This window comes from Catenulispora pinistramenti, from assembly GCF_018274385.1.
GTDB classification, from domain to species: domain Bacteria; phylum Actinomycetota; class Actinomycetes; order Streptomycetales; family Catenulisporaceae; genus Catenulispora; species Catenulispora pinistramenti.
The window spans coordinates 1-45,656 of sequence record NZ_JAAFYZ010000064.1 but is presented as its reverse complement, the minus strand read 5'-3'; the positions used below and the strand labels follow the sequence as shown (position 1 = coordinate 45,656).

The following is a 45,656-nucleotide window of genomic DNA, read 5'->3' as shown; positions in this document are numbered from 1 at the left end:
CGCCCTCACCGGCCTCGATCCCCACCCGGAACCGCGACGCACCCACCTGCGCCACCCGCACCCGATAACCCACACCACGCAGCTTCAAATCCAACGGCCGACCCGACTCATGCTGCACCTGCGGCCGCCCACCAGAGGCCGTCGCCAACAACCGGGCCCGCTCAACCCGCTCCTCATCCTCATACGCATCAATCCCGGCAGCCGCCAACGCCACCGCAGCATGACGATGCGACACCAACCGGCCCTCACCCCGCACCCGATCAATCCAACCGGTATCCGCCGAGGCATCAACCACCTCCGGCTGATCCAACAAATCCAACACAAAACTCTTGTTGGTGGTCCCACCCTCGATCACCACCGACGTCTCCGCCATCGCCCGACGCAACCGGCCCAAAGCCTCACCACGATCCCGACCGTAGGCGATCACCTTCGCGATCATCGAATCGAAATCAGCCGGAATCGTGTCACCCTCCGACACCCCGGTATCCACCCGGATCCCCGGACCCGCCGGCAGATCCAGCCGCGCAATCCGACCCGGCGACGGCGCGAAATCACGATCCGGATCCTCAGCATTGAGCCGCGCCTCAATCGCATGCCCCCGCTCAACCGGCGGCGCACCCTCCAGCTTCCCGCCACCAGCCACATGCAACTGCGCCTTCACCAGGTCGAAACCGGTGGTCAACTCCGTGATCGGATGCTCCACCTGCAGCCGGGTATTAACCTCCAAAAACGCGAACCGCCTATCCCCGGGGTGATACAGGAACTCCACCGTCGCCGCACCCCGGTAACCCACCCGCACCGCCAGCCGCTCGGCCGAAGACTTCAACTCGGCGGCCTGCTCCTGGTCCAGCACCGGCGAGGCCGACTCCTCAATCACCTTCTGGTTACGGCGCTGCACCGAACAATCCCGCACACCCAACGCCCACGCCGTTCCCTGACCATCGGCGATCACCTGCACCTCGACATGCCGTGCCCCAGTCACCAAACGCTCCAGGAACACCACCCCGGAACCGAACGCGCGCGCCGCCTCCTGACTGGTCCGCTCATACGCGTCGACCAGTTCGGCCTCGCCGGTGATCACCCGGATCCCGCGCCCACCACCACCGGCGGTGGCCTTCAACATCAACGGATACCCGATCCGCCCGGCCGCCTCAACAGCGGACTCCAGCGTCTCCACCGCGCCCCGACTCCACGGCGCCACCGGCACCCCCACCTCCTCGGCGATCAACTTCGCGCCGATCTTGTCACCCAACTGCCGCATCGCCTCAGCATCCGGCCCGATGAACGTCACACCGATCCGGTCGCAGAGCTCAGCGAACGCCGGATCCTCAGCGACGAAACCCCACCCCACCCACGCCGCATCCGCGCCGCACTCCAACAGCGCCCGCTCCAACACCTTCAAATCCAGATACGGACGCGCGGCAGCCGGACCCAGATCGTAGGCGATATCAGCCTCACGAACGAAGGTGGCATCCCGGTCCACATCAGTGTGCAAGGCAACGGTCTCGATCGGCACAGCGCCCTGCGCGCTCAACTCCCGGACCGCATGGATAAGCCGCATCGCGGCCTCACCACGGTTGACGATGGCAACACGACTGAACACCGGCCGGCCCTCCCCTGGACTGTGGCGGTTGAACACCCAACCAATGAGGTCAAGCTAGCCGCGGGCCGGATGGGACACGCCTTCGACATTGCCCGGTGCCGGGCGCGCAAGGCTTGGGCCCGCGCGCGGGCGGCACCGTCGAAGAAGCCGAGCCGACCCCCGCCGGGGAAGGCTGGTCGGCGACAGCAGAGCGCTGTGAATCAAGGCCGGTGAATCAGAGCCCGGTGAATCAGAGCCCGGTGACAGCTGAGCGGAGGTGGTGCCATGACCCCGGCCCGCGCGGTACAGGCGGTGGCGAAGTCGGCGCTCTGGCTCGCGAAATACGCCGTATGGGGATTGTCCATCGTCGGCTTGGCGGGCCAGGGCCGCCCTTACCGCAGACCTGATGACCCGGCGCCGGTCCGAGATCTGACCCCGGACGAACTGCTCTGGCAGGACGAACTCGAATAGGGCGTCCGCGGGACAGTGCCCGGGACGCCCACACAACCGGACGACGGCTACAGCGCCGCCGGCCCGTTCGGCTTCAACAGGTACGCGAGCTGGTCGAACGAGGTGTCCGAAGCGATGTCCAGCACCGCCTTGCCCACGTGCTCCGGCGTCAGCGTCGGCCCCATGCCCGCTACGAAATCGGCCACCGGCACGCCTTGGCGGGCCGCGTACGCGGCGGCGCCGCCGGCGCCGACGGCCGTCGTGGGCGACAGCGTCGGCAGCACCGACACGAAACGGATGCCGAGGGCGGCGCGCTCGGCCTCGCCGGCGGCGTAGGCGGAGACGAAGCGCACGGTCGCCTTGGCGCCGGCGTAGCCGCCGCTGAGCGGGGATCCGCCGATCGCGGCGCCGCTGGAGACCGACACCACGGTGCTGCCCGGCTCCAAAGGCAGCAACAGCGCCTCGCGGGCCCAGCTGAACGCCTGCTTGACGTCCACTTCCCAGGGCCGGCTGAACGACTCCCAGGTGTGCAGCTGCAGTGCCCGGCCCAGCGGGACCACGCCGGCGTTGAGCACCACCGTGCGGGGCCGGTACGTCTCGAGCAGGCGTCCGGCGGCCACCGGGTCGGCGGCGTCGGCCACCACGGGGGTGACGGACGCGCCGAACTCCTCGGCCAGGCCGGCGGCCGCGCCCTGGTCCCGGACCACCGTGACCACCTGGGCCCCGGCCGCGACCAGGGCCGAGGTCACCGCGCGGCCGAATCCCCCCGCCGCGCCGGTGACGAGCGCGGTGGTCCCGGTCAGATCCGAAGTTGGCATGGCAGGCTCCTCAGTTCTCAGTGATCAGTTCTCAGTGATCGTTTCTGGCTCCCGCCGCCCCCGCCTGTGCCAACAGCGGGGGCGGCGAGAAGGATGCGTCCGGTGTTCGGCCACACCGGGCGCGCGGCGGGAGTGTCACCCGTCCAGATATGGAGACCGCGCGGACGCCGCGAAGTCACCGGGTCGGAACCGGTGACTTCGCCGGTCCGGCGGCGATCGGCGGCGATCGGCGGTCTCAGCGGGCCGCCACGGTCATCGGCAGGCCGCCGCGCACCCGCAGCGTGAGCATCGGCTCGCCCTCGACCGGGCGGCCGGGCACCGAGGCCAGCCGCAGGTCGCGGCACAGGGCCGCGAGCACGATCGTGGCCTCCATCATGCCGAGGTTGTTGCCGACGCAGAACCGCGGTCCGGCACCGAACGGTATATAGGAGTAGCGCTCACGGCCCGCCCTGGACGCCGAGGCGAACCGCTCGGGGTCGAAGCGCTCCGGGTCCGGCCAGAACCCCGTGTTGCGGTGCAGCAGATAAGGACTGATGATCACATCCGCGCCGGCCGGCACGGTGAAGCCGCCGATCCGGTCCGACTCCCGCGCGATCCGGGTCAGCAGCCACACCGGCGGGTACATCCGCATGACCTCTTCCAGGACCATCGAGGTATAGGTGAAGCCGTGCAGCGCGGCCGAGTCCAGCGGGCCGTGGGAGAAGACCTCCACGGCCTCTTGATGCACCCGCTCCCGGACCTCGGGATGCAGATCGAGCAGGTGCAGCGCCCAACTCAGGGTGCTGGCCGTCGTCTCGTGCCCGGCGAGCAGCAGCGTGACCAGCTCATCGCGCATGCGTTCGCGCCCGGCAGCCCGGTCGGCTTCGTCGGCCACCGACTCGATGAGCCGGGAGACCACGTCGTCGCCGAACCCGTCCGGGTGCGCCACCCGGTCCGCGGCCAGGGAGTCGGTCACCTCCTGCAGGTACCGCTTGGCCTTGCGGAACCGCAGCGTGCGCGGCAGCGGCAGCCACAGCGGGACCGTGCCCAGCGACATCATCTCGAACATCGCCTGGTCCTGGACCGTCTCGAAGGCCTCGCCGATCGCCTCGAAGGCGCCGAGGTCGGCGTCGATCAGGGTGCGTCCGAGCACCCCGAGGGTCAGCGCGGTCATCTCCTGACGCATGTCCACCGGGCCCTGTCCGGCCCGCTCGCGCAGCCGCCCCACCAGCGCCTCGGCCTCCAGCGCGATCGCGTCCACCTGGCGCGCCAGACGCTTGGCCTGGAACACCGGCTGGATCACCCGGCGCTGCTTGCGCCACAGCTCGCCCTCACTGGTCAGCAGGCCGTCGCCGATCACCCGGCGGGCGTGGGTCAGGCCGATGCCCTTGGTGTAGTTCGCCGCGTTGTCGGCCAGGACGTGGCGGGCGTGGTCGGGGTGGTTGAACAGATACAGGGTCTTGGGACCGAGGGGGACGCGGACCGCCTCGCCGTACTCGGCCACCGCCCACGCCATCACCTCCAGCCGGTTGCGCACCATTCTCGGCAACAGCCCGAGGGCCGCGGCGCGGGATGGGCCCGGCGGCCGCCGGACGACCGGCGCGTGGATGCTCGTCGCGGACAACGCGGACCTCCTAGCGACAAGGTCCGGCGGGCGCCGGACCGTTCAGGTTCCTGGGGTGAGTTCCTGGGGTGGCACGCCGCTGCTGCTCGGCGCGGCGGCCAAGGAAAGTTCGCACCGGATGGGTGGGAACCCGCGCGTGGCGGGCCGGTGGAGCCTTGTTCGCATCCTCGCCAGGCGGCGCGGCACGCCGCTACTTGGACGTTGCCCGGGCACCGGCCTCGAAGTGAGCGCGGATGGCCCGCCGCCACAGTTCGTAGGACGGTTCGGGCCCCGGCGCCTCGCCGGCCGAGGAAGCCTGGTCGGCCAGCGCCGAGGCGTCGGCGACCGACACGCCGCCGAACACCCGGACCGCGGTCGAGGTGTAGTCCGGGACGTGGCCGGCGTAGTCGCGCGCCTTCGCGGCCAGCACCGCACCCAGCGCCACCTGCGCGCGGTGCGGGCCGGCCAGCTCCCGGAGCCGGTCGTAGCCCTCGGCGTCGCAGCCCCCTGCGAAGGACGCGGCCAGGCCGGCCCCGCTCCACAGGTCCGGCTGCCGGGCCGGGTCGAACCGGCCGACCGCCCCGGCCACGCCCTCGGGCCGCGCGCCGTGCATGAACCACAGCGCCCGGCCGATGCCCTGGTCGAGCGCTCGGGGAAAGTAGTGCGGGGCCCCGGCCCACGGGTACGGGGCCGGGAGGTACTGGCGGCCGATCCACTTGTCCGTGTCGAAGTAGGCGCGGTCGAATCCGTAGCCGTCGACGGCCAGCCAGCTCATCGTCGGGTGGTACCTGGTGTCGCCGAGGTCGGGGACGACCTTGCTCCACAGCCGCCGGGGCAGGCGGGCCATGGCGAACCCGATGCCGATGTAGGCCACGAACAGGTGCGGCGCGCCGGTGTCGAGCAGCAGGTCGCGGGTGCGATGGCCGCCGAAGGCGTCGCGCACCGTGTACGCCATCGTCGCACCCTCATAGGCGAACCCCCGCAGTTCGGGGTCGACGACGCTGAGCCGGCGCTGCACGTGGGCCATGCTGCGCGCCTCGATGGCCCATTCGAAGCCGCAGATCACCGTCTGCGGGACCAGGTCCAGCCGGCTCGCCGCGGGCGAGTCGGCGCCGGGGAAGCCGCGTTTGCCGATGGTGACCGCGTCCAGAGCCGGGGTCAGCGCCATCCGGCGCGCGGTGCCGAGGAAAGTGGGCATCATGCGGCCCTCCCGTGAAAGGAAACGCCGAATCGGGCGCTGGCGCCAGCATCGGCGGGCCGGCGCCGGCCCGACATCTCCCTGCTTGCCCCAGGGAGGCTCGGCGGCGCCGCCGCTGTATCAGAATCCTGAGAAAGCAGGACGATCTCCGGCCGGTGCCGCGGGCGGGGTCCCCGGGACGGCACCGGAGCCCGCCGACCTGGCGACACCGTTGTCAGAGTATTGAGATCACAGGTCGGGGCCGGGCCGTCGGCGCCGATCGCGGTATGGGCGCAAAGAGCCGTCAATCACCGCAAGAACGACAGGTCGCGCACCGTGACAATCCAATGGTTTTGGGTATGCTGGCCGATGTTGCGGGTGTGCTGCCAGGCAGGGCGCCATATCCAAGACTCTGCGTCCGCCCCGTCCCCCGCCTAGACGGCTCCGCCCTTCGGGCTTCGCCGTCGGATCCTGGTTTGCCGCGCCATCGTCCCGCGCACCGGCGGCCCCTCAACCCTGAACAGGCGTTTCTTCGCCGTTAGCAGAACCCTGCTGGCCCAGCCCACCACGGCGGCCCGGTACCGCCGGCGTACCCGGCGTCCACGCGACCGCTGGGGTGCAGACGTGCCAGGGGTCGACGAAGGATTGCCGACCACCCGCCGTGTCACGAGTGTCGAGTGCACCTTTGGAGTGGCAATGGACATCACACGTTTCGCTGCCGAACAAGCGATCTCCACTATGTGGAACCGCTACGCCGATCCGCTGTCGCTGGACGAGATCGCCGACTCCGCGATCCTCAGCAAATTCTACTTCTCCCGGGTGTTCAGATCCCTGACCGGTACCTCGCCCGGGCGCTTCTTGTCCGCCATCCGATTGTTCAGGGCCAAAAACCTGCTGTTGGAAACGGAGATGAGCGTGACCGAAGTCGCCTACGCCGTAGGCTACAACAGCCTGGGGACCTTCACCAGCAGATTCACCCGCAGCGTCGGGGCCTCACCGGGCCGCTACCGGACGATGTCGCTGGCCGGCACGCACTCCGTGCTGGACATGGTGCCGGTGCCCGGTCCCGGTCCGCACGGGGAGGTGTCCGGGGCGTTATCGTTCCCTGAGAGCGAGGATCTGCTCCGGGTCTATGTCGGACTGTTCCCGAGCCCGGTCGTCGAGGGCATTCCGGTGGCCTGTGAAGTCCTGCAGGCCCCGGGCCCGTTCGTGCTGCGGGATGTGCCGACCGGGACCTGGTACCTGCGCGCGGCCGCCGTCGAACTCCGGCAGGCCGAATCCCTTCCCTGGCAACGTCGTCCGGCACTGCTCGGCGAGCACGGCCACCACCAGGTGGACGCGCACGTGAACGTGCCGGTGGGAGAGATGACGCTGCGGCCTTCGGGGTTCCTCGATCCCCCGATCCTGCGCGCGCTGCCCGAGCTCGACAACTGGGAGCTGACCGAGCTGCACCGGGTCGCTTGAGGGATCCGCAGTCCATCGGTCGGCTTGTCGACGCACGCCTGACACGCCGGCGGTTCTGGTCTGCCGCCGGCGCCGTACCCGTACCCGGTCCCGCTCCCGGTCCCAATCCCGGTCGCAATCCCGGTCGCGGGCCGGAACCAGGCGCGGATCACGCAGGCGTACGGCCGAGCAGGGCGACCAGCCGGTCGCCGGGAGGCGTCCGCGGCGGAACCGCCACCGCGGAGGCGAACAGCCCCAGTCTCCCGACCCCGTCGACGACCAGCGCGGACAGTTCGAGCAGTTCGACCGCGGGAGCGTCCGGGATCGGCAGGATCCGGCCGCACGCGGTCGCGATGTCCCAGCTGTGCACCGCCAACTCCACCGCCCCGGCCGCGGCGACCAGGTCGCGGGGCAGCGGACGCTCGCCCACCAGGACGTTGTCCGGACCCTCGCCCCGGCGCAGAGCCTCGTGGACCCGCACCAGGCGCTCGGTCCGGTACCGCACGGCCGTGGCGAGCACGGTGCCGACGTCGCCGGCCAGGAGCAGATCGGCGGTGTACGGCCGGGTCCCGGTGGCGCACCGGACCGCGCCGAGCAGGTCGGGGCGGCCGTCTTGGAGGGTCTGGATGAGGACCCCGAGCGAGGTGCTCAGGTGCCGCATCAGCTCCAGCAGATTCCATTGCGAACAGGGCGTGGGTGCGGACAGGTCTTCCCCGGTGACCACCGACATCGCCTCGTCGGTGTAGGCGGCCACCTGCTCGAACAGACCGTCCGAGGGCCTCAGCGCCGCCATGGGCCGGCACCGGCCACGCCGTCCAGCACGGCGGGCAGCCCGAAGCCGTCGAACAGGCCCGGATCGTTGAACGAGACGATGTGCGAGATACCCGTGGTGGTGAGGGTCAGCACCTGGATGGCGTGGGCGTGCCAGCGCCCGTCCGGCCCGGCCCGGTAGCCGGCGGCGGCCTCCTGGCCGTTCGCCGCGATGGTGAGCATCGCGAACGCGGGCCCGCCGAGCACGTTGGTACCCAGGAAGCGGCCGACGGCCTCACGTCCCTGGAACCAGAACAGGTTCGGCGGCATCTCCAGCACGACCTCCTCGCGCAGCAGCCGGACCAGCCCGGGGACGTCGGCGTTCTCGAAGGCCGCCGTGTACTGCTCGATCATCGCCCGGCGCCGCGGATCGTCCGGCTCGGTCAGCTCCTCATCGCTCGGCGCCGCCTTCTCCAGCTGGGCCCGGGCCCGCCGCAGCGCGCTGTTCACGGCGATCGTCGTGGTGCCGAGCAGGTCGGCGACCTCGGCGGCGGGCCACTCCATCACATCGCGCAGGATCAGCACCGCGCGCTGCTTGGCCGACAGATGCTGGAGCGCGGCGACGAACGCCAGACGCACCGAGTCCCGGACGGCCACGATCGCCGCCGGGTCGCTCACCAGCAGGTCCGGGAGCGGCTGGAGCCACTGCACCTCGCCGCCGCCGGGCGTGGGCCCGGGCCGGTCGGCGTCCGGGTTCGGCCCGCCCAGGCCGGTCGGCAGCACCCGGCGGCTGCGGTGCTCCAGGGCGCTCAGGCAGGCGCTGGTCGCGATCCGGTACAGCCAGATGCGCAGCGAGGAGCGCCCCTCGAACCGGTCGTAGCCGCGCCAGGCCCGCAGATACGTCTCCTGCACCAGGTCCTCGGCGTCGTGGACCGAGCCGAGCATGCGGTAGCAGTGCACCAGCAGTTCGCGGCGGTGCGGCTCGACCAGCCGGATGAACTCCTCGTCGTCGCGCGGGGTGGCCGGACGGGCCCGGTCGACGGCTGTCCGCGGGGTCACCGCGAGCCCGCCGTTCGTGTCGGCCATCTTGTCCTCCTCACCTGCGTCCGCCGACGTGGCATCGGCGGGGATGTTCACACTCACAGGTAAGGACTCCGGTCGATCGCGAAACTCACCGGGTCCAGGAGAAGGATTACTCACTTGCGGTACCTTCCGCCCCACGGCTGTACCCACACCCCGCGCCGACCCCGGCTGTCCGCGGTCCGCCGGCGCCGGTGAGCGCGCCGGGCGCGCAGCGGGGCAATCCGGAGGATGCCCGGCCCGAAGGGCCTTTCCGATGATGAGACCGGGCCGCGGATCGCCGCGGCCCACCGCAGTCTGCCAGACCAGACCACAGGGAGGAACGCGTGGAAGAGTCCTCTGCAGAGCGTGCTCCGGACGTACGGACACTGACCCTTGAGGCGTTCGCGGACACCGTCATCCCAGGAGAGAAACGCTGGCCCGGGGACCGGGCGATCGCGGGGGTCTCCATCGGCGGCGGATCGGTGCAGGCCGGAGCACTCGCCGTCCTGGAAATGCCCGAGGGCGGCATGGCCCCGGCGCTCGACGACGTGGTCGCCGCGCTCAACGTCCATGCCGAGCACCACCGCGACCGGGTGGGCCTGCCCACCAACGAGGAAGTGCCGCCTTTCACGGCGCTGCCGTGGGCGGACCGCACCGCCGTACTGAACGAGCTGACCGCCGTCGGCCACCCGGAGAAGGAACTGTGGACCGGGTTGGCGCTGTTCTGCTACATGGCCTTCGACACCGGGGCCCACCTGCCGACCACCGAAGCCCTCGCCACGGGTCATCCCGGCCTGACCCTGATGCGGTTCCAGACCCCCGACACCGACGGTTTGTGGCGCTTCCCCGACTACTCCTATCGCAGACCCCTGTCCAAGCTGCACCCCGACACGCTGGAGAACGGGAGCCTGAAATGACCGGGAGCGCGGAGTCCACCGACGTCCTGATCATCGGCAGCGGGTTCGGCGGGTCCATCCCCGCCTACCACCTGGCCGCCGGCGGCGCGCGGGTGCTGGTCCTGGAACGCGGGCCGTGGCTGGCCGCGGAGGAGTTCGACCACGACCTGCGGCTGGGCACGTCCTCGACCAGGGTGTTCGAGTTCGTGGTCGGGCAGGGGATGAGCGTGCTGAGCGGCAACTGCGTCGGCGGCGGCAGCGTGGTCTACTTCGCCGCCATGCCGCGGGCGCCGCGGTTCGTCTTCGAGCGGCAGGGGTCGATCGGCCACCGGCTGTGGCCGGCCGCGATCACCCGTGACGCCCTGGAGCCCTGGTACGAGCGGGTGGAGGAGGCGCTGCCGATCAGCCCGGCGAGCTGGGACACCACCACCTACGCCGGCGGGCTGTGGGCCGCGGCGTGCGACCACGCCGGGCGCACCTGCAACCCGGTCCCGGCGGCGGTCGACTCGGACCTGTGCACCAACTGCAACTGGATGATGTCGGGCTGCCGGTTCGACGCCAAGCGCTCGCTGCTGCTGAACTACCTGCCCGCCGCGCTGGAGCACGGCGCCGAGATCCGGCCGCTGCACGAGGTGCAGCAGATCACCCGACTCGCCGACGGCGGCTACCGCGTGCACTACAACACCGTCGATGAGGTCGACTACCGGGTGGTGACCGGCGGCGGGACCGTGGACGCGAAGGTCGTCATCGTGGCCGCCGGGGCCGGTGCCACGCCGGTGATCCTGCAGCGCTCCGAGCCCGCCCTGGGCACGATGCCGCACGCCGTGGGCCGGTACTTCTCGGGCAACGGCGAGCGGCTGAACACCGCGGTGATCGACGAGGACAAGGCCCGCGACCTGCTCGGCCTGGACCGCGGGGACGGCCGCGCATACGAGGCCTACCAGATCGGCCGCGGGCCCACGGTCGCCTCCTGGGACCGGTTGGACGGCTCCCGGCCGGAGTTCGAGCGCTACTCGCTGGAGCAGCTGTACTTCCCGCCGGGCCTGGGCACCGTGCTGGCGCAGGTCCCCGGCGCCGACGGGCCCAGCTGGTTCGGGCCGGGCAAGAAGGAGCTGCTGCGGGACTGGAAGTCCTGGCTGACCATCTTCACCATGTCCGAGGACGACAACGAAGGGGTCTTCGGCGCGCCGCCGCCCACCGGCAACGCGAACCGCTTCTCCCAGCAGATGTTCGGCTTCGGCACGATCTCCTACGAGCCGACGGAGAACACACTGCGCGGCTGGGAGAAGTCCGACGCCGACGTACGGGAGATCCTGGAGAAGGACGGCCTGGCCGAGGTCCTGCCCTGGACCAACGACGTGATCGGCGCCTACACGGTGCATCCGCTGGCGTCCTGCCGGATCGGCGACGACCCGGCGACCTCGGCGCTGGACGACCGGCACGAGCTGCGCGGCCACCCGGGGATCTTCGTGACCGACGGCTCGGCCGTACCGGCCGGGCTGACGGTCAACCCCGCCTTCACCATCGCGGCGCTGGCCGAGCGCGCGGTGCCCGGGATCGTCGCGGCCCTGCGGGAGCGCGGTGTCCAGGTCGCCTACGGCGCCCCGTCCCCGTCGGGCGCGGCCGGCGGACGGCGGGCCACCCGCGAGTTCGCGCGCGCCGCGGGCCTCTGAACCGGACGCCGGAGCTGAGCCGGATTGCGGATCTGAACCGGACGCCGGATCTGACGCCACGGGCCCTGTGCGCGGTCCTTATATATAGGACACGCGCACAGGGCCCGTGGTGTTTCAGCGTTCTGCGGTTTCCGCTGGCGGGGTGAACGGGCCCCAGCCGAAAGCCGGCATCCACGGCCGCGGGTCCGCGCTCCAGTCGAGGGCGGCGATCTGGTAGGGCGTGCGGCGCCCGACCAGCGAGCGGTACACCTCCACCCGGCTGCCGCGCAGGACCGCGGCCGGCCGGCCCTTGCCGATGTTCCGGGAGAAGTCCTCGGTCTCGATGCGTACCGGCGGCAGCCCGCGCCACAGGACCGCGCCGGCGAACCCGGTCAGCGCCACCTCGAAGGCCCCGGGGAAGGCGGTGTGGTCGTGGGGCAACGGCTCCTCGAGCGCGACCCGCACGTCGTACTCATGGGTGAAGGCGTCCATGAGCAGCAGGGATCCGGCCGCCGGGCCCGGCAGAGCGGCCACCGCCTGCTCGACGACGGCGGCGCTGCGGGCCCACTCGCTCAGCAGCTCGGCCGTCCCCGGCTCCTCCAGGCACATCGGCCGGTCCGACAGCTCGGGGGTGGCGGTGTTCGTCTCCGCGAGGCGGCAGTTCTCGACCAGGTGGGCCAGCAGGCGGCCGACGGTCCAGCCCGGACAGGCCGGCACCGGCCGGCGCTCGGAGTCGGGATGGGCCTGGATCAGAGCGGTGACACGCTCGCGCGTGTTGCGGTAGGCGACGTAGTGTGGAACCGGTTGCCAGGCCGAGGAGGCGCTGCGGGTGAAGGCGTCGGCATCGTATGCCATGGGGAGGCCCCTCAGTATTATCTCAGAGTACCCGGTTGTAGTGGGCCGTAACCGACCGCTGCAGATCAGGGCCGTCATGGAGCCGACCCTACTACGGCCCCGGCCGAGGGCCAGGACGGCCTGACCCCGCGGCGAGAGGGATGCCGAGGCGGCGCGGACCGATCGTTTGTGGCTTGTGGTGGCGATCGCCTCCTCGGTGACGATCCAGCGGGCGATGACGCTCGACGCGCGGGTTCGCCGTCGTCAATCCGCTGCCGGTGGCAGTGGCGATGCCGAAGGTTTGATTACTGTCGAGTTACATCGTCGGATACCGAAGAGGCCGACGTTTCTCGCAACGTGCTCAACTCCCCCGGCGGCCGATCTCGGGCGGGCAGCGGCGCGGGTGGGCGCGGGCGGCGTCATCGCGCCGCCGGTGAGCACGGCGGCGGCGCGGACCGCGGCCGCGGCGGGGGCGGCGGCACCGGGACACTCAGCAGGTCAGCCGGCCGGCTCCGGGATTCCCCGCGGCTGCCCGGTTCCGACAGGGGCAGAACAGATGTCTTCCATCGCGAGGCTTTCGATTCTCGGCTCCGATCGGCAAAGTCGGCATGGGTACGTACGGCTCGGCCGAGGAGCGTCTCGTCCCGCGGCGGAGGCAGCCGCCGCCGCGCTCCCCGGCCGGGCGCGCTAAGAAGAAGACTCGGTTCGCGTGCGAAACTCACCGCGATGGAACGGGCACCGTGTGCGCGGGACAAAACAGTGCCGGAGTACAAGGGACCGGCACCCCTTCCCCGCACGCCCGCCGCGGCGTCTCGGGCACGGCGGATGGCCCGGACGTCATGACGTCCGGGCCATCCGCCGCACCGGCCGGCCCGCACCCGCGCCGAAGGCACGCGCGCGACGCCGGCGGCGGCCCCTCTGCCGCCGCCCCGCACCGGCCGACCGGATCCGGACCGGCCGCCGCGGGCACCCGGCCGCCACGGCGCCGGAGCGCTGTCAGGCCGCCGGCACGTTGAGCGGGCTGTTCTGGTAGGCGGCGAGCAGCCACTTGCCCTGGAGCCGCACGCACACCCAGGTGGCCCGGATGGCGCGCTGCGGCGCCACCTCGGTCTCGCCGGGGGCCAGCACGCCGCCCTCGGTGACCATGATCGCGGTGTCGGCGGTGTGGAAGTGGGTGACCAGCGGGCGGCCGGTGACCTTGGTGCCCTTGTAAGGACCCTGATAGGCCTGGGCCATGAAGCCCTGGATGTGCGCGCGCCCGTCGAGCAGGATGTCGCCCGGCAGCACCACGGTGCCGACCGGCGCGAACAGGTCGGCGAACTTCTTGGCGTCGTGCTCGGACCAGGCGACCTCGAGCTGGTCGACGAGCGCGTGCACCGCCGCGGTGTCGGCCGCGGTCTCCGGGGTGGTCTGGGTCATGTCTTCCGCCTTTGCAGTGGGTTGATCGAAATCGGATCAGGATGGCGGCCGGGTGCCGGCCACGGTCCCATCCTCCGATCCCCGCCCGGGCGCCGGCATCTTCGGGATTGCCGCGTGCCCGCCGGCGCGGTTCCGCACGTCAGGAGAAGCCCGGCCGTGAAGCCCGGCAAGATACTCGACTCGGATTCCCGGTGCGCCCCGTCTGCGCACGCCTCCCGTTCACCTCCGTTCCGCGGCCCGGCGCCGCCGGCGGGGCGCACCGGTGTCCGCCAGCTCGCGCCGATTTCCGTGTGGAAAGGGATCCGCTATGACCGGACAGAACGATGTGTACGCCGACCTGGCCGCCGAGGGGGACGCGCTGGACCGGCTGGTCGCCGGCCTCGACGGCGCCGGCTGGGCGACCCCGACCCCCTCGCCCGGCTGGAACGTCGGCCACCAGATCGCCCACCTGGCCTTCATCGCCCACCTGGCGGTGCTGTCCTCGACCGACCCCGAGGCCTTCGAGATCGAGGCGGCCCCGTCCCGGGTGGACTTCCAGGGCTCGGTGGACGCCAAGCTCGCCGAGTACATGGACGACAGCCCCGAGGCCGTCTTGCAGCGCTGGCGCACCAACCGGGAGAAGGGCGCCCAGGGGCTGGCCGCGATGGAGGGGCAGATGGTGCCCTGGCTCCAGACCCCGCTGCCGGCCTCCGTGCTGGCCACCGCCGGGATCATGGAGCTGTTCGGCCACGGCCAGGACGTCGCCGACGCGCTGCGGGTCAAGCGCGAGCGCACCGACCGGATCGTCCACCTGACCTACTTCGGCCTGCTGACCCGGGCCTTCGGCTATGTCGCGCACGGCGAGGAGCCGCCGACCGAGCCGGTCCGGCTGGACCTGGTCGCCCCCTCCGGCGCCAAGTGGACCTTCGGGCCGGAGGACGCCGCGGAGTACGTCACCGGCTCGGCCTGGGACTTCTGCCTGCTGATCCTGCGCCGCCGGCACCGTGCCGACCTGGACCTGACCGCCTACGGCGCCGAGGCCTCGCACTGGCTGGACGTCGCCCAGGCCTACCGCGGCCCGGCCGGGGAGGGCCGCCGGCCCGGGCAGTTCGCCGCCCTGGACGCCTGAGGGCCGCCCACCGCTGCCCGCCCGCCGCCCCGACGGGGCGGGCAGGCGCCGGCGGCGGGCGGACCGGACCGCACCGACTCGGAGAGGGGACACGCGTGGCCGCCACCATGGCCGGCTCGATCCGCAAGCTGCTGACAGCCCCCGACCTCGGGAGCACAAGCTTCGAGACGCTTGGATACGACACCGGACACGCTCCAGCCCGCACCCGACTGGAGACCAGCGCCCGGCAATTCATCATCGGATACGAATTCGGCATCGAACAGCGCGACCACGCCGGGCTCGTGGCCCGCCTGGAATCCCTGCAACGGGAATACCGCGGGTTCGCGTACGAGGGGGCCGTCATGGCCCTGTCGATGCGCGACGTGATGTCCCCGCTGCCGGGCCGGCGGCGCACCGAGAGCTTCCTGAACGGGCCCGGGTACGACGACGGTCCCGGCTCCCGGCACATCTTCATGGCCTACATCGGCCTCGGCTTCGCACTGGCCCGGCTGCCCGGCGCGATGTGGAAGCGCGCGCTGCCGCGGCAGAGCAAGCTGCCGGACCATCCCTCACTGCGCGGGCTGATCCTGGACGGCTACGGATTCCACATGGCCTTCTTCCACCACGGGAAGTGGGTCGACGGGCAGTACGCGCCGGCGCGCTACCGCTGGCCGGCTCCGCACACCATCACCCAGCGCGTGGTGGACCAGGGCGTGGGGCGCGCGATGTGGTTCGTCTACGGCGGCGACGTCGAGCGGCTGCTGGAGGCCGTGGAGCGATTCGGCCCCGAGCGGCGCCCGGACCTGATGTCCGGGGCCGGCCTGGCCGCGGCCTACGCCGGCGGGGTCGAGCCGGACTCGCTGGACCTGTTGTGGACCAAGGCCGGTCGGTACCGGCCCGAGCTGGCCCAGGGCGCGGTGTTCGCGTTGCGCGCCCGCGACGTGTCGAACCTGATCACGCCGGAGAACGAGGCCGCGGCCCGGCAGTTCTGCGGCTGCGGCGCGGCCGAGGCCTCGCAGATCGCCGAGGACGTCGCGCAGAAACTGCCGCGGGACGGTTCGCTGGCGACCTACGAGGAGTTCCGGCGCCGGGTGCGGCTCCGGTTCCAGTGAAGCCCGGGCCCGCCCCTGGTCTGCAATAGGCGGTCGGCGATCGGCGATGACGGTTCACCGTCGCCGATCGCCATCAGTCGTTCGCGCGATCACCGCAAGCTGGGAGAAGTCGGGCTTCGCCGCGCGGCGCTACGGTCACCGGAGTCGAGCAAGGCCCAGCGCAGACTCCGCGGAGGTACCCCCATGTCCCACATCGAACTCGGCGTGGACGAGAAGTTGTTCCCCGGAATCACCGGACCCCTGCTGTTCCGGCCCCTGACCGCCGGGCCCCTGACCGACCTCGCCGAAACCCTGCTGCGCGGCGAGAACACGCTCAGCCGCGGCGAGCGCGAGCTGATCGCCGCCTACGTCTCCAGCCGCAACGAGTGCGCGTTCTGCACCGACTCGCACTCCGCGTTCGCCGCGGCGCAACTGGACCAGGGCATGCCGCTGGTGCTCCAGGTGCGCGCCGATCTCGACCAGGCTCCGATCACGCCCAAACTGGCCGCGCTACTGCGGATCGCCGAAGCGGTGGCGGAAAGCGGCCGCAAGGTGACGGCGGAGCTGGTCGAAACCGCGCGCGCCGCGGGCGCGGGCGATGAGGAGATCCACGACACGGTGCTGATAGCGGCGGCCTTCTGCATGTTCAACCGCTACGTCGACGGCCTCGGCACCCTGCCCGCCGGCCGGGCCGAGGACTACGAGGCCGTGGCGGAGGTCGTGGTCGCCAACGGCTATCTCCCCCTGGCCGGGAGGGCTCCGTCGGCATAGCGCCCGGCGCAGGGCAACCAGGAAGAAGCCAGGCCCTGCAACTCCTGTAACGCTTGGGGTGACCCGACTGCGTCAGCACGTTCAGGCCCGTGTCCCGACCGAACGGCGCTCAGCGATCCGTCGCGCACCACAGGAGGAACCTTGAACGAGGCTGTCGAGCGCGTTGTGGACTACCTGTACGAACAGTACGACCAGCCGATCACCTTGGCCGACATGGCGGACGTCGCGATCCTGAGCCAGTTCCACTTCGCGCGCACCTTCCGCGAGGTCACCGGCGTCTCCCCCGGCAGATTCCTCAGCGCCATCCGCCTACAGCGGGCCAAGGGCCTGTTGACGACGACCGAACTGACCGTCACCGACATCTCCTACATGGTCGGCTACAACAGCCTCGGCACCTTCACCAGCCGCTTCACCAAGAGCGTCGGCGTCACCCCGATCCAGTACCGCTGCTTCGCCCAGGCCGACCTGGCCGTCGGTACCAGCACCGGCGCCGCCGGCCGCCCGCCCGAGGACGACGCAGCCGTGGGCGCGATGGCCGGCTGGATGAGCCTGCCCCCCGGCACCGAGGCACCACTGATGTACATCGGGGTCTTCGACGGCCCCATCCCCCAGCGCCTCCCGGTCGCCTGCACCACCGTCGAGAACGACACGGCGTTCCAGCTGGACGGCGTCCCCGAGGGCCAGTGGTACATCTTCGCCGCCGCGGTGAACCCCGACGAGGCCCCGATCGACGGGTACGGGGCGCGCGTCGCCCGCCTCGTGGCCCGCGAAGGCCCGGTGCACAGCGTGCGCGGCCAGACCACGATGGTGGACCTGCGCCTGCGCCCCTGCAGCCCGATCGATCCGCCGCTGCTCCTGGCGCTGCCGGTGGTCCTGGACCGCTACGACGCGCGGCAGCCAGTGGCCACTCCCGCATAGCGGCGGGGGTGCGGCCTAAGTGCGGACCAAGTGTGACTATCCGTGACCCGCCCTGAAGGCGCGCACCGGCCTATCGCGGCGCACGACATCCCACTGCCATGCGCCGCGATGCTCACCACCGGCTGGGAACCGCTACACCCCCAGCTGTTCAGCGGCGCGCGCGGTGCCCGCGACCCGCGCGGCGATCTTCGCGAAGGCCAAATCCCGCGAGGTGGAGGTGTCGTCGGCGAACGGCGAGAACCCGCAGTCGTCGCAAGTGCCCAGGCGCTCGACCGGGATATAGCGGGCCGCGTTCAGGACTCGGTCCTTGACTTCCTCGGGCGTCTCCACCCGGGGATCGATCGGGTCGATGACGCCGACGAACACGGTGGCCGACTCCGGCAGCTCCGCCGCGATGGCGGTCAGGACCCGGTCGGGGTCGGCCTCGCTGGCGAGTTGGACGTAGAACGAGCCGACGTGGAGGCGGAACAGCTGCGGAAGCAGGTCGGCGTAGTCGACGTCGAGGCTGTGGGTGGAGTCCTGATCGCCGCCCGGGCAGGTGTGCACCCCGATCCGGGCCCGCTCAGCCTCGCTGAACCTGTCCAGCACCCGGTTGTTGAGCGCGATGAACTCCTGGAGCACTCCCCCACTCGGATCGAGCTTGAGCGAGAGCCGCCCCTCGGTGAAGTCGAGCTGCACCTTGTGGGCCCCGGCGTCCAGGCACCCGCGAATGTCGGCCTCGGCCTCATCGGCAAGATCGGCGAGGAACTGCTCCCGCGAATAGCCGGCGATCCCCTCGGCCGGATAGAGCAGACTCAGCGCCGAAGGCGCGATGACGGCCTGCTTGACCGGGGTCCCCGCCGCATGCGCGAGAGCGGCCTTCAGATACCCGTCGGCACGCTGCTGGTAGCGGAACGGCCCGGCGGTGAGATACGGAAGCTGACGCACGTGTCCGTCAGCGAAAGGAATGACGACCCCGTCCGGACTGAGGTCTTTCAGCCCCGCGATCGGATAGGTGGCGAAACTCGGCTTGCCCTGCTCGCCGTCGGTGACGACCGGCGACCCCGCGGCCCGAAGCCGCTCGATCGTCTCGGCAACGGCCTGATCGACCGCACCGGCAAGGTCTTGCGACCCCAGCTGCCCCGCTTCGTGGGCTGACAGGGCGCCAAGGAGTTCGGCGGAGCGCGGGATGCTGCCGATGGGTTCGGTAGGTAGTGACATAGATGTAAAAATACTGATTTCCGACCACGCGGTCAACGACTTTACGTGATCGCTTCACGACCCAGCGTGGCCGATGATCAGGGTTCCCGTGGCCGGGCCGGCTTCAGCAGCTGTGCGTGTCAGTCGTCTGCGGGGTCGGGCAGCGTACTGGTGGGGCGGTTCCAGTTCGCGAATGAGGCGCTGGTTACCTGGGTGATGGTGGCGGTGGTGAGTTCGGTGGCGAGGACGCTGTCTCTGAGGAGCAGGACGCGGTGTGCCTTGCACAACTGCGTGGGCAGGGCGACGCACTGTTCGGCGGTGATGTCTTGGAAGCCGTTGTCGAAGGCAACCCGCACGAGCTGGTCGTAGCTGTTCGGGTTGATGATGGAGGAGCCCAGCAGCCAGACGTGGGTGAAGGGCGGCGTGTCGGGGAACGCCAGGTGGAGCAGTCCGGCACGGGTCGCGGCCGGCGTGCGGAGCCGGTACCAGGTGAAGGTGTCGTGGGCGTCGATACGTCCGAAGGTTCCGGTGCCTTGCTGCTGGCTGCCCAGCAGTGTCGTCCAGACCGACCCGTCGGGGCCCGCGATCAGCCCCACCGGCGTGGTCCCCGCTTCCGGCGGGATCGGGATCTGCCGGGTCTGCCCGGTCCGGGTGTCGACGGCCATCAGGGCATTGGCCTGGTCCTGGCTGACGAGGAACTCGTCCGTGCCGGGACGTTGGGCGACGAACGCCGGGTGGGGCCGGGTGGGGTAGAGCGTGTACAGGGACGGCTGCCTGTGGTTGATACGCAGGACTTGGTCGCTGAACTTGCACGTGACCCACAGGTCCGGGCCGTATTCACCGATGGAGTGCGGGCCGGCGGCCCCGGTCGGCACGTCGATCGTGCGTACCACCGCGGGGGCCTGGCCGGGCTGGTTCGGGCGGGGATCCAGCAGGAGCAGCTTTCCAGCGTGTTCCAGGGTGCACCAAACGAGTCCGGGGTACGCGCGGGACGGGCTCAGACCATGTGCGTCCGCATCGGCGGCGCCGAGCGGGAAGCCATAGATCTGTGCCGGTGTCCCATCGGATCCCAGCGTCACCTTCACGATCCCGCTGGGCTTCATCTGGGTGATCAGCAGGGTTCCGGTGCCCGGCACCAAGAGCATCTCGTGGGTCTGTTCGGCGTCGGGCAGCAGGTACTCCGCAGCTGAACGGCGTGACGGCTTCGGCGCGGGAGGCAGCTGAGCTGTCGGCATGCGGTCGGCCGTCGCCGCCACGGCCGGCGCGGCCTCGGTCACGGCGCCCAGGAACGGTGCCGCAAAGGTGGATGCCGCCAGGTACCGTCCCAGTGCGCGTCTTTCCATGCAGCCGACTCCCTTGGGTACGTCTCGAATCGTCACGAAAAGGCTAAGTGACGAACTCGATCCGTCCGGGACCCTCACCCGATCGGCGCAGCGCTGTCGGTGTCGCTGTCGGTGTCGGTGTCGGTGTCGATGGCGTCCCGAAAAGGACGATGGGTACCAGGGCCCTCAGCGCTACTTGTGCGCCGCTACGGCGCCGATCACGATGGGCAGCACCGTGAGAACCCACGCGAGCGGGCGAGCGTAATTCAGAGTTCGGCCGAACCCGTAGCGTTTGGGAACGACGGTCCGGGAATCGCCGCGGTTGTAATAGATGAGCCCGCCAAACCAGTGCTCATCGTCGGAACGCGGGCCACGCCCTCGTCCAGAGTCGATGAGAACGACCACCAGCACGCCGAGGACGGCGAGCAGGACTGGCGCGGTCCAGCTGGGCATACGGTCAGACTAACTCTGGCGAGCTGAACGGACCGTGAAAACAGCAGCGGTTCGACCGCGTCAGGCTGAGCTGCGCGTCCGCAGCACGTCTCACCCCTCGAATCCCGCTCGCCGACGAGCCCTCCGACGCCTGACCATCGCCGTCATGGACCTGAACATGCACCTGTTCGCTGTGTTCCTGCTCACCACCGTCGTCGCGATGATCAGCCCGGGACCCGACATGCTCTTCGTCCTCGGCTGCGGCATCCGGGGCGGGGCCCGGGCCGGGCTGCTCGCCACCGCCGGCGTCGCCACCAGCGAAGTCGTCCACATCGCCCTGGCCGCGGCCGGTCTGTCGGCGTTCTTCGCCGCGGCACCGACCGCCTTCACCGCACTGCGCATCACCGGCGCGGCATACCTGATCTACCTGGGCGTCCAGGCCATCCGGCACCGCGGCCAGGACCGCATGGAGACCGGCAGCGGAGTCTCGGGACGGCACGCCTATCTACGCGGCCTGCTGACCAACCTGGTCAACCCGAAGATGATCACGTTCACCATCGCGTTCCTGCCGCAGTTCGTCGACCCCCGGCTCGGGCGGGTCTGGCTCCAGTTCGCGATCCTCGGCGCGGTGTTCATCGCGCTGGAATTCCTGGTGGACGGGGCCGTGGGTGTCTTCGCGGGACGCATCGGAAGCTGGCTCGGCCGCCGCGAGACGGCCCGGCGGCGGCTGGACACGGCGACCGGCGGGGTGTTCATCGGCCTCGGAGTGCGGCTCGCGGTGGAGCGGTGATGGGAACCGGCGTACCTCGACAGCATCGGCGTGCCTTGATTCAGACCTGGTTGTTCCACATCCGGAACACGGTGCACTTGCCGTTCTTGTCGAACGTCACGGTCCACAAGTTGGCAAAGATGCCCAGCTCCTTATAGCGGCCGGTGCCCTCGATCGCCGCCGTGTCGCCGTTGATGGCGAGGACGGACCACTCGAATTCCCAGCCGCCCTCCTGCCAGGGTGCGCGGCTGAGCCAGCCGTCGATGATCGCCTCGCGGCCGATCCAGTCGGTCTCGTAGGGCCACTCGTGGTACTCGGCGCGCGGGGAGAACAGCGCGGTGATGTCCTTCTTGCTGCCGGTGGTCCAGGCCCGGATGTAGCCCTCGACCCAGTCTCGTACCTGCTGATCGGTCACCATCGATGTCACCTTTCCGTGCTGGACGTTGACAGCTTTCGCCCCCTTCACCCCTGGGCCGTGGGCCGGACGACGAGTTCGTTGACGTCCACCTCGGCGGGCTGGTCGATGGCGTACCGGATCGCCTCGGCGATGGCGGCGGCCGGGATCGCGATCCCCATCTGGTCCTCGACCGCGTCTTTGACCGCGCTGTCGCCGATGGTCCCGGCCAGCTCGCTGCGGGTCAGGCCGGGGCTGATCACGGTGACCCGCAGCTCGCGGCTCTCCTGGCGCAGGCCCTCCGACAGGGCGCGCACCGCGTACTTGGTGGCGCTGTAGACGGCGGCGGTCGGATCGACCCTCAGTCCTGAGACCGAGGAGATGTTCACGATGTGCCCGCTGCGCTGCTCCTGCATGATCGGTAGGACGGCGGCGATACCGTGCAGGACCCCGCGCAGGTTCACATCGATCATGCGGTCCCACTCGTCGACGCGCAGTGCGTCCATTCGCGACAGCGGCATCACGCCGGCGTTGTTGACCAGGACGTCCACGCGCCCATACCGGTCATGGGCGGCTGTGACGAAGGACTGCACGCTGGCCGGATCGGTCACGTCCAACGCGTGCGCGACGGCGCTGCCGGCCGTGCCTTCGAGGTCCTCGGCCAAGGCCGCGAGGCGGTCGGTGCGCCGCGCCCCGAGTACCAGGTGGTTTCCCGCAGCGGCCAGGCGTCTGGCGGTGGCCTCGCCGATGCCGCTGCTGGCGCCGGTGATCAGCACCACTTTCGGGGTGAGCGGGTGCGTCATGTTCAAGCCCTTCGGCGTATCGGCGTCCGGCATGGTGGTGCATCGTGCATCGGCCGGTACCGACCAGCATGTGTCCGATCCTGGGCACGTGGCAGGACGGGTCTTCCTGGGTGCGCGGCTCCTAGGTACCGGCGTCGTACGATCGAGACATGACCGGCAATGAACTGGGCGAGTTCCTGCTGGCGCGTCGCTCCCGCGTCCGCCCCGCTGACGTGGGGTTTCCCTGTTCCCAGGGCCGCCGGGTCACCGGGCTGCGGCGTGAGGAGGTCGCGGTGCTGGCCGGCGTCAGCGCCGACTACTACGCCCGCCTGGAGCAAGGCCGCGAACGGCATCCCTCCGGACAGGTCCTCGACGCCCTCGCACGGGCCCTGCGCCTGGACTCCGACGCCTGCTGGCACGCCTACCGCCTGGCCGGACTCGTGCCCACGCCCGAAGAACCCGCACCCGATGCCGAGACAGTCGCACCGGAGCTGCTGCGCCTGATGGGCTCCTTCCCCGACGCCGTGGCCTACGTCATCAACCGGCGCCTGGACATCCTGGCCTCCAACACCCTGGCCGACGCCCTGCTCTCCCCGCTCGCCGACTCGCGCGGCATGGCCCGTGCATTGTTCTGCGACCCCGCGGCCCGGGAACTGTTCGCCGACTGGCACAGCGTGGCCCGCGACACCGTCGCCGCACTACGGCTGGCCCACGGGCACGAGCGGAAGGACCCCCGCACAGCGGCCCTGATCGACGGCCTGCTCACCGACAGCCAGGACTTCGCCGCACTTTGGAGCCGCCAGGACGTCGCCCGCCTGGGCAGCAGGACCAAGACCTTCCAGCATCCGGACGCGGGGCGGCTGACGCTCACCTACCAGACCTTCGAGGTCCAGAACGTGCCGGGCCAGTGCCTGCTGGTCGGGACCGCCGAGCCCGCAAGCCCCGACGCCCGCCGCTTGGCCCTGCTCGACTCCACGGGCCTGGCCAGCAGGTTCGCTTCAAGCCTGGCTTAATGCGCGGACACCCGCAGCGACGCGATCTCCTATCCCACGAGAGCCGCGCCAGCTGAGAGCTGCCGCAGCAACAGCTCACGTACCGCGACGTCGGCTTCCACTCCGAGCGCGTGCAGAGCGGCGCCGGTCACCGGCGGCTCGGTCACGACTCGCAGCTCCACCTTCGCTTGCGAAGCGGCGAACCCGTCGCCGATCCGGCCGAGGAGGTAGGGGTCCGCGGCGCCGAGGACGCCGCCGCCCAGGATCACCGGGGTCGGTGTCCGGTCCAGGCCGAGCCTGCGCAGGGCCGACAGTCCCAGGGCGCACACCTCGTCGGCCTGGCGGTCCAGGATCGATCGCGCGATCGGGTCTGACGTCAGGGTGAACAGCACCGGTGTCAGGGTTCGCAGTTCGGCCTCGGCGAGGGCGCCGGCGTGGATCGCCAGGGTGACGTCCAGTGCGGTCGGCAGTCCGAAGTGGCCGGCGACCGCCGAGGCCAGGGCGGTGCGCGGTCCGCGGCCGTCTTCGCCGCGCACCGCGTGCCACAGCATCAGGGTCCCGATGTCCATGCCGCCGCCCCAGTCCCCCGACAGGATGCCCAGGGCCGGGAAGCGTGCGACCGAACCGTCCGGGGCGATACCGACACAGTTGATGCCGGTACCGCAGACCACTGCGATACCGGTCCCGTCCGGTGAGCCGGCGTGCAGCAACGCGAACGTGTCGTTGGCGACGTGGACCTCCCGGGCCCAGCCGCGCCGGGCGAAAGCCTCCTGAAGAGCCGCCTCCTCCTCCGGCAGGTCGGCGCCGGCCACGAACGCCGACAGCCGCTCGACGGGCCCTTCGACGCCGGCGCGAGCCCGTACCCGCGCGACCGTCTCCGTCAGCGCGTCGAGCGCCGCCGGAACGCCGGTGACCTGGGGCCGGAAGGGTCCGCCGCGGGCCCGGGCGAGGATCTTGCCGGTGGCGTCGCCCAGGACGACATCGGTTTTGCTGTTGCCGCCGTCCACGGCCAGGAACATCCGCGTCAAGGTCCGGCTCACAGCTTGGCCCACGGCAGGTAGTCGCGGTTGACCGACACCATCTCGGCGGCCAGCACCTGGGCCGGCTCGGTCTGTCCGATCAGCGGGTGGGCGATGAGAGCGTCTTCGACCCGGCCGATCCCGCCGTACAAGGCCGCTTGGAGGGCGAGTTCCTCATAGGCCGCGACGTGGGCGATCAGACCTGCCTGCAGCGGGTCGATCGGCGCGATCGGCAGCGGGTGCGCGCCGGCGCCGTCGATGCGGCAGGGCACTTCGATGACGGCGTCCGGCGACAGGAACGGCATGGTGTCGCCGTTGCGCACGTTGGCGACCTGAACGGTGCCGCCCGCCCCGAGCAATCCGGCGACCAGTTCGATCGCGGCCTCGGAGTAGTAGGCGCCGCCCCGCTGGTCCAGCAGCGCGGGCTTCTCCTCGAGTGCCGGGTCCGCGTACATCTGAAGCAGTTGCCGCTCCAGTGCCGCGACCTGGTGTGCGCGGGACTCCTGGACCAGCTGCTCGGCGACGACGGCGTCGTGGGCGTAGTAGAACCGCAGGTAGTAGGACGGGATGGCGCCGTGGCGCCGCATCACCTCGATCGGGATCTTCACTCGCTCGGCCAGCTGCTCGCCGCGCTCGGCGAAGATCCGCGGCAGCACCTCCACCCCGTCGACGCGGACCCCGCGTTCCCAGGTCAGGTGGTTGAGGCCGACGTGGTCGAGCTCGACCCGTCCGGGGTCGACCCCGAACCAGTCGCCGAAGGTGTGCTGGAAGCCCTTGGCGACGTTGCACAGCCCGACGGCCTTGTGTCCGGCGTCCAGCAGGGCCCGGGTGACGATGCCGACGGGATTGGTGAAGTCCACGATCCAGGCCTCGGGCGCGCGTTTGCGGATCCGGTCGGCGATGTCCAGGACGACCGGGACGGTGCGCAGCGCCTTGGCCAGGCCGCCGGCGCCGGTGGTCTCCTGGCCGACGCAGCCGCACATCAGCGGCAGGGTCTCATCGGTGTGCCGCGCGGCCTGGCCGCCGACTCGCAGCTGGAGCAGGACCGCGGCGGCGCCGTCCAGGTGCTCGTCCAGATCGGTGCCGGTGACCAGGCGGCCGGGATGCCCCTGCTTGGCCAGGATGCGCGCCGATACGCCCCCGACCAGGCCGACGCGTTCGGCGTCCGGGTCGATGAGGACCAGCTCGTCCACGGCGAGGGTGTCTCGCAGCCGGGCGAACCCGTCGACCAGTTCGGGGGTGTAGGTGGATCCGCCACCGACGACGACGATTTTCAACCTTTGACTCCTGTCAGGGTGACGCCTTCGATGAAGGCCTTCTGGGCGAAGAAGAACACGATGATCACCGGTGCCATCGCGATGACGGTGGCGGCCATGGTGAGGTTCCACTGGACGGCGTGGGCGGATTTGAAGCTGGCCAGTCCGACGGCGAGCGTCCAGTGGTCCGGCTTCTCGCCGGTGTAGATGAGCGGTCCGTAGTAGTCGTTCCAGGCGTTGAAGAACGCGAACAGGCCGACGGCCACGATCGCCGGACGCATCATCGGCAGGACCACGCGAAGCAGGACCCGTACTTCGCTACAGCCGTCGATCCGTGCCGCGTTCAGGTAGTCCTCCGGAATGGTCAGCAGGAACTGGCGCAGCAGGAAGATGGAGAACGCGTCCCCGAACGCGCAGGGGATGACCAGCGGCCAGATGGTGCCGGTCAGGTGCAGGCGTGCCCACATGATGTACATCGGGATCACCAGGACCTGCGGCGGCAGCATCATCATCATGATCACGGCGAGGAAGACCCCGTTGCGGGCCCGGAAGCGGAACCGGGCCAGGGCGTAGGCGACCGGGACGCTGGAGACCAGCGTGCACATGGTCACCAGTCCGGCGTAGACCACGGTGTTCTTGATCCAGGTACCGGTCGGAGCCTTGGAGAACACCGCCGTGTAGTTGGACCACTGCCAGTGCGCGGGCCACAGGTTCGAGGTCAGCGACTGCTGGTCGGTCATCACGGACGTGAGCAGTATGAAGACGATGGGCCCGACGAACGCGACGGCCAGTCCGCAGGCCAGCGCGTGTTCCGCGATCCAGATCAGGGTTCTGCGGCGCCCGGACCGGCGCCGGGCTACGTTGTGGGCGGATACGCCGCGAGCGGACCGGTCGCGCGCCGTGGGTGCCAGGGCGGTCACTGTGTCGCCTCCTCGGTGTTGAAGCCTGATGCCCGGCGCAGCAGCGCGACGGTGAAGACCATCGCCACGGCGAACAGGACGACCGCCAGTGCGCAGGCGTAGCCCATGTGGAACTGGGTGAACCCGGCGGTGTACAGCTGTTGGGAGAAGGTGAGCGTCGAACCGCCGGGGTACCCCGGCGGAGCCTGGATGCTGCCGTCAGCGGTCTGGGAAGCGACCATCGCCTGGGTGAAGTACTGCAGGGCCGCGATGACCGCGGTCACGGTCGCGAACAGCACGACCGGGGAGATGGTCGGCAGCGTCACGTAGCGGAACCGCTGAAGCGGGTTGGTGCCGTCGAGTTCCGCGGCTTCGTAGAGTTCGGCGGGCACGTCCAGCAGCGCGGCCAGGAAGATGACCATCATCGTCCCGCTTCCCCACAGCGTGAGCAGCGTCAGGGCCGGCTTGGACCAGACCGGGGAGTCGAACCACAGCGGGCCGTGCACGCCGATCAGGCCCAGGATCTTGTTCACCGGTCCGGAGGACGGGTTGAACAGGCACACGAAGGCCACGGTCGCCGCGACCGGCGGCGCGAGCGCCGGCAGGTAGAACAGCGTCCGGAACAGGCCCGCCCCGGCTTTGAGCCGGGCGGTGACCATGGCGACGCCGAGCGCGAAGAGCACCTGCGCCGGGACCATGACCGCCATCAGCCAGCCGGTGTTGCGCACCGCCTGCCAGATCTGCGGGTCGTCGCTGAACATGTAGCGGTAGTTGCGCAGGCCCACGAAGTGCGGGCTGGAGATCATGTCGGAGTTGGTGAACGACAGCCAGACCGTCATGACCAGCGGATAGGCCAGGAACACGGTGAACCCGACGATCCACGGCGACAGGAACAGCAGGATCCTGATCCGGGTACGGCGACGCTTGGCGCGCACGGCGGGTGAGGTCTGCGGGTCCGGGCCGGGCGGCCGTCGGGCCGCCCGGGTGACGAGTGACAAGGTGCCCATGGTGGCAGCCGGCTTTCCGGGGCTCACTGGCTGAGCTTGAGGGCGGCGTCGTTCTGCTTGTCCACCCCGGCCAGCCCGGCCTTGAGGTCGGGTACCTGGCCGTTCTGCCACTTCTCGGCGAAGGGGCCGAAGTCGGTCAGGTAGGCGCCACCGTCCGGGCTGGCCGGGGTGGTGGAGGTCGCCGGGTTCTTGAAGACCTCCAGGAAGGTCGCGAAGTCCGGGTCCTGGGCCAGCGTCAGCGCCGGGGAGTCCAGGGCCGCGATGGTGGTGGGGACGTTGCCGATGGCGTCGGCGAAGGAGGCGACGGCGTCGGTGTCGGTGGTGAGGAACTTGACCAGCTTCCAGGCCGCGGCCGGGTGCTTGCTGCCCTTGGGGATGCCGATGACGTTGCCGCCGACGTAGCCGGAGCCGTACAGCTCGGGCTTGTCGTCGGCGACCGGCATGGGCGCGGTGCCGTAGTCGACGTCTGACTTGTCGTTCTTGATGAACGCGGTGCGCCACTCCCCGTCGACCATCATCGCCACGTTCCCGGTCTCGAAGGCGTTCTGTGCCGACATCTCGTCGCCCATACCGGCTTTGAACTTGGCGAGCTTGCCGGCGCCGAACCAGTCGACCAGGTTCTTCTGCCAGGTGAGCGCCGCGGCGAAGGCGGGGTCGGAGGCCACGTTCGAGGTGCCGTCCGGCTTGAGCCACTTGCCGCCCCAACTGGTCACCAGGTGCTCGGTGACCATCTGGTAGGTCCCCAGGTAGGGCATGAACCCGGCGGTCTTGATCGAGCCGTCCGGGTTGAACACGGTCAGCTTCTTGGCGTCCTGGGCCAGCTCGGTCATCGTCTTGGGCGGCGCCGTGATCCCGGCGGCGGCGAACAGCTTCTTGTTGTAGTAGAGCCCGAAGGTGTCGGCCAGCCACGGCATCGTGCAGCGCTTGCCGTCGAAGGCGGTGTAGGACTGGACCGCCTGCGGGATCTGCGACATGTCCACGTGGTCGGCGGCGATGTCCGCGCTGAGGTCCTGGAAGGCTCCGCTGGCGCACCACCCGCCGACGTTGGCGGCGTTGAAGGAGGACGCGACGTCGGGGGCCGTGCCGCCGCGGATCGCCTGGTTCACCTTGTCATCGGTCTGCCCTGAGACGGCCTGCACCGTGATGTAGGGGTACTTCTGGTGGAACTTGGCCAGCACCGCGTTGACCGCGGCGACCTCGTGCGCCGAGCTCAGCCCGTGCCAGAAGGTGATGGTGACCGGGGTGGTGTCGTCGGCCCCGACGTCGGCCTTGGCCGGGGAGTTGGAGCCGCCGGCGGAACAGCCCGCGGCGGCGAGCGCCAGTATCGGTGCGAGTACGAACGCGGCCAGGCGGCGGCCGTGAGCCCTCGCGGGGACTACGGGGCTGTGTCGAACTGTGAAGCTGTGCCGGTGTATGAACATGGTGCCTCCACCTCGGGAATGAGTGGACCAGTGGTACAGAATTGGTCTGGATGACGGTCATGTTTGGGGAGTTCCAGGCGCTTCTAGCGCGGAAAGCTTACCAACCCTTGACCAGTTGGCTTATCGTGGGTCATTATTTGGCCAACGTCAAGGGCTCCGGACAACCAGTGCCGGACAAGGAACGGAACGGGCGATGAACGTGGGCGAGAGCCGCTGGCAGAAGCGCGAGCGTATTCGCGGGCACCTGCTGGACCTGGTCGAGGAGTACGGTCCGGGCCGGGCGATCCCCGGCGAGCGGCAGTTGAGCGAGGAGCTCTCGGTGTCCCGCCCCACGCTGCGCTCGGTCGTCGACGACCTGGTCCGCGACGGGCTCCTCAGCAGGGAGCACGGCCGCGGGGTCTTCGTCGCCAAGGCCAAGGTGGCCCAGCGCCTGGGGACGCCCGCCGCGCAGCCCGGCCAGCCGCTGGCCGTCGGCGGCGTGGACGGCGTCTGGACCAGCCGGATGGTGGACTTCCAGACCGTCGCGGCCGGCGCCAGGATCGGCCGGCGGCTCCAGGTGTCCCCGGCCGAGCAGGTCCTGCGGATCACCAGGCTGCGGCTGGCCGACGGTGATCCGATGTCCGTGGACACCCTGCACGTCCCGGCCGCCCTGGTGCCGGGACTGGCTTCCCAGGACCTGGCGGACGGCTCGTTCTACCGGATCCTGGGCCGGCGCTACGGCGTCCGGCTCGCCACCGCCACGCAGATCATCGAACCCACCGTCGTCGACGAGGCGGAGGCCGAACTGCTCGGGGTGCCGGTCCACACCCCGGCGCTGCTCTTCGATCGGGTGAGCGCCGACGCCGACGGCCGGATCGTGGAGTTCACGCACTCCGTCTACCGCGGTGACCGCTACCGCATCCTCACCCAGCTCTCGCTCGCCGCCGACGACGACAGCGGGCGGGTGGTGGGCGGCTCCTGGTCCACGGCCTCAGCCGTCCCCGGCGCCGACACGCTCGTCCTGGACTCTTACTGGTCCGGCTGAGCATCAGGCACTGCCCGCCGCACAAAAGGCACCACCGGAACCATCGCCACGCCCCGCGCGGACCACCCGGTCCGTGCGGTGATCCGCCACGCCTTCCGGAGGACACATGCTTCGTGCCAGAACACTGCGTCCCAGAACATTGCATGCCAGAACACTGCGGGCCAGAACGCCCCTGACCTTGATGGCCGCCTGCGCGACGGCGGGGTTGGTGGCCACGACCGCGAACGCGACTGCCGCCGCCAGCCGTGTGGCCGGTACGGCGCGCGCATCCGGCGTGCAGCTCCAGACCTGGCTCTACCCCGGGTCTCCCGGGGACTCGACGTGCACCGCTCAGGCCGAGTACGCCGACAACCGGGTCCTGACCGGCGCCTTGAAGCCCGAGTACTGGTCGGTCCAGTCCAACGGCTCAGTCCGGCTGGAGACCACCGCCGACGGGACGTGCAACACCTTCAGCGCGGCGAACGTCGCCGACCTGAAAGCCCACTCGGCGTATCAGTACCCGACCATCTCCGGCATGACCACCGCCGACGTCCACGCCCTGGTCAGCAGTTCCGGCAACCGGTCCAAGGCGGTGTCCCAGCTCACCTCGCTGGTCGTCGGCAACGGGCTGTCCGGCGTCGATGTCGACCTGGAGGACTACTGGTCCTGGTCGGCCTCGGACTTCACGAACTACAAGAAGTTCCTGACCCAGCTCGCCGCCTCGCTGCACGCCAAGGGCAAGCGGCTCCAGGTCGACGCCCCGGCGATGACCGCGGACGCCTCGTTCTACGACTACGCGCAGGTGTCGGCGACCGGCGTGGACGAGCTGGTCATCATGGCCTACGACGAGGAGTTCGACACGCCGCCGGGCGCCCGGTGCCTGGCGATCACCCCGTACGCCTGGCTGAAGCAGGTCACCGCCTACGCCCAGAGCAAGGTTCCGGACCACTCGCGACTGGTCATCGGCCTGCCGTCGTACGGCTACCACGCCCCCGACCCCTGCGATCTGACCAACGTCACCGGCAACATCCAGTTCAGCGACATGCGCAAGAGCCCCGGCTTCTCCACCGACCCGGCCGTCATCGCCGCTCGGCGCGACCCCTCCTCCGGGGAGATCCGCTGGGTCTCCGGCGGAGTCCTCTACGACTACGTCGACAGCGCTTCCCTGACCGCGAAGCTGAAGGTCCTCACCGGCTTGGGGGTCACCAAGGTCTCGGTGTGGTCCCTGGGCGGCGGAAACCCCTGGTTCGGCTGACCCCCACGCGATACCGAACACTCCCCCCACAGCGTGAAAGAGAGACCATGAGAAACCACCGCACCACCCACCGGATCACCCCGCGGATCACCCGCCGAACCGCCGGCCGCACGCTCGCCGCCTCAGCGGTCGGCGTGCTCGCCACCGCCGCCCTGACCCTCCCGACCGGCACCGCCTCGGCCTTCACCGGACTGCCGGTAGTCGGCTACCAGGAAGAGGGCGACGCCACCTCGCTCATCGACGCCAGCTCCGGCGCCCTGGGCTCGGTCGGCGTCGACGGTGTCAACATCACCTCCGACGGTACGAGCGTCTCAGCACCCGATGACGGCGCCCTGAACCAACTGGCCGCCGCGCACGCCGACGGCCTGCCCGCCGAGTTCCTCGTCGGGAACTTCAGCCAGGCCATCGGCGACTTCGACGAGTCGGCCGCCTACAACCTGCTGAGCAGCCAGGACAACATCGGCAACGTGGTCGCCAGCCTCAGCAGTGCGGTCAGCTCCCAGGGCTGGGACGGCGTCACCATCGACATCGAGTCCCTGCGATCCCGGGACACCGACGGCCTCACGGCGTTCGTGACCGCGCTGAAGCAGGCCCTGCCGTCCGGCAAGACCGTCAGCCTGGACCTGATGAACGGCCAGAGCGCGGCGGAGTACTCAGAGCTCGGATACGACCTGCCCGCCCTCGGCCAGGTCGTCGACCACCTGGTGCTGATGGCCTACGACCAGCACACGCAGGCCTCCGATCCCGGGCCGGTCGGCGCGCTGTCCTGGCAGCAGCAGGGCCTGGACGTGCTGGTGGGCGAGGTCCCGGCGGGCAAGGTGGACCTGGGCGTCGCCGGCTACGGCTACTCCTGGCCGCCCGGCGGCGGCGCGACCCAGGTCAGCGATCAGGGCGCGCGCGACCTCGTCGCCGCCGACGGCGCCACGGCGCAGTTCGACGACGCCTCCGGGGAGTGGACCGCGACACTCTCGGACGGCACCGTCCTGTGGTGGTCGGACGCCCGGTCCCTGGCCCTGCGCCGGACGATGGCCGCGAACGCCGGCCTCCACGGCCTGGCCGTGTGGGACCTGGCCCTTTCCGACCCGATCCAGCAATAGCCGGGCGCCTTTTGCTCCCGCCCCTGATGCTCCCGCCCCTGAGATCGGGAGCATCAGGGGCGGGACCGGCAGTATGGTTCAGGTGCCGCCGCGACGCAGTGCGGATGCAGTGGGGCCCCGCGCGGCGCGGAACAGTGATTCTTCCCTGTCAGTCCGCGACGCGGAGCCAAACGGTGGCGTCAGACGGCAGGAGCCCGTTCGCCAGATCAGTGCTCTGCAATAGGACGTCCTCGTGGGGAGGCAGCGGAATGTCTGTCGGCGACAGGTTCGCCACACAGCGGAAGCGGCCGTCCCGCACGAAGTCGAGCACTGATTCGCGGTTCGGCATCCACGTCAGCGTGCCGTCGCCGAGGGACGGGTCCTGACGCCGGATGCGCAGCGCGGCCCGGTACAGTTCCAGCATCGAGCGCGGGTCGCCGTCCTCGGCCTGGACCGTCAGGCCCGACCAGGCCGGCGGCTGCGGGAGCCAGGGGTCGGCGGGCGCGCCGTCCGGCGAGAAGCCGAACGGCGGTGCCGCCCCCGACCACGGCAGCGGCACCCGGCAGCCGTCCCGGCCCGGGTCCGATCCGCCGGTCCGCCGCCAGATCGGGTCCTGGCGCAGGTCCGCCGGGATGTTCTCGACCTCCCACAGCCCCAGCTCGTCGCCCTGGTAGACGTAGGCGGCACCGGGCAGTGCGAAGGTCAGCATGGCCGCGGCCCGAGCACGGCGGGTGCCGAGCCCGACGTCGACGGGGCGTCCGTGCTCGCGCCGGTCCAGGCCGAACGACGTGTCGGATCGGCCGTAGCGCGACACGTGCCGGTCCACGTCGTGGTTGGACAGCACCCACGTGGCCGGGGCGCCGACCCGGGCGTGGACCGCGAGCGTCTCCTCGATGACCGACCGCAGCTGTGCGGCATCCCACGCGCTGCACAGATAGGGGAAGTTGAACGCGCTGTGCAGCTCGTCGGCGCGGAAGTAGCGGGCGAAACGATCGGCGTCCGGGATCCACAGCTCGCCGATCAGCGCGCGGTCGCCGCCGTAGGACTCGGCTACCGCGCGCCACGCACGGTAGATCTCATGGACGTCGTCGCGGTCCTCGTACGGGTGCGGGTCAGGGTTCGAAGACAGGTCGGGGAGATCAGGGTCCTTCGTCACCAGGGCCGCGGAGTCGATCCGGATCCCGTCGGCGCCGCGGTCGAACCAGAACCGCAGCACGTCCTGGAATTCCTCACGGACGTCCGGCGAGGACCAGTTCAGGTCTGGCTGCTCGGGGGCGAACAGGTGCAGGTACCACTCCCCCGGCGTCCCGTCCGATGCCGTCAGGCGGGTCCAGGCCGGTCCGCCGAAGATGGACTGCCAGTCGTTCGGCGGCTGCGAGCCGTCCTGGCCGCGCCCGGGACGGAACCAGAAGCGCGAACGTTCCCGCGATCCGGGCTCGGAGTCCACCGCTTGCAGGAACCAGCGGTGCCGGTCCGAGCAGTGGTTCGGCACGATGTCGACGATGATGCGGATGCCCCGGGCATGGGCCTCGGCGATCAGGGCGTCGGCGTCGGCCAGGGTGCCGAAGGCCGGCTCGATGTCGCGGTAGTCGGCGATGTCGTAGCCCGCGTCCGCCATCGGCGAGGGATACCAGGGGTTGAACCACAGCGCGTCGACGCCGAGCGCGGCGAGGTAGGGCAGCTTCGCCCGGACGCCGGGCAGGTCACCGATGCCGTCGCCGTTCGAGTCGGCGAAGCTGCGGGTGTAGACCTGGTAGATCGTCGCTGATCGCCACCATGCCTCGGCCCGGGCCGGCGCCCCGCCGTCGGTGTCGGTGTCGGTATCGGTATCGAGGCCGGTGTCGGTATCGAGGCCGGTGTCGGTATCGAGGCCGGTATCAGTGTCAGTGTCGTGGAGCGTGTTCTCTTGGACGGTCGTCATGGAAAGACCCGCTTTCGAGCTCAGCCTTTAAGGCTTCCGGTGGTCAGGCCGGACATGATGTTGCGCTGGAAGATCAGGAAGAAGATCAGGGGCGGGATCGCCGCGATGGCCGCGGCGGCGATGACCACGTTCTGCGGTGACGTCGCGGCGGCCTGCGTGATACCGACGTTCAGGGTCTCCCGGGTCGGGCTGTAGCCGGCCTCGACGAGGAGCGGCCACAGGTAGTCCTTCCATACCGCGGTCACCGCGAAGATGGACACGACGCCGAGGATCGGGCGCGACATCGGCAGCACGACGGACCACAGCGTCCGCATCCGGCCCGCGCCGTCGATCGCCGCCGCCGCCAGCAGGTCGTCCGGGATGGAGTCGAAGAAGCGCTTGAGCAGGAAGATGCTGAAACCGTTGGCGACCGCCGGCAGCCAGATCGCCTCGGGAGTGCCGACCAGGTTCATGTGCACGATCGGCAGGTCCGAGACCGTGATGTACTGCGGCACCACCAGAACGGTCGCGGGGATCATCAGGGTCGACAGCATCAGGCCGAAGATGGCGTTGCCGAACACCGGACGCAGCTTGGACAGCGCATAGGCGGCGGCCACGTCGAACACGAGTTGGAAGGCCAGCGCGCCGAACGCGTAATACAGAGTGTTGAAAAGCAGCCGGCCCACGCCGCCGACGGTCCAGGCGTCAGCGTAGGTGCCGGGGTGGATCGCGTGCGGATACAGCGTCGGCGGGACCTGGACGGATTCATGCGTGGATTTCAGGCCGTCGGTGAACAGGAAGTACAGCGGGCCTAGGAAGATCAGCGTGAAGCCGACGATCACGGTCGTGGCCGTGAACCGGTAGACGATCCGGCCGCGGCGGCGGTTGAGCGCGCTGGTCGAGACGAGGGTTCTGGTCGACACGGTCTTTCGTTCCCTGTTCTCTAGTCCCGGTCCCTGCTGAGCCACAGATATCCGGCGGAGAACACGCCGAGCACGAGCATCAGCAGGACGCCGAGCGCCGAGGCGCTGTTGTAGTTGCTGGAGCCGGACAGGTTGAAGGCGTACTGGTAGATCAGGTTCACGACTGACACGGTCGAGTTGTTCGGCCCGGCCCCGCCGTTGGTGAGGATGAACGGCTCGATGAACAGCTGCATCGTGCCCACGATCTGGAGCATCAGCATCATCGACAGGATCAGCCGGGTCTGCGGGATCGTGACGTGCCGGATCCGGCCGAGAATGCCGGCGCCGTCCAGCTCTGCGGCCTCATAGAGCTCGCCGGGGATGTTCTGCAGGGCTGCCAGGTAGATGAGCGTCGTGCCGCCCATGTTCATCCAGGTCGAGGCGACGGTCACGGACACCAGCGCGCTGCTGGAGGATTGGACGAACTGCGACGTCGGCAAGTGCAGCATCCGGAGCAGGTGGTCGAACAGGCCGTAGTTCGGGTCGTAGAAGTACTGGAACAGCAGCAGTGCCGATGCCGGGGGCAGCATCACCGGGAGGTAGACCAGGATCCGGAGATACCCGCGGGCGTGCCGCAGCTCGTTGAGGATGATCGCGGTGACGAACGGAACCGCGAAGCCGATCAGCAGTGCCAGGAGGCTGAACTCGACAGTGTTCTTCCATGCCTGCGCGAACGTCGGGTCGTGGATGATCCGGGTGTAGTTCTGCAGCCCGGCCCAGGTGGTCTTCGGCTGCCGGGTGATCTTGTCGCGGTGGGTCTGCTGGAAGCTCATGATGATCTCGCGGATCATCGGGTACCAGGAGAACATCGCGAAGCACAGGACCGCGCCGATCAGGAAGCCGTGCGCGGCCAGATGCCGACGCAGGGTCCTGAGGAACCTGCCGTTCGGTCCGCCGTCCGGCCCTGCGGCCGGACGTCCGCCAGACCCGCCGCGGGCTCGGCCGGGATCGCGCCGCCCGGGTCTGCTGAGCACCTGCTCCGCCATCGCTGCTCCCTGCTGCTCTGCCGCCGTTGCAGTTGCCGTTGATGACCGTCGGAACTAACTCGCGTTCGCGAGCAGCGTGTTCACCTGGGTCTGGGCGGTCTTCAGCAGCGAGGAGATGTCGGCGTTCGGGTCCTGGAGCACACTGAGCATCGTCGCGTCGAGGGTCTTGTAGACGGCCTGCGCGTCGGTGGGCTCACCCATGCCCTTCTCCTGCGCGTCCACGAACGTCTTGAAGTGCGCCGTGTCGACGGTCTGGCTCGCGGCCTTCAACTGCTCGTTCTTCGCGGACGTCGCGCCGACCCAGTCCAGCGGCTCGGGGAAGCCGACCGGCAGCCCGTCGGCCTTGGTGCGGGCGTAATTGAACTGGCCTTGTCCCGGCGTCAGCTCGGAGAAGGCGACAAACTTGACGCCCGCGCGGATCTGGGCCGGGGTGTCGTGCTTGTTGAACGCGAGCGCGTCGCCGCCGGACAGCGAGCCGGCCGGGGTGCCGCTGGTGCTCGGCAGCGGGCCGACGCCGTAGTCGTCGACGTTGCCGCCGTCCTGCGGGACGATCACGTTGTAGATGTCGTCCGGCGCGGCGATGTACATGCCGAGCTTGCCGGCCCCCATCTGCTTCTGCAGGTCGCCCCATTTCAGCTGCTGCGTCGGGCTCATCGAACCGTCCACGAAGCGCATCTGGTGCAGCGCCTGCAGGACCTCGGTCGCCGGCTGCGCGTCGAACGCCGCCTTGCCGTCGCCGCCGACCATCTGGCCGCCGTTGGCGTCGACCTCCGAGGAGAAGTGCCAGCCGCCGTTGTTGCCCGCGCTGTACTCGCCGTAGCCGTAGATCCCGTTGCCGAGCGCGGCGATCGCCTTGGCGTCCTTCTCGACGTCGGCCCAGGTCGTCGGCGGCTGGTCCGGGTTGAGCCCGGCCTGCTGGAACAGCTTCCGGTTGATGATCAGGCCCTGGGTGTAGATGCCGGTCGGCAGCGCGTAGACGGTCTTGCCGGCGGTGACCGCCGCCATCGCCGACGGCGCGAGGTCGCTGAAGCCGGGAACGGTGGTGTCGTTGACGTAGGACGTGATGTCCGCGGCCTGTCCGGCGTCCAGCACCTGGTTCAGATCGGTGAAGTACATGTGGAACACGTCCGGCTCGGTGCCGGCCTTCAGCTGCGCGGTGAACGTCGCGGTGTTCTCGCACGGGTAGGTGTCGACACCGTGGATCGTGATGTCCGGGTTGGCCTTCTCGAACGTCGCGACGTCCTGGAGCCATTCGGCGCGCTGCTTGGCCTGGCTGGTCGGCGGCTCGCACGCGACCGAGATGGTGACCGGGCCGTCGCCGCCGGCCGGGGCGGCGGCGTCCTTGGAGCTCTTGCTGCTGGAGCACGCCGCGGCACTGACGCCGAGGCCTGCGACGAGCACGGCGGCGGCTATCTTGCGCGCCGCGGGCCGTCGGGCGGGACTCATCATCGAACACCTTCCATGTGAGGGACCTGCGCGTGGGAGTGATCCGCGGGAAACCTGGATGTGATGGCGAGCGCTTGCGATGTGGTGCCGAGTGGGCCACACCGTAGCGGCGGTCAAAGATGAGCGCAAGATGTCGATGAAAGAACGCAAGGCCGCGACTTCATCGCGACCCGTATAGACGAATCGGTAGATATCTACCCGTTCTCAGAGCCCAGACCTGGTCGGCAGAACGGGCCCGATCAAGGCTGGACGGCGCCGCGCGTCGCGAGAACCGTCACCGGACCCCCTCGGCACCGGTGCCGACGACACAGCCGGTCCCTCAGAAAGTGAACGGATCCCTGGAATTCTTTGCACCCCGGTGTCGTATCGTTGCGACCATGACTCCCACACCAGCCCGCCGCCTCGCCGAAGTCGCCAAGAAGGTCGGGGTCAGCGAGGCGACCGTGAGCAGGGTCCTGAACAACCGGCCCGGCGTGGCCGAGGGGACGCGCGAGGCGGTACTGACAGCCCTGGACGTGCTCGGCTACGAACGCCCCACGCAACTGCGCGGCGAGCGAGCGCGGCTGATCGGACTGGTACTGCCGGAACTGCAGAACCCGATCTTCCCGGCCCTGGCCGAGGTGGTCGGCGGCGCCCTGGCCCAGCGCGGCTTCACCCCGGTGCTGTGCACCCGCACCGCCGGCGGCCTGTCGGAGGCGGACTACGTCGAAATGCTGCTCGACCAACAGGTTTCCGGCGTCGTCTTCTGCGGCGGCCACTACGCCGAAGGGGACGCACCGCACGAGCACTACCGCCGGCTCCGGGAGCGTGGCGTGCCGGTCGTACTGTTCAACGCGGCCGTCGGCCACCTCGGTTTCCCCTGCGTGGCGACCGACGACGAGGTCGCCTCCGAGCAGTCGTACGGGCACCTGGTCTCGATGGGCCACACCCACCTGGGCGCCGTCGTCGGCCCGCAGGACCACATGCCCTCGCAGCGTCGCGTCGCCTCCCTGCTCAGGCAGGCCTCGCGCTCGTCGGGAACGGTGACGGTCCAGATCGCGCACGCGCAGTTCTCCATGGAAGCCGGCCGTGCGGCGGCCGCGCGGCTGCTCGCCGAGGGCGTCACCGGGCTGGTGTGCGGCAGCGACATCCTGGCGCTGGGCGCGATCCGGGCCGTCCGCCGGGCCGGGCTGGATGTGCCGGCGGACGTCTCAGTGATCGGCTACGACGACTCCGCGTTCATGAACTGCACCGACCCGCCGCTGACGACCGTCCGCCAGCCGATCGAGGCGATGGGCCGGGCCGCGGTGACCATGTTGCTGAACCAGGTCGAAGGCGCGCCGGCCGCCGACGAGGAGCTGTTGTTCGAGCCGGAGCTCGTCGTGCGGGGCTCGACCGGGCCGGCGCGGAGCGGCGCCGGGACCGCGCGGTGATCCACTGCCGATTAACGTCAAAGATCGCGTCGTTTCTTGCGTAGATCGGTTGTACGCTGACGCCCGTGGCCACGAAACTGACCGAGGTAGCCGCGTTCGCGGGCGTGAGCCTTGCCACGGTCCGCCGCGTCCTCAACGACCAGCCGTTCATAGCCCAGGAGACGCGCGACCGCGTCCTGACCGCCTTGGACGTGCTCGGACACGAGCGTCCGTCCAGGCTGCGCGGGAATCGGGCCGGCCTGGTGGGCCTGGTCGTGCCGGACCTGCAGAACCCGATCTTCCCGGCCTTCGTGGAGACCGTGTCGGCCGGCTTGGTGAAGCAGGGCCTCATGCCGGTACTGTGCACCCGCACCGCCGACGGCGTGTCTGAGGCCAACTACATCAAACTGCTGATGGACCACGAGGTCGCGGGCATCATCTTCATCGGCTCCTCCTACGCCGACGCCGGGCCGGAGCACGGTCAGGCCCTGCAAGAGCGCGGGATCCCGGTTGTCCTGATCAACCCGGCCGACGCCAACGACGGCGTCCGCCGGATCACCGTCGACGACGCCTCGGCCGTCGACCAGTCGCTGGAACACCTCCGCTCGCTGGGGCACAGCCGGATCGGCATGCTGCTGGGCCCGATGGGCCACATCCCCTCGGCGCGCAAACTCGGCGCGTTCGTCGCGGACTGGGAACGGCGCGCGGCGCCCGGCAGCGATCCCGGTGCGTGGCGGGAGTCGGTCGCGCACACGGGATTCTCGATGGAGGACGGCCGCACGGCCACGGCCCGGCTGCTCGGCGCCGGTGTCACGGCCCTGATCTGCGCCAGCGACGCGTTAGCGCTCGGCGCGGTCCGCGCCGCCTACCGGCAGCGCCTGAGCGTTCCCGGCGACCTGTCGGTGGTCGGCTTCGACGACTCGCCCTACATGATCGCCACCGATCCGCCGCTGACGACGGTCCGCCAGCCGGTGCGCGCCATGGGCGCCGCGGCGGTGGATGCCCTGAAGGCGCAGATCGGCGGGAACGCGGGCCCGCCGGAGGAGACGCTGTACGAGCCCGAGCTGATCGTCCGGGCTTCGACCGGGGTCGTGCGATCCAGCTGACAGCCCTGCCTGCTTCAGCGCTGAGTCGGGAATCTGCGTAGCAGTGCAAGAACAACCGCTGTTCCTGGTTGGTTTTTGCGTCGACCTCTGGACTTCGGCTTCTGGCGGTCGTACGGTTTCGCTGGTCTTCCAGCTCTTCGAAACTCCGTCGTAACCCCGCCACCAGCGCATTGGGTCACGCGACGGCACCCCCATGCCTCATGTCAGGAGTAGGGAGTACGCACGATGCTCCGTTCCACACTCAGATCCACCCCCGGGCACCGCCGCCAACGAACGCTCGGCCTGCTGACCGCCGCAGCCCTCGCCTGCACGACGGTCGCCATCTGGACGATCGCCCAGCCCGCATCCGCGACCAGCACCACGTACGAGGCCGAGAACGCGGCCCTGTCCGGCGGCGCGGTCGTCGGCAGCGACCACACCGGCTACACGGGGACAGGCTTCGTCGAGGGATACACGGACACCGACAAGGGCACCGCGAACACGACCTTCACGGTCACGGCAGGCAGCGCCGGAAACGAGACCGTCGCTCTGCGCTATGCCAACGGGACCAGCGCACAGATGTCGCTGTCGCTGTACGTCAACGGCACGAAGCTGAAGCAGATCCTGCTCCCGGCAACGGCGGACTGGAACACCTGGACCACCGAGACCGAGACGGTGCCCCTGAACGCCGGCACCGACACGATCTCCTACAAGTTCGACTCCAGCGACCTCGGGAACGTGAACCTCGACAACATCACGGTGGCGCCGGTCCAGGCTCCGCCGCCCGGACAGTACGAAGCCGAGAACGCCGCGCTTTCCGGCGGCGCGGTCGTCGGCAACGACCACACCGGCTACACAGGGACAGGCTTCGTCCAGGGATACACGGACACCGACAAGGGCAACGCGAACACGACCTTCACCGTGTCCGAATCGGCTGCCGGGTCGACTACCACGACCCTGCGCTACGCCAACGGGACCGGCTCGCAGATGTCGCTCTCGCTCTACGTCAACGGCACGAAGCTGAAGCAGATCCTGCTGCCGACTACAGCCGACTGGAACACCTGGACGACGGAGTCGGAGAACGTCAGCCTCAACGCCGGCAGCAACACGATCTCCTACAAGTTCGACAGCACCGACCTCGGGAACGTCAACCTCGACAACATCGTCGTCGCCCCGATCACCCCGCCGACGACTCCCACGAGCCCGACGTCATCGTCATCGCCGCCGCCGCCGTCAGGCCAGGCGTACGAGGCGGAGACCGCGTTCTTCTCCGGCGGCCCGAGCGTCGCGACGTCCATCGCCGGATACAGCGGTTCGGGCTACCTGACCGGCTTCACGTCACAGGGTGCGCGCACCGTCATCGACGCGTTCGTCCCAGCTGCCGGAACGAGTGCCGTCACCCTGCGATACGCCGACACCACCGGCGCGGCGCAGAGCATCTCGTTGTATGTCAATGGTCTGAAGCAGCAGCAGCTCTCACTCCCGGCCGGATCCGGCTGGCTCACCACGACGTGGAACCTGGCGCTACGCTCCGGTGAGAACCTCATCGGCTTCCAGAACGACGCCGGCGACACCGGGAACGTCGCCCTCGACGACATCACCGTCGCGAACGGGACTGCTCCAGCCGCCGTCGGCGCGACCGTTCCCTATACCGAATACGTCGCCTCATCGGCGCAGACGAACGGGACCGTCCTCGCGGCGAGCCGCAGCTACCCCAGCATCCAGTCGGAATCGACCGGCCGCCAGGCGGTCCAGCTCACGGCGACCGGCCAGTACGTCCAGATCACACTCACCCGGCCGGCGAACTCGATCGTCGTGCGCTACTCCATCCCCGACAACTCCGACGGCTCGACGGCGACCGCGCCGATCGCCTTGTACGCCAACGGGAACAAGCTCCAGGACCTCAGCCTGACCAGCGAGTACAGCTGGCTCTACGGCGGCGGCTACACCGACACGCACAGCCCGTCCAACGGCCCGGCGCACCACTTCTACGACGAGACCAGATCGCTGATCGGCGACTGGCCCGCCGGAAGCGTCCTCAGACTCCAGAAGGACTCCGCCGACACCGCCGCCTCCTACACCTTCGACGTCATCGACACCGAGCAGGTCGACTCGGCGTACAGCATGCCCTCGGGCTTCGCGTCCATCACCGACTACGGCGTCACCCCGAACAACGGCGCCGACGACACCACCGCGATCAACAACGCGCTGAGCGCGCTCACCGGCACCGGCAAGGGCCTGTGGTTCCCGGCCGGGACGTACGACATCTCAGGCCGCATCACCATCAACGGCGTCCCGGTGCGCGGCGCCGGCCAGTGGTACACCACCATCCAGTCCACCGCGGTGAACGGCAGCGGCGGCCTGTACACCTCCGGCGGCGTCAACCAGATCGCCGACCTGACGATCGACGGGGACCAGACCGATCGCAACAACGACTCCGGCGCCGCCGGCATCGAGGGCACGTTCCAGCCCGGATCGCTGATCTTCGATGTCTGGATGGAGCACCTGAAAGTCGGCCTGTGGGCCGTGCCGGCGGACGGGCTGTACGCGACCGGGCTGCGCGTCCGCGACGTCTTCGCCGACGGCGTCCACCTGCACGGCGGAAGCGCGGACTCGCGCGTCGACCAGAGCGCGGTCCGCAACACCGGCGACGACGAACTCGCGCTCGACACCGAAGGCGGCGACGTCACGAACTGCGTCCTGGCGGACAACACCGTGCAGAGCCCGATCCAGGCCAACGGGATCGGCGTCTACGGCGGCTCGGGCAACGTGGTGGAGAACAACCAGGTGTCCGACACCGTCGCCTTCGGGGCCGGGATCACCATCAGCACCCGATTCGGCGCCGGGTTCAGCGGCCCGACGACCGTCAGCGGCAACGTCCTGACCCGAGCCGGCTCCTACAACTCCGGCTGGGGATCAAGCCTCGGAGCCCTGTGGATCTACGCCAACCTCGACGACATCACCCAGCCGGTGACCGTCACCGACAACACCATCGACTCCGCGACCTACGAAGGCGTGCTTCTCAGCTACGCCAAACAGATCAGCGACCTGACCCTCGACCACCTCACGATCAACGGGGCGGGGACGTACGGCATCAACGTCAACGACGTGACCGGCGGGATGACAGCGGACTACGTCGCCGTCAGCGGCACCGGCTCCGGCGGTCTGAACAACCCCGGCACCGGCTTCACCATCACCCGCGGGCCCGGAGACACCGGCTGGTAGCCGGGCCCACCGGCAAGGAGGGAGCAACTACAGAGCACGCACATCAGGCTTGGAGGGAGCCGCCGCCGAACGCCTACCCGGCGGCCCCCCGCCCTTGCCGACCTGGACGGGACTATCCCCGGCGCCGGTTCACCGAGCGGTGAGAACGTGCGCCCAAGGCTCGTCGACATCGGCCAGGCCCAGGACGGCGACCACGTTGTCGAGCATTCCGGCACCGAACCAGCGCCGCACCGCGTCCTCATCGCCGAGCAGCTGCTGGACGGTGTCGACCTGCTTGGCGTAGCACCGACGCACGGCCTGCGCCACCAGCGGCTCGCCGACCGCGCAGTTCGCGTGCATGAGGAACCGCAGGATGTTCTGGTCCGCGACGAGCGCGGCGTAGGCACGGCGCGCCGTGTCCAACGCCGCCTCGGGCGTCAGCCCCGCCCCGCCCGACGCCGGCGAATGCGCGGCCAGGGTCTCGGTCATCACGACGGACACGTGGTCGACTGTCGCCGCGAACAACGCTTCCTTGTTCGGGAACAGACGATAGAGATACGGCTGAGAAACGCCGACCCACTCGGCGATCTCGTGTGTCGTCGTGCCGTAGAAACCCTTCAGCGCGAAGCATTCGATCGAGGCGGCCACAATGGTCCGGCGTCGTTCGTCGCTCTTCGTACTGGTGCCGGCGGCGGGCATGGTCATCAGTTAAACACGGCCCTTCCTCAGCCGCCAAAAGCCACGCTGAGCTCGGGGTCCGACGCGACGTCGGCGGGTGTCAGCGCCTCGATCGCCACCAGCGGGTTCCAGTAGTCGAGGTAGTGGGTGATGAGCGCGTCCTCATCAATCCGGACGACGGATATGCAGGTCTGCTCGTACGGCTTGCCCGTGGGCACGGCGGTACCCCTGGAGCGGAATTCGGCGATCGCGAGACTCGGATCAACCGTGTCGTGGAACACCAGGTCGACGAACTCCACGTCGAACGTCCCAGGGAAATGACTCATGTGCTCGAACAGCGCCACCCGCCCCGCTACCCGCCGGGGCACACCGACCGGCGCGTACGGAAACTCGAGCACCCCGTCCGGGGCGAACAGCTTCACCCATTCTTCGGTTCGCCCCGCGGCGGTGAGGCGCAGGTGCTCGGTCACGGCGTGCTGGGCCGCGGTGCGACGGTTGGCATTGGCGTTGACGTTGGCTTCCTGGACGGTCATGTTCACCCCTAAGTTAGTGGTCGCTCTATAACTTACCACGCGTCGATCGCCCGCCGCCCGACGAAGGGGATGAGAACTACCGCCGGCTGAGCACGTCCGCGACGCTCAACCGACCCGACTGCCGAGCTCCCCGGCGATCCGCACGGTCGCCGCGTTGGCGGGTGGAGTTTGCTGGGGGCTGGAGTTTGCGAGCCGAGTTACGGTTAGTCTGTGGATTTCAAAGCTTTTTACGGCCTTCGGTCATAGTTGTGCCGGTTCGGGGTTCGGGTCGGTGGGTGTGTTTGTCGGCTGCCGGTTTTCGCGTTCACAACCCCGCCGTACCTGAGGCCTCTTCAACTCCAGCAAGTCGGAGCAAGGGGCACAGGCCAGATCAAGAGCAAGATCAAGAGCCACAGGCAAGATCAAGGTCAAGAGCTGTGGTGAAGAGCCGGGCCTCCGGCGGGCCTCGACAACCTCAGGGAAACTAGCGCGGTTCCCCAGGGTGGTCGATCTAGTCTCAGCGGCTGCGGTTTGTGAGGTGGTGCGGTCCGTTCCCCTCGGTCGCGTCGTCAGCCCGGGGGGGTACAGCACCGGTGTCCGGGGGTAAAGTCCGCGCGCGGCGGTTGGGTGCCTGAGCTGCGGTTTCGTACGGCGCGAACTTGACCCCCGGCCACCGGCACTGTAGGCGAAGCCCTGCCGACGCGACCGAGGGGAACGAACCGAAAGCCAGCCGGAGAAATACAAAACGCAGGGAACGAGGACACCGGTTGGTTGATGCCGCTGCCGGTGAGGGTGTGGCGGCGGGCCGGTGGTCAGTTAGTCGAGAACATGCCCGGGTGCGGTAGGCGGCATGCCTTGGTCGCCAGGGCCATATGCCATCCGGCGGCAGCCATCGTGGCGATGGGTGGCCAGGTTTATATGTCATCCGGCGGTGGCCATCTTGGCGGCCAGGCGAGCCCGCGCCCACACCTGCGGCCGCACTCGCCAGTGCAGAATGCCCACCCTCGGGACTGCCGCGCCGCCGTTGCCCTGACCGGCGGCCGAATTCGGCGAGTCGCCGGTACCGAACCACTGGGCTTTGCCATTCTTCCGGCTGGTTTTCGGTTCGTTCCCCTCGGTCGCGTCGGCAGGGCTTCGCCTACAGTGCCGGTGGC

The 45,656-nt window shown here is 69.7% G+C and carries 40 protein-coding genes; 16 read left to right on the top strand and 24 right to left on the bottom strand.

Annotated features, from left to right (window positions below):
- A partial coding sequence (locus tag KGQ19_RS20050) for an acetyl-CoA carboxylase biotin carboxylase subunit (RefSeq protein ID WP_212010726.1) occupies positions 1-1,603 on the bottom strand: 1,603 nt, incomplete at its 3' end.
- A 264-nt stretch (positions 1,604-1,867) separates the two neighbouring features.
- On the opposite strand from KGQ19_RS20050, the gene KGQ19_RS20045 reads away from it, so the two are divergent.
- Positions 1,868-2,053 (top strand): hypothetical protein, encoded by a 186-nt coding sequence (locus tag KGQ19_RS20045; RefSeq protein WP_212010725.1) that lies wholly within the window; start codon positions 1,868-1,870, stop codon positions 2,051-2,053.
- Positions 2,054-2,100: 47 nt separating this feature from the next.
- On the opposite strand, the gene KGQ19_RS20040 is transcribed toward KGQ19_RS20045, so the two are convergent.
- The 3 genes from KGQ19_RS20040 to KGQ19_RS20030 form a co-directional block, all read right to left on the bottom strand.
- Positions 2,101-2,850 (bottom strand): SDR family oxidoreductase, encoded by a 750-nt coding sequence (locus KGQ19_RS20040; RefSeq protein WP_212010724.1) that lies wholly within the window; start codon positions 2,848-2,850, stop codon positions 2,101-2,103.
- A gap of 235 nt (positions 2,851-3,085) precedes the next feature.
- A complete protein-coding gene (locus KGQ19_RS20035) occupies positions 3,086-4,453 on the bottom strand; it encodes a cytochrome P450 (RefSeq protein ID WP_212010723.1) in 1,368 nt (455 codons plus the stop codon).
- Between the two features lie 190 nt (positions 4,454-4,643).
- Positions 4,644-5,630, bottom strand: coding sequence for a DUF1702 family protein (locus KGQ19_RS20030; protein ID WP_212010728.1), 987 nt, complete (start codon positions 5,628-5,630; stop codon positions 4,644-4,646).
- Between the two features lie 675 nt (positions 5,631-6,305).
- On the opposite strand from KGQ19_RS20030, the gene KGQ19_RS20025 reads away from it, so the two are divergent.
- Complete coding sequence (locus KGQ19_RS20025; RefSeq protein WP_212010722.1) at positions 6,306-7,073, top strand: helix-turn-helix transcriptional regulator; 768 nt, start codon at positions 6,306-6,308, stop codon at positions 7,071-7,073.
- A gap of 148 nt (positions 7,074-7,221) precedes the next feature.
- Here KGQ19_RS20025 and KGQ19_RS20020 read toward each other — a convergent pair whose 3' ends face one another.
- Both KGQ19_RS20020 and KGQ19_RS20015 read right to left on the bottom strand, forming a co-directional pair.
- Positions 7,222-7,845: a maleylpyruvate isomerase N-terminal domain-containing protein gene (locus KGQ19_RS20020; RefSeq protein WP_212010721.1), complete on the bottom strand. Its 624-nt coding sequence runs from the start codon at positions 7,843-7,845 to the stop codon at positions 7,222-7,224.
- Positions 7,833-8,888, bottom strand: coding sequence for a sigma-70 family RNA polymerase sigma factor (locus KGQ19_RS20015; RefSeq protein ID WP_212010720.1), 1,056 nt, complete (start codon positions 8,886-8,888; stop codon positions 7,833-7,835). The genes KGQ19_RS20020 and KGQ19_RS20015 overlap by 13 nt, the downstream gene beginning before the upstream one ends.
- Before the next feature lie 320 nt (positions 8,889-9,208).
- Between KGQ19_RS20015 and KGQ19_RS20010 the strand changes: the two genes are divergently transcribed.
- Together KGQ19_RS20010 and KGQ19_RS20005 are read left to right on the top strand one after the other, a co-directional pair.
- Positions 9,209-9,781, top strand: a complete 573-nt coding sequence (locus KGQ19_RS20010; protein WP_212010719.1) for a DUF5987 family protein — start codon at positions 9,209-9,211, stop codon at positions 9,779-9,781.
- Positions 9,778-11,433, top strand: a complete 1,656-nt coding sequence (locus tag KGQ19_RS20005) for a GMC family oxidoreductase N-terminal domain-containing protein (RefSeq protein WP_212010718.1) — start codon at positions 9,778-9,780, stop codon at positions 11,431-11,433. Before KGQ19_RS20010 ends, KGQ19_RS20005 begins: the two co-directional genes overlap by 4 nt.
- Positions 11,434-11,547: 114 nt before the next feature.
- Here the strand turns inward: KGQ19_RS20005 and KGQ19_RS20000 are convergent, their stop codons facing one another.
- Positions 11,548-12,267 (bottom strand): maleylpyruvate isomerase family mycothiol-dependent enzyme, encoded by a 720-nt coding sequence (locus tag KGQ19_RS20000; protein ID WP_212010717.1) that lies wholly within the window; start codon positions 12,265-12,267, stop codon positions 11,548-11,550.
- 975 nt (positions 12,268-13,242) lie between these two features.
- Positions 13,243-13,665, bottom strand: a complete 423-nt coding sequence (locus KGQ19_RS19995; protein WP_212010716.1) for an SgcJ/EcaC family oxidoreductase — start codon at positions 13,663-13,665, stop codon at positions 13,243-13,245.
- Positions 13,666-13,972: 307 nt separating this feature from the next.
- Between KGQ19_RS19995 and KGQ19_RS19990 the strand changes: the two genes are divergently transcribed.
- The 4 genes from KGQ19_RS19990 to KGQ19_RS19975 all read left to right on the top strand — a co-directional run bounded on the left by KGQ19_RS19990 (position 13,973) and on the right by KGQ19_RS19975 (position 17,532).
- A complete protein-coding gene (locus tag KGQ19_RS19990; RefSeq protein ID WP_212010715.1) occupies positions 13,973-14,773 on the top strand; it encodes a TIGR03084 family metal-binding protein in 801 nt (266 codons plus the stop codon).
- 95 nt (positions 14,774-14,868) lie between these two features.
- Positions 14,869-15,864 carry a DUF1702 family protein gene (locus KGQ19_RS19985; protein WP_212010714.1) on the top strand — a complete coding sequence of 332 codons (996 nt, stop codon included), beginning with the start codon at positions 14,869-14,871 and terminating at the stop codon, positions 15,862-15,864.
- Positions 15,865-16,047: 183 nt separating this feature from the next.
- Positions 16,048-16,614, top strand: coding sequence for a carboxymuconolactone decarboxylase family protein (locus KGQ19_RS19980; RefSeq protein ID WP_212010713.1), 567 nt, complete (start codon positions 16,048-16,050; stop codon positions 16,612-16,614).
- A 141-nt stretch (positions 16,615-16,755) separates the two neighbouring features.
- Positions 16,756-17,532, top strand: coding sequence for a helix-turn-helix transcriptional regulator (locus tag KGQ19_RS19975; RefSeq protein ID WP_212010712.1), 777 nt, complete (start codon positions 16,756-16,758; stop codon positions 17,530-17,532).
- 132 nt (positions 17,533-17,664) lie between these two features.
- Here the strand turns inward: KGQ19_RS19975 and KGQ19_RS19970 are convergent, their stop codons facing one another.
- From KGQ19_RS19970 to KGQ19_RS19960, 3 genes are all read right to left on the bottom strand, one after another.
- Complete coding sequence (locus tag KGQ19_RS19970; RefSeq protein ID WP_212010711.1) at positions 17,665-18,732, bottom strand: cobalamin-independent methionine synthase II family protein; 1,068 nt, start codon at positions 18,730-18,732, stop codon at positions 17,665-17,667.
- A 119-nt stretch (positions 18,733-18,851) separates the two neighbouring features.
- The gene (locus KGQ19_RS19965; protein WP_212010710.1) at positions 18,852-20,054 is read right to left on the bottom strand and encodes an NHL repeat-containing protein; all 1,203 of its coding nucleotides are present in this window, start codon (positions 20,052-20,054) and stop codon (positions 18,852-18,854) included.
- Between the two features lie 171 nt (positions 20,055-20,225).
- A complete protein-coding gene (locus KGQ19_RS19960; protein ID WP_212010709.1) occupies positions 20,226-20,486 on the bottom strand; it encodes a DUF5808 domain-containing protein in 261 nt (86 codons plus the stop codon).
- Between the two features lie 145 nt (positions 20,487-20,631).
- Here KGQ19_RS19960 and KGQ19_RS19955 point away from each other — a divergent pair, with 145 nt between their 5' ends.
- Positions 20,632-21,255 carry a LysE family translocator gene (locus tag KGQ19_RS19955; protein WP_212010708.1) on the top strand — a complete coding sequence of 208 codons (624 nt, stop codon included), beginning with the start codon at positions 20,632-20,634 and terminating at the stop codon, positions 21,253-21,255.
- Positions 21,256-21,295: 40 nt separating this feature from the next.
- On the opposite strand, the gene KGQ19_RS19950 is transcribed toward KGQ19_RS19955, so the two are convergent.
- Positions 21,296-21,652, bottom strand: coding sequence for a nuclear transport factor 2 family protein (locus KGQ19_RS19950; protein ID WP_212010707.1), 357 nt, complete (start codon positions 21,650-21,652; stop codon positions 21,296-21,298).
- Positions 21,653-21,696: 44 nt separating this feature from the next.
- The gene (locus KGQ19_RS19945; protein ID WP_368862126.1) at positions 21,697-22,431 is read right to left on the bottom strand and encodes an SDR family oxidoreductase; all 735 of its coding nucleotides are present in this window, start codon (positions 22,429-22,431) and stop codon (positions 21,697-21,699) included.
- Positions 22,432-22,580: 149 nt separating this feature from the next.
- On the opposite strand from KGQ19_RS19945, the gene KGQ19_RS19940 reads away from it, so the two are divergent.
- On the top strand, positions 22,581-23,423 hold the full coding sequence (locus KGQ19_RS19940) for a helix-turn-helix domain-containing protein (protein ID WP_212010705.1): 843 nt from the start codon (positions 22,581-22,583) through the stop codon (positions 23,421-23,423).
- 29 nt (positions 23,424-23,452) lie between these two features.
- Here KGQ19_RS19940 and KGQ19_RS19935 read toward each other — a convergent pair whose 3' ends face one another.
- Genes KGQ19_RS19935 through KGQ19_RS19915 form a run of 5 tightly spaced genes read right to left on the bottom strand, consistent with a single transcriptional unit; the run spans position 23,453 to position 29,004 of the window.
- Entirely contained in the window at positions 23,453-24,442 is a 990-nt protein-coding gene (locus tag KGQ19_RS19935; RefSeq protein ID WP_212010704.1) for an N-acetylglucosamine kinase, read from the bottom strand.
- Positions 24,439-25,698 (bottom strand): 6-phospho-beta-glucosidase, encoded by a 1,260-nt coding sequence (locus KGQ19_RS19930; protein ID WP_212010703.1) that lies wholly within the window; start codon positions 25,696-25,698, stop codon positions 24,439-24,441. Before KGQ19_RS19930 ends, KGQ19_RS19935 begins: the two co-directional genes overlap by 4 nt.
- Entirely contained in the window at positions 25,695-26,597 is a 903-nt protein-coding gene (locus KGQ19_RS19925) for a carbohydrate ABC transporter permease (protein ID WP_212010702.1), read from the bottom strand. Before KGQ19_RS19925 ends, KGQ19_RS19930 begins: the two co-directional genes overlap by 4 nt.
- The gene (locus KGQ19_RS19920) at positions 26,594-27,583 is read right to left on the bottom strand and encodes a carbohydrate ABC transporter permease (RefSeq protein ID WP_368862125.1); all 990 of its coding nucleotides are present in this window, start codon (positions 27,581-27,583) and stop codon (positions 26,594-26,596) included. Before KGQ19_RS19920 ends, KGQ19_RS19925 begins: the two co-directional genes overlap by 4 nt.
- A gap of 23 nt (positions 27,584-27,606) precedes the next feature.
- Complete coding sequence (locus tag KGQ19_RS19915) at positions 27,607-29,004, bottom strand: ABC transporter substrate-binding protein (protein ID WP_212010700.1); 1,398 nt, start codon at positions 29,002-29,004, stop codon at positions 27,607-27,609.
- Between the two features lie 193 nt (positions 29,005-29,197).
- Here KGQ19_RS19915 and KGQ19_RS19910 point away from each other — a divergent pair, with 193 nt between their 5' ends.
- From KGQ19_RS19910 to KGQ19_RS19900, 3 genes are all read left to right on the top strand, one after another.
- Positions 29,198-30,028, top strand: coding sequence for a GntR family transcriptional regulator (locus KGQ19_RS19910; RefSeq protein WP_212010699.1), 831 nt, complete (start codon positions 29,198-29,200; stop codon positions 30,026-30,028).
- A gap of 208 nt (positions 30,029-30,236) precedes the next feature.
- Complete coding sequence (locus KGQ19_RS19905) at positions 30,237-31,262, top strand: glycosyl hydrolase family 18 protein (RefSeq protein WP_212010698.1); 1,026 nt, start codon at positions 30,237-30,239, stop codon at positions 31,260-31,262.
- Between the two features lie 47 nt (positions 31,263-31,309).
- On the top strand, positions 31,310-32,359 hold the full coding sequence (locus KGQ19_RS19900) for a glycosyl hydrolase family 18 protein (RefSeq protein ID WP_212010697.1): 1,050 nt from the start codon (positions 31,310-31,312) through the stop codon (positions 32,357-32,359).
- Positions 32,360-32,507: 148 nt separating this feature from the next.
- On the opposite strand, the gene KGQ19_RS19895 is transcribed toward KGQ19_RS19900, so the two are convergent.
- From KGQ19_RS19895 to KGQ19_RS19880, 4 genes are read right to left on the bottom strand one after another with little or no spacing between them, the layout of a single operon-like run.
- Positions 32,508-34,259 (bottom strand): alpha-amylase family glycosyl hydrolase, encoded by a 1,752-nt coding sequence (locus KGQ19_RS19895; RefSeq protein WP_212010696.1) that lies wholly within the window; start codon positions 34,257-34,259, stop codon positions 32,508-32,510.
- Positions 34,260-34,279: 20 nt separating this feature from the next.
- The gene (locus KGQ19_RS51955) at positions 34,280-35,161 is read right to left on the bottom strand and encodes a carbohydrate ABC transporter permease (RefSeq protein WP_307856458.1); all 882 of its coding nucleotides are present in this window, start codon (positions 35,159-35,161) and stop codon (positions 34,280-34,282) included.
- Positions 35,162-35,181: 20 nt separating this feature from the next.
- Positions 35,182-36,186 (bottom strand): carbohydrate ABC transporter permease, encoded by a 1,005-nt coding sequence (locus KGQ19_RS19885; RefSeq protein WP_212010695.1) that lies wholly within the window; start codon positions 36,184-36,186, stop codon positions 35,182-35,184.
- A 54-nt stretch (positions 36,187-36,240) separates the two neighbouring features.
- A complete protein-coding gene (locus KGQ19_RS19880; protein WP_212010694.1) occupies positions 36,241-37,632 on the bottom strand; it encodes an ABC transporter substrate-binding protein in 1,392 nt (463 codons plus the stop codon).
- 377 nt (positions 37,633-38,009) lie between these two features.
- On the opposite strand from KGQ19_RS19880, the gene KGQ19_RS19875 reads away from it, so the two are divergent.
- The 3 genes from KGQ19_RS19875 (at position 38,010) to KGQ19_RS19865 (ending at position 43,333) form a co-directional block, all read left to right on the top strand.
- Positions 38,010-39,044 (top strand): LacI family DNA-binding transcriptional regulator, encoded by a 1,035-nt coding sequence (locus tag KGQ19_RS19875; RefSeq protein WP_212010693.1) that lies wholly within the window; start codon positions 38,010-38,012, stop codon positions 39,042-39,044.
- Positions 39,045-39,109: 65 nt separating this feature from the next.
- Complete coding sequence (locus KGQ19_RS19870; protein ID WP_212010692.1) at positions 39,110-40,129, top strand: LacI family DNA-binding transcriptional regulator; 1,020 nt, start codon at positions 39,110-39,112, stop codon at positions 40,127-40,129.
- 225 nt (positions 40,130-40,354) lie between these two features.
- A complete protein-coding gene (locus KGQ19_RS19865) occupies positions 40,355-43,333 on the top strand; it encodes a carbohydrate-binding protein (protein ID WP_212010691.1) in 2,979 nt (992 codons plus the stop codon).
- 129 nt (positions 43,334-43,462) lie between these two features.
- On the opposite strand, the gene KGQ19_RS19860 is transcribed toward KGQ19_RS19865, so the two are convergent.
- Positions 43,463-44,017, bottom strand: a complete 555-nt coding sequence (locus KGQ19_RS19860; RefSeq protein WP_212010690.1) for a TetR/AcrR family transcriptional regulator — start codon at positions 44,015-44,017, stop codon at positions 43,463-43,465.
- 20 nt (positions 44,018-44,037) lie between these two features.
- Entirely contained in the window at positions 44,038-44,523 is a 486-nt protein-coding gene (locus tag KGQ19_RS19855; protein WP_212010689.1) for a nuclear transport factor 2 family protein, read from the bottom strand.
- Between the last annotated feature and the right edge of the window lie 1,133 nt (positions 44,524-45,656).

Coding starts and splice junctions, on each gene's coding strand:
- KGQ19_RS19940 (WP_212010705.1), top strand. CDS start 22,581: ATGACCGGCAATGAACTGGGCGAGTTCCTGCTGGCGCGTCGCTCCCGC.
- KGQ19_RS19920 (WP_368862125.1), bottom strand. CDS start 27,583: ATGGGCACCTTGTCACTCGTCACCCGGGCGGCCCGACGGCCGCCCGGC.
- KGQ19_RS19995 (WP_212010716.1), bottom strand. CDS start 13,665: ATGACCCAGACCACCCCGGAGACCGCGGCCGACACCGCGGCGGTGCAC.
- KGQ19_RS19970 (WP_212010711.1), bottom strand. CDS start 18,732: ATGTCACTACCTACCGAACCCATCGGCAGCATCCCGCGCTCCGCCGAA.
- KGQ19_RS19980 (WP_212010713.1), top strand. CDS start 16,048: ATGTCCCACATCGAACTCGGCGTGGACGAGAAGTTGTTCCCCGGAATC.
- KGQ19_RS19915 (WP_212010700.1), bottom strand. CDS start 29,004: ATGTTCATACACCGGCACAGCTTCACAGTTCGACACAGCCCCGTAGTC.
- KGQ19_RS19900 (WP_212010697.1), top strand. CDS start 31,310: ATGAGAAACCACCGCACCACCCACCGGATCACCCCGCGGATCACCCGC.
- KGQ19_RS20045 (WP_212010725.1), top strand. CDS start 1,868: ATGACCCCGGCCCGCGCGGTACAGGCGGTGGCGAAGTCGGCGCTCTGG.
- KGQ19_RS19945 (WP_368862126.1), bottom strand. CDS start 22,431: ATGACGCACCCGCTCACCCCGAAAGTGGTGCTGATCACCGGCGCCAGC.
- KGQ19_RS19960 (WP_212010709.1), bottom strand. CDS start 20,486: ATGCCCAGCTGGACCGCGCCAGTCCTGCTCGCCGTCCTCGGCGTGCTG.
- KGQ19_RS19855 (WP_212010689.1), bottom strand. CDS start 44,523: ATGACCGTCCAGGAAGCCAACGTCAACGCCAATGCCAACCGTCGCACC.
- KGQ19_RS20040 (WP_212010724.1), bottom strand. CDS start 2,850: ATGCCAACTTCGGATCTGACCGGGACCACCGCGCTCGTCACCGGCGCG.
- KGQ19_RS19880 (WP_212010694.1), bottom strand. CDS start 37,632: ATGAGTCCCGCCCGACGGCCCGCGGCGCGCAAGATAGCCGCCGCCGTG.
- KGQ19_RS20020 (WP_212010721.1), bottom strand. CDS start 7,845: ATGGCGGCGCTGAGGCCCTCGGACGGTCTGTTCGAGCAGGTGGCCGCC.
- KGQ19_RS19860 (WP_212010690.1), bottom strand. CDS start 44,017: ATGACCATGCCCGCCGCCGGCACCAGTACGAAGAGCGACGAACGACGC.
- KGQ19_RS20030 (WP_212010728.1), bottom strand. CDS start 5,630: ATGCCCACTTTCCTCGGCACCGCGCGCCGGATGGCGCTGACCCCGGCT.
- KGQ19_RS19950 (WP_212010707.1), bottom strand. CDS start 21,652: ATGGTGACCGATCAGCAGGTACGAGACTGGGTCGAGGGCTACATCCGG.
- KGQ19_RS19875 (WP_212010693.1), top strand. CDS start 38,010: ATGACTCCCACACCAGCCCGCCGCCTCGCCGAAGTCGCCAAGAAGGTC.
- KGQ19_RS20000 (WP_212010717.1), bottom strand. CDS start 12,267: ATGGCATACGATGCCGACGCCTTCACCCGCAGCGCCTCCTCGGCCTGG.
- KGQ19_RS19910 (WP_212010699.1), top strand. CDS start 29,198: ATGAACGTGGGCGAGAGCCGCTGGCAGAAGCGCGAGCGTATTCGCGGG.
- KGQ19_RS19955 (WP_212010708.1), top strand. CDS start 20,632: ATGGACCTGAACATGCACCTGTTCGCTGTGTTCCTGCTCACCACCGTC.
- KGQ19_RS19895 (WP_212010696.1), bottom strand. CDS start 34,259: ATGACGACCGTCCAAGAGAACACGCTCCACGACACTGACACTGATACC.
- KGQ19_RS20025 (WP_212010722.1), top strand. CDS start 6,306: ATGGACATCACACGTTTCGCTGCCGAACAAGCGATCTCCACTATGTGG.
- KGQ19_RS19990 (WP_212010715.1), top strand. CDS start 13,973: ATGACCGGACAGAACGATGTGTACGCCGACCTGGCCGCCGAGGGGGAC.
- KGQ19_RS19885 (WP_212010695.1), bottom strand. CDS start 36,186: ATGGCGGAGCAGGTGCTCAGCAGACCCGGGCGGCGCGATCCCGGCCGA.
- KGQ19_RS20005 (WP_212010718.1), top strand. CDS start 9,778: ATGACCGGGAGCGCGGAGTCCACCGACGTCCTGATCATCGGCAGCGGG.
- KGQ19_RS19865 (WP_212010691.1), top strand. CDS start 40,355: ATGCTCCGTTCCACACTCAGATCCACCCCCGGGCACCGCCGCCAACGA.
- KGQ19_RS20015 (WP_212010720.1), bottom strand. CDS start 8,888: ATGGCCGACACGAACGGCGGGCTCGCGGTGACCCCGCGGACAGCCGTC.
- KGQ19_RS19965 (WP_212010710.1), bottom strand. CDS start 20,054: ATGGAAAGACGCGCACTGGGACGGTACCTGGCGGCATCCACCTTTGCG.